Annotated in this window: 56 protein-coding genes (2 of these 56 cut by a window edge); 34 read left to right on the forward strand and 22 right to left on the reverse strand. The window is 48.2% G+C overall.

All coding sequences use genetic code 11. The features are described 5' to 3' along the window. The 4 genes from ACM6JA_RS20780 to ACM6JA_RS20795 all read right to left on the reverse strand — a co-directional run. On the reverse strand, nt 1–892 hold the start of the coding sequence (locus ACM6JA_RS20780) for an ATP-binding protein (RefSeq protein ID WP_414853856.1). It extends 1,997 nt beyond the left edge of the window; the window shows 892 of its 2,889 coding nt (coding positions 1–892); it begins with the start codon at nt 890–892; its stop codon lies off the left edge, out of view. Next, nucleotides 889–1,251, reverse strand: a complete 363-nt coding sequence (locus tag ACM6JA_RS20785) for a response regulator transcription factor (RefSeq protein ID WP_069852954.1) — start codon at nt 1,249–1,251, stop codon at nt 889–891. The genes ACM6JA_RS20780 and ACM6JA_RS20785 overlap by 4 nt, the downstream gene beginning before the upstream one ends. Before the next feature lie 12 nt (nt 1,252–1,263). Next, complete coding sequence (locus ACM6JA_RS20790; protein ID WP_414853857.1) at nt 1,264–2,886, reverse strand: response regulator; 1,623 nt, start codon at nt 2,884–2,886, stop codon at nt 1,264–1,266. 112 nt (nt 2,887–2,998) lie between these two features. After that, on the reverse strand, nt 2,999–3,484 hold the full coding sequence (locus ACM6JA_RS20795; protein ID WP_414853858.1) for a hypothetical protein: 486 nt from the start codon (nt 3,482–3,484) through the stop codon (nt 2,999–3,001). 78 nt (nt 3,485–3,562) lie between these two features. On the opposite strand from ACM6JA_RS20795, the gene ACM6JA_RS20800 reads away from it, so the two are divergent. After that, entirely contained in the window at nt 3,563–3,766 is a 204-nt protein-coding gene (locus ACM6JA_RS20800) for a YwbE family protein (RefSeq protein WP_414853859.1), read from the forward strand. A 52-nt stretch (nt 3,767–3,818) separates the two neighbouring features. Here the strand turns inward: ACM6JA_RS20800 and ACM6JA_RS20805 are convergent, their stop codons facing one another. The 3 genes from ACM6JA_RS20805 to ACM6JA_RS20815 all read right to left on the reverse strand — a co-directional run bounded on the left by ACM6JA_RS20805 (nt 3,819) and on the right by ACM6JA_RS20815 (nt 5,677). Continuing rightward, nucleotides 3,819–4,244: an NUDIX domain-containing protein gene (locus ACM6JA_RS20805; RefSeq protein ID WP_414853860.1), complete on the reverse strand. Its 426-nt coding sequence runs from the start codon at nt 4,242–4,244 to the stop codon at nt 3,819–3,821. 111 nt (nt 4,245–4,355) lie between these two features. Next, nucleotides 4,356–4,913, reverse strand: coding sequence for a cysteine hydrolase family protein (locus ACM6JA_RS20810; RefSeq protein ID WP_414853861.1), 558 nt, complete (start codon nt 4,911–4,913; stop codon nt 4,356–4,358). Between the two features lie 215 nt (nt 4,914–5,128). Further along, complete coding sequence (locus ACM6JA_RS20815; RefSeq protein ID WP_069852940.1) at nt 5,129–5,677, reverse strand: GbsR/MarR family transcriptional regulator; 549 nt, start codon at nt 5,675–5,677, stop codon at nt 5,129–5,131. A gap of 260 nt (nt 5,678–5,937) precedes the next feature. Here ACM6JA_RS20815 and ACM6JA_RS20820 point away from each other — a divergent pair, with 260 nt between their 5' ends. From ACM6JA_RS20820 to ACM6JA_RS20830, 3 genes are read left to right on the forward strand one after another with little or no spacing between them, the layout of a single operon-like run. Beyond that, the gene (locus ACM6JA_RS20820; protein ID WP_414853862.1) at nt 5,938–7,164 is read left to right on the forward strand and encodes a quaternary amine ABC transporter ATP-binding protein; all 1,227 of its coding nucleotides are present in this window, start codon (nt 5,938–5,940) and stop codon (nt 7,162–7,164) included. Beyond that, a complete protein-coding gene (locus ACM6JA_RS20825) occupies nt 7,161–8,006 on the forward strand; it encodes an ABC transporter permease (RefSeq protein WP_414853863.1) in 846 nt (281 codons plus the stop codon). The genes ACM6JA_RS20820 and ACM6JA_RS20825 overlap by 4 nt, the downstream gene beginning before the upstream one ends. A gap of 17 nt (nt 8,007–8,023) precedes the next feature. Beyond that, complete coding sequence (locus ACM6JA_RS20830) at nt 8,024–8,950, forward strand: glycine betaine ABC transporter substrate-binding protein (RefSeq protein ID WP_173617005.1); 927 nt, start codon at nt 8,024–8,026, stop codon at nt 8,948–8,950. Between the two features lie 54 nt (nt 8,951–9,004). Here the strand turns inward: ACM6JA_RS20830 and ACM6JA_RS20835 are convergent, their stop codons facing one another. The 3 genes from ACM6JA_RS20835 to ACM6JA_RS20845 all read right to left on the reverse strand — a co-directional run bounded on the left by ACM6JA_RS20835 (nt 9,005) and on the right by ACM6JA_RS20845 (nt 12,933). Beyond that, entirely contained in the window at nt 9,005–10,426 is a 1,422-nt protein-coding gene (locus ACM6JA_RS20835; RefSeq protein WP_414853864.1) for a DUF1254 domain-containing protein, read from the reverse strand. Nucleotides 10,427–10,520: 94 nt separating this feature from the next. Then, complete coding sequence (locus tag ACM6JA_RS20840; RefSeq protein WP_414853865.1) at nt 10,521–12,005, reverse strand: amidase; 1,485 nt, start codon at nt 12,003–12,005, stop codon at nt 10,521–10,523. A 79-nt stretch (nt 12,006–12,084) separates the two neighbouring features. Further along, nucleotides 12,085–12,933: an AraC family transcriptional regulator gene (locus tag ACM6JA_RS20845; protein ID WP_414853866.1), complete on the reverse strand. Its 849-nt coding sequence runs from the start codon at nt 12,931–12,933 to the stop codon at nt 12,085–12,087. 132 nt (nt 12,934–13,065) lie between these two features. On the opposite strand from ACM6JA_RS20845, the gene ACM6JA_RS20850 reads away from it, so the two are divergent. Beyond that, nucleotides 13,066–13,677 carry a DedA family protein gene (locus tag ACM6JA_RS20850; RefSeq protein WP_414853867.1) on the forward strand — a complete coding sequence of 204 codons (612 nt, stop codon included), beginning with the start codon at nt 13,066–13,068 and terminating at the stop codon, nt 13,675–13,677. Nucleotides 13,678–13,686: 9 nt separating this feature from the next. On the opposite strand, the gene ACM6JA_RS20855 is transcribed toward ACM6JA_RS20850, so the two are convergent. Together ACM6JA_RS20855 and ACM6JA_RS20860 are read right to left on the reverse strand one after the other, a co-directional pair. Beyond that, nucleotides 13,687–15,228, reverse strand: coding sequence for a vWA domain-containing protein (locus ACM6JA_RS20855; protein ID WP_414853868.1), 1,542 nt, complete (start codon nt 15,226–15,228; stop codon nt 13,687–13,689). A gap of 158 nt (nt 15,229–15,386) precedes the next feature. Next, nucleotides 15,387–16,421 (reverse strand): hypothetical protein, encoded by a 1,035-nt coding sequence (locus ACM6JA_RS20860; RefSeq protein WP_414853869.1) that lies wholly within the window; start codon nt 16,419–16,421, stop codon nt 15,387–15,389. 247 nt (nt 16,422–16,668) lie between these two features. Between ACM6JA_RS20860 and ACM6JA_RS20865 the strand changes: the two genes are divergently transcribed. From ACM6JA_RS20865 to ACM6JA_RS20875, 3 genes are all read left to right on the forward strand, one after another. Continuing rightward, the gene (locus ACM6JA_RS20865) at nt 16,669–17,733 is read left to right on the forward strand and encodes an AAA family ATPase (RefSeq protein ID WP_414853870.1); all 1,065 of its coding nucleotides are present in this window, start codon (nt 16,669–16,671) and stop codon (nt 17,731–17,733) included. A 3-nt stretch (nt 17,734–17,736) separates the two neighbouring features. Beyond that, nucleotides 17,737–19,536: a DUF2201 family putative metallopeptidase gene (locus ACM6JA_RS20870; RefSeq protein WP_414853871.1), complete on the forward strand. Its 1,800-nt coding sequence runs from the start codon at nt 17,737–17,739 to the stop codon at nt 19,534–19,536. A 120-nt stretch (nt 19,537–19,656) separates the two neighbouring features. Then, nucleotides 19,657–20,862: a chromate transporter gene (locus tag ACM6JA_RS20875; protein ID WP_414853872.1), complete on the forward strand. Its 1,206-nt coding sequence runs from the start codon at nt 19,657–19,659 to the stop codon at nt 20,860–20,862. Nucleotides 20,863–20,868: 6 nt separating this feature from the next. On the opposite strand, the gene ACM6JA_RS20880 is transcribed toward ACM6JA_RS20875, so the two are convergent. After that, entirely contained in the window at nt 20,869–21,078 is a 210-nt protein-coding gene (locus ACM6JA_RS20880; RefSeq protein WP_414853873.1) for a hypothetical protein, read from the reverse strand. A 173-nt stretch (nt 21,079–21,251) separates the two neighbouring features. Here ACM6JA_RS20880 and ACM6JA_RS20885 point away from each other — a divergent pair, with 173 nt between their 5' ends. The 3 genes from ACM6JA_RS20885 to ACM6JA_RS20895 all read left to right on the forward strand — a co-directional run bounded on the left by ACM6JA_RS20885 (nt 21,252) and on the right by ACM6JA_RS20895 (nt 24,412). Further along, nucleotides 21,252–21,851 carry a TetR/AcrR family transcriptional regulator gene (locus tag ACM6JA_RS20885; protein WP_007725620.1) on the forward strand — a complete coding sequence of 200 codons (600 nt, stop codon included), beginning with the start codon at nt 21,252–21,254 and terminating at the stop codon, nt 21,849–21,851. A gap of 64 nt (nt 21,852–21,915) precedes the next feature. Further along, on the forward strand, nt 21,916–23,145 hold the full coding sequence (locus ACM6JA_RS20890) for an MFS transporter (protein WP_414853874.1): 1,230 nt from the start codon (nt 21,916–21,918) through the stop codon (nt 23,143–23,145). A 193-nt stretch (nt 23,146–23,338) separates the two neighbouring features. Next, a complete protein-coding gene (locus tag ACM6JA_RS20895) occupies nt 23,339–24,412 on the forward strand; it encodes a glycerophosphodiester phosphodiesterase (protein WP_414853875.1) in 1,074 nt (357 codons plus the stop codon). Nucleotides 24,413–24,451: 39 nt separating this feature from the next. Here ACM6JA_RS20895 and ACM6JA_RS20900 read toward each other — a convergent pair whose 3' ends face one another. After that, entirely contained in the window at nt 24,452–25,630 is a 1,179-nt protein-coding gene (locus tag ACM6JA_RS20900; RefSeq protein ID WP_414853876.1) for an oxalate decarboxylase family bicupin, read from the reverse strand. Nucleotides 25,631–25,811: 181 nt separating this feature from the next. On the opposite strand from ACM6JA_RS20900, the gene ACM6JA_RS20905 reads away from it, so the two are divergent. Further along, nucleotides 25,812–26,567 carry a DUF4241 domain-containing protein gene (locus tag ACM6JA_RS20905; protein WP_414853877.1) on the forward strand — a complete coding sequence of 252 codons (756 nt, stop codon included), beginning with the start codon at nt 25,812–25,814 and terminating at the stop codon, nt 26,565–26,567. An 11-nt stretch (nt 26,568–26,578) separates the two neighbouring features. Here ACM6JA_RS20905 and ACM6JA_RS20910 read toward each other — a convergent pair whose 3' ends face one another. Beyond that, complete coding sequence (locus ACM6JA_RS20910) at nt 26,579–27,142, reverse strand: hypothetical protein (protein WP_414853878.1); 564 nt, start codon at nt 27,140–27,142, stop codon at nt 26,579–26,581. Between the two features lie 155 nt (nt 27,143–27,297). On the opposite strand from ACM6JA_RS20910, the gene ACM6JA_RS20915 reads away from it, so the two are divergent. From ACM6JA_RS20915 to ACM6JA_RS20955, 9 genes are all read left to right on the forward strand, one after another. After that, a complete protein-coding gene (locus ACM6JA_RS20915; RefSeq protein ID WP_414853879.1) occupies nt 27,298–27,888 on the forward strand; it encodes a TetR/AcrR family transcriptional regulator in 591 nt (196 codons plus the stop codon). A 289-nt stretch (nt 27,889–28,177) separates the two neighbouring features. Next, entirely contained in the window at nt 28,178–29,266 is a 1,089-nt protein-coding gene (locus ACM6JA_RS20920) for an ABC transporter ATP-binding protein (RefSeq protein ID WP_414853880.1), read from the forward strand. After that, complete coding sequence (locus ACM6JA_RS20925; protein WP_414853881.1) at nt 29,263–30,417, forward strand: alkaline phosphatase family protein; 1,155 nt, start codon at nt 29,263–29,265, stop codon at nt 30,415–30,417. Before ACM6JA_RS20920 ends, ACM6JA_RS20925 begins: the two co-directional genes overlap by 4 nt. Then, the gene (locus ACM6JA_RS20930; RefSeq protein ID WP_414853882.1) at nt 30,418–31,305 is read left to right on the forward strand and encodes a carbohydrate ABC transporter permease; all 888 of its coding nucleotides are present in this window, start codon (nt 30,418–30,420) and stop codon (nt 31,303–31,305) included. 16 nt (nt 31,306–31,321) lie between these two features. Further along, a complete protein-coding gene (locus ACM6JA_RS20935; RefSeq protein WP_414853883.1) occupies nt 31,322–32,143 on the forward strand; it encodes a carbohydrate ABC transporter permease in 822 nt (273 codons plus the stop codon). A 32-nt stretch (nt 32,144–32,175) separates the two neighbouring features. Then, the gene (locus ACM6JA_RS20940) at nt 32,176–33,501 is read left to right on the forward strand and encodes an ABC transporter substrate-binding protein (protein ID WP_414853884.1); all 1,326 of its coding nucleotides are present in this window, start codon (nt 32,176–32,178) and stop codon (nt 33,499–33,501) included. A gap of 41 nt (nt 33,502–33,542) precedes the next feature. Next, nucleotides 33,543–34,277 carry an HAD hydrolase-like protein gene (locus ACM6JA_RS20945; protein WP_414853885.1) on the forward strand — a complete coding sequence of 245 codons (735 nt, stop codon included), beginning with the start codon at nt 33,543–33,545 and terminating at the stop codon, nt 34,275–34,277. A 38-nt stretch (nt 34,278–34,315) separates the two neighbouring features. Beyond that, the gene (locus ACM6JA_RS20950; protein WP_414853886.1) at nt 34,316–35,206 is read left to right on the forward strand and encodes a sugar phosphate isomerase/epimerase family protein; all 891 of its coding nucleotides are present in this window, start codon (nt 34,316–34,318) and stop codon (nt 35,204–35,206) included. A 17-nt stretch (nt 35,207–35,223) separates the two neighbouring features. After that, a complete protein-coding gene (locus ACM6JA_RS20955) occupies nt 35,224–36,174 on the forward strand; it encodes an NAD(P)-dependent oxidoreductase (RefSeq protein WP_414853887.1) in 951 nt (316 codons plus the stop codon). A 46-nt stretch (nt 36,175–36,220) separates the two neighbouring features. Here ACM6JA_RS20955 and ACM6JA_RS20960 read toward each other — a convergent pair whose 3' ends face one another. Genes ACM6JA_RS20960 through ACM6JA_RS20970 form a run of 3 tightly spaced genes read right to left on the reverse strand, consistent with a single transcriptional unit; the run spans nt 36,221 to nt 39,988 of the window. Beyond that, entirely contained in the window at nt 36,221–37,369 is a 1,149-nt protein-coding gene (locus ACM6JA_RS20960) for a Ger(x)C family spore germination protein (RefSeq protein WP_414853888.1), read from the reverse strand. An 8-nt stretch (nt 37,370–37,377) separates the two neighbouring features. Further along, complete coding sequence (locus ACM6JA_RS20965; protein WP_414853889.1) at nt 37,378–38,898, reverse strand: spore germination protein; 1,521 nt, start codon at nt 38,896–38,898, stop codon at nt 37,378–37,380. After that, nucleotides 38,876–39,988, reverse strand: coding sequence for a GerAB/ArcD/ProY family transporter (locus ACM6JA_RS20970; RefSeq protein ID WP_414853890.1), 1,113 nt, complete (start codon nt 39,986–39,988; stop codon nt 38,876–38,878). Before ACM6JA_RS20970 ends, ACM6JA_RS20965 begins: the two co-directional genes overlap by 23 nt. 107 nt (nt 39,989–40,095) lie before the next feature. On the opposite strand from ACM6JA_RS20970, the gene ACM6JA_RS20975 reads away from it, so the two are divergent. Both ACM6JA_RS20975 and ACM6JA_RS20980 read left to right on the forward strand, forming a co-directional pair. Beyond that, a complete protein-coding gene (locus tag ACM6JA_RS20975) occupies nt 40,096–42,378 on the forward strand; it encodes a DEAD/DEAH box helicase (RefSeq protein ID WP_414853891.1) in 2,283 nt (760 codons plus the stop codon). Further along, nucleotides 42,368–43,750: a ribonuclease H-like domain-containing protein gene (locus ACM6JA_RS20980; RefSeq protein ID WP_414853892.1), complete on the forward strand. Its 1,383-nt coding sequence runs from the start codon at nt 42,368–42,370 to the stop codon at nt 43,748–43,750. Before ACM6JA_RS20975 ends, ACM6JA_RS20980 begins: the two co-directional genes overlap by 11 nt. Before the next feature lie 227 nt (nt 43,751–43,977). Here ACM6JA_RS20980 and ACM6JA_RS20985 read toward each other — a convergent pair whose 3' ends face one another. Together ACM6JA_RS20985 and ACM6JA_RS20990 are read right to left on the reverse strand one after the other, a co-directional pair. Next, the gene (locus tag ACM6JA_RS20985) at nt 43,978–44,703 is read right to left on the reverse strand and encodes an alpha/beta fold hydrolase (RefSeq protein WP_414853893.1); all 726 of its coding nucleotides are present in this window, start codon (nt 44,701–44,703) and stop codon (nt 43,978–43,980) included. Nucleotides 44,704–44,780: 77 nt separating this feature from the next. Then, the gene (locus ACM6JA_RS20990) at nt 44,781–45,578 is read right to left on the reverse strand and encodes an alpha/beta fold hydrolase (protein ID WP_414853894.1); all 798 of its coding nucleotides are present in this window, start codon (nt 45,576–45,578) and stop codon (nt 44,781–44,783) included. 174 nt (nt 45,579–45,752) lie between these two features. Here ACM6JA_RS20990 and ACM6JA_RS20995 point away from each other — a divergent pair, with 174 nt between their 5' ends. From ACM6JA_RS20995 to ACM6JA_RS21010, 4 genes are all read left to right on the forward strand, one after another. After that, on the forward strand, nt 45,753–46,421 hold the full coding sequence (locus ACM6JA_RS20995; protein WP_414853895.1) for an MBL fold metallo-hydrolase: 669 nt from the start codon (nt 45,753–45,755) through the stop codon (nt 46,419–46,421). Nucleotides 46,422–46,673: 252 nt separating this feature from the next. Further along, on the forward strand, nt 46,674–47,096 hold the full coding sequence (locus tag ACM6JA_RS21000) for a DoxX family protein (protein ID WP_414853896.1): 423 nt from the start codon (nt 46,674–46,676) through the stop codon (nt 47,094–47,096). A 66-nt stretch (nt 47,097–47,162) separates the two neighbouring features. After that, complete coding sequence (locus tag ACM6JA_RS21005) at nt 47,163–47,492, forward strand: ArsR/SmtB family transcription factor (RefSeq protein WP_414853897.1); 330 nt, start codon at nt 47,163–47,165, stop codon at nt 47,490–47,492. Continuing rightward, entirely contained in the window at nt 47,489–47,911 is a 423-nt protein-coding gene (locus tag ACM6JA_RS21010; protein ID WP_414853898.1) for an SRPBCC family protein, read from the forward strand. Before ACM6JA_RS21005 ends, ACM6JA_RS21010 begins: the two co-directional genes overlap by 4 nt. Before the next feature lie 73 nt (nt 47,912–47,984). Here the strand turns inward: ACM6JA_RS21010 and ACM6JA_RS21015 are convergent, their stop codons facing one another. After that, on the reverse strand, nt 47,985–49,262 hold the full coding sequence (locus ACM6JA_RS21015; RefSeq protein ID WP_414853899.1) for an erythromycin esterase family protein: 1,278 nt from the start codon (nt 49,260–49,262) through the stop codon (nt 47,985–47,987). A 146-nt stretch (nt 49,263–49,408) separates the two neighbouring features. After that, entirely contained in the window at nt 49,409–49,984 is a 576-nt protein-coding gene (locus ACM6JA_RS21020; protein WP_414853900.1) for a GNAT family N-acetyltransferase, read from the reverse strand. 116 nt (nt 49,985–50,100) lie between these two features. Between ACM6JA_RS21020 and ACM6JA_RS21025 the strand changes: the two genes are divergently transcribed. The 7 genes from ACM6JA_RS21025 to ACM6JA_RS21055 form a co-directional block, all read left to right on the forward strand. Further along, nucleotides 50,101–51,522, forward strand: coding sequence for a PLP-dependent aminotransferase family protein (locus ACM6JA_RS21025; protein ID WP_414853901.1), 1,422 nt, complete (start codon nt 50,101–50,103; stop codon nt 51,520–51,522). Nucleotides 51,523–51,612: 90 nt separating this feature from the next. Next, nucleotides 51,613–52,182 (forward strand): TetR/AcrR family transcriptional regulator, encoded by a 570-nt coding sequence (locus ACM6JA_RS21030; protein WP_414853902.1) that lies wholly within the window; start codon nt 51,613–51,615, stop codon nt 52,180–52,182. A 14-nt stretch (nt 52,183–52,196) separates the two neighbouring features. Beyond that, nucleotides 52,197–52,559: a DMT family transporter gene (locus ACM6JA_RS21035; protein ID WP_007718433.1), complete on the forward strand. Its 363-nt coding sequence runs from the start codon at nt 52,197–52,199 to the stop codon at nt 52,557–52,559. Next, entirely contained in the window at nt 52,556–52,978 is a 423-nt protein-coding gene (locus ACM6JA_RS21040) for a YvaD family protein (RefSeq protein ID WP_414853903.1), read from the forward strand. Before ACM6JA_RS21035 ends, ACM6JA_RS21040 begins: the two co-directional genes overlap by 4 nt. Nucleotides 52,979–53,194: 216 nt before the next feature. Continuing rightward, nucleotides 53,195–54,025: an MIP/aquaporin family protein gene (locus ACM6JA_RS21045; RefSeq protein ID WP_173616738.1), complete on the forward strand. Its 831-nt coding sequence runs from the start codon at nt 53,195–53,197 to the stop codon at nt 54,023–54,025. A gap of 54 nt (nt 54,026–54,079) precedes the next feature. Next, nucleotides 54,080–55,579, forward strand: coding sequence for a glycerol kinase GlpK (gene glpK, locus ACM6JA_RS21050; protein WP_414853904.1), 1,500 nt, complete (start codon nt 54,080–54,082; stop codon nt 55,577–55,579). A 147-nt stretch (nt 55,580–55,726) separates the two neighbouring features. Further along, a protein-coding gene (locus tag ACM6JA_RS21055) for an FAD-dependent oxidoreductase (RefSeq protein ID WP_414853905.1) crosses the window boundary here: on the forward strand, nt 55,727–56,794 show its 5' portion. Its footprint extends 603 nt past the window's final position; only the first 1,068 of its 1,671 coding nucleotides appear in the window; it begins with the start codon at nt 55,727–55,729; its stop codon lies beyond the right edge, outside the window.

The following is a 56,794-nucleotide window of genomic DNA, read 5'->3' on the forward strand; positions in this document are numbered from 1 at the left end:
TTTCCTCCATCTTGCCCAAAGCTTCTTGCAGCTCTTCTTGCTGCATCATCAGTTCATCCTGCTGGGCTTGCAGCTCTTCGTTTTGAGCCATGAGGACTTCTTCTTTGGCTTGAATTTGCCTGATCAAATAGTCGAGAGAGCGGGAGAGCCTGCCGATTTCGTCAATCCTGTTCAAATCCTGCAAAAGAGGTGTACCGCCATTAGCGAACTGTTCAGCATTTTGGGATAGACGAACCAACGGCCTGCCGATATCCCGCGTAGTTTGAATGGTGACTACTACCATGATCACCAGCACCATCAGCGAGTACACGAGAAACCAGGTGCTTAGCTGTGATAGCTCTTGGAACAGTAGTTGGTTTTTCGTATATAAAAGCTGATCGTGCTCTTCCTGATACCGCCCGGCGTATTTAAGCAGGTTGTTCACTTCCTGATTCACGCCACTGGCCGAAGCTTTTCGCAGGGATTCAAAGTCTCCGTTCTTTGCATAACTCGAAAAAGTAGGAAACACATTGGCGAAAAAGTTCGTGAAGAAAGATTCGATCGAAGCGACAAGCGCTTGCTCCTCATCATTGAGCGGAAGCTTCTTAAAATTATCCAGCGCTTGTTCCAGCTTCTTTTTCTCAAGAAATAGCTCATTGTACTCAGATGGGCTCAAGAAAGCGTAATAACCCCTTGCGCGAAAAAAGATCTGGTTCGTGTGCTCAGCGATGTCTGCGACCAAATTTTGTTTTTCCTTGGTATTGTATATCGCCGTCTGATAATGGGTTAATGCGTCGCTATTCAAATCTTGAACGATGCCAGCGCCCGCAATCAGCAGTGACAGAAAAAGAAGCATCATCGCCATGAAGCGACGCGTGATGCTTTTTCTGATAAACGCCCAGAACCCCGTCATGCGAGCATTTCCTCCACTTTCCGGACAAGATCCATCGGGCTAAAGGGCTTCGGCATAAAGTCATCAGCACCAGCTGCACGCATTTTCTCCTGTTCGGCATGTTGACTTTTTGCCGAGAGGATCAGGACCTTGACTGCCTTTTTATCGTCCATCTGTTTGAGCTGCTGCAATACTTCAAAGCCTGTCAGCTTTGGCATCATATAATCTAAAATAATCAAGTCGTACTCATTTTGACCGATTTTTTGCAGGGCTTCCTCTCCATCGCAAGCGATATCGAGCTCGTGTCCCTCATCTTCGAGCGTGTCACCAATCAACATGCGCAACACGGCTTCGTCTTCGGCCAGCATAATCGTTGCCATCTTGCTACCTCCTTACAACATTCGCTTAACCAGTCGCTTGATACGAGCCTCCAGTTCGCGTGCACGGAATGGCTTGGTCATATAGTCGTCAGCACCGAGTTGAAGGGCACGGACAATGTCTTGTTCTTCTGTACGACCTGTTAGCATAATCACCGTATATTTCTTGGCATTCGGCAAATTCCGGATTTTCTGGAGAACCTCGAGGCCATCCATCTGTGGCATCATCCCGTCTAAAATGACAAGATAAGGTTCTTGTCCCTGATGCCAGGTGGAGTCAAAGAAAGCTGCTCCTTCTTCGTAAGTCTGAATGTCGACGTGCATCCAACCGTTAAAACTGGTTTGGATGGAATCGGCAAGCATCACGCGAATCATTGGATCGTCATCAATAATGGCGACCTTCAGTTTTATCTTAGGGGAGTCATGCGTCTCTGTGATTTGAGCGGTTTCAATCCGGCGCCGCCCTGCATTTTTGGCAGCGTACAAAGCAGTGTCCGCAGCTTCTACCCAATACGTATGAGGTTTATGAGGATCATCTACTTGTACGATTCCACCGGAAAAGCTCAAAGAAAACGTTCCTTCAGGAGCATCGAACGTAAGCGAACTAAAAGAAGAGAGCATCTGCTCCAGGCGCATCTTTCCTGTCTGTACAGTCGTACGCGGCATCAACAGGATAAATTCCTCTCCGCCGTACCGGAATAATACATCATGTTTTTCCGAGCTCTGCCCGATGAAAGCAGCAAAACGAGTCAGCACCTCGTCGCCGATCAGATGACCGTATGTATCATTGACCCCTTTGAAAAAATCGATATCCAAAAATGCCAGTGAGAAGGGGGTGGTGGTTCGCTGGGCATCAGAAAGAAGCCGTTGGTACGTATCAACAAAAGAATTGCGATTGTTGACACCCGTGAGCTCGTCCAAAAACAAGATGCTGTTCATCCAGCGCTTCCGGCGAAGCTGGCGTTCGAGGCGTACGACCAGCTCTTCCATATCAAGCGGTTTACACATGACGTCATCTGCGCCCAAACGATAGGCATTCAGACGGGTCTCCCGTTCGCAATCGATGCTGATAATGGTCGTAGGTACATATTGCTTCTTTATTTTTTCGCTAATCGTCTGCATCACTTGGAAGCCGCCCGTTTCCGGGATGTTCAAATCCAGAATGAAGCAGTCAGGGTTCATGTCGTGAAAATAGTCGAGAGCCTTATGAGGATAGACCGTTGCGATGACAGACCAATTGCGGTTTTCTAAATATTCCTTTAGATACATAAGCAGGGTGACGTCATCATCCAGGATGAGGACCAAAGGCTGTTGCTCACAAGGGGATTCCCGTTGAAGAGTGGGGTTCTCAATAAAAACTTCCTGTTCCGGGCGCTGTTCGTAACACAAGCTGATCAACTCTTGCAAAAACAATCGCCATTCACCGAGCGACCAATCCTTGGCAGGCATGTCATCCATTCGATCCAGAAGGAGCTCGGACAGATCAGACAAGTCGGTCAAGCCAATTGTCCCGGATGTCCCCTTTAACGAATGAAGAAAGCGATATAACTCTTCATGAGGGACGGGAGACTTCTGGGCATACCACGTCTCAATCTGTTTGTGGATATTCGTAAGAAGTGTATCTCTGTACTTGATCATGTCGTACGCCCCCCTGTGTTGGGATGGCGCAAGCGGTCGGATCGCTTGCGCCCATTTGATCAAAACGTCTACGATTTGGTATGGTACATGTAGCAGGGAGGAGGAAAGTTTCTTATTGTTGCAGGGAAAATCCTTCTTCAATCAGATACTGCTCCGCTTCCACGTACGATTCAAAGGAAGCTTCCAGGTTCATCCCGTGGTATACGTTCCACAGCGCGTCTTCCTGTTGCAGCAAGAGCGTGCGGTTTTGCTTGTCGACCCATGTTTGCTCCAGTTGATCTGATACTACAGTGTTTTTAGGCGCTTCCTCACGTTTTTGGGAGAGAGAGTGGATCGACGCTTCGATAACCGTGCGCAGTTCTTCCGCCGAGAAATCACGGATATTGATGAAGCCCTTATCGTCTTTTTGCTTTTGATAGCTCTTCACAAAGCCGACGAACACAAAGCCGTTGCCGTTCGGATGAAGGTGATAGACCACTGTCTTTTTGTCATGAAGGCTTTCCTCATAATGAAAATTAACCCGTTTCAGGGAGACCTCATTCCGAGTCAGTTGTGGAAAAGATTCAATAATCGCTAGTTTTTCTTCAAAAGTAAGCATGGATTCCTCCGGTGAGATGGATTTGTTTGTCGATTATATCACAGGTGGGACATAGAACGAAAAAAGGAGAAGGGAAAAATGAACGGAAAAAACCGAAAAGATATCGCAGCAGGTCTTGAAGTCGAGATTGTATTGAAACAGGACCAACGCACTGGCAAGCGCACCCGTGGGTTCGTCAAGGATATCCTGACGAACTCCAGCACACATCCGCATGGAATCAAGGTTCGTTTGACGGATGGACAAGTGGGGAGAGTGCAAGAGATTATCCAAAAAGGAAAGTAATCTTCTTCAGAAAAAACGGACAGGCCACATGGGCTACTGTCCGTTTTTCTTTTCATGAACGGTTCCGGTTCTGCAAATGCTCGATAGCTGGTACGGCGAAGCAAGCCAGATTCGACGGAAGTGCATCGAGCGAAAACCAGCGCATGTCTCCAATAGCCCCGCCTTCCTCTAAATTACGTGCTTCTCCACTCAGGATCGTGACTTCGTAAATGACCGAAACCCAATGCTCGGCACTTTCCGGGCGGATGGTTTCTGCGGTGCATAGCAGGGCCTTTACCTCGATGTCGAGATTGACTTCTTCTTTGATCTCACGGATGACACTCGTCTCCAGTTGTTCATAAGGATCAACTTTTCCGCCGGGAATGCTCCACGTATCCTTCTCTGGATCTCTGTTTCGTAAAACCAGCAAAAGCTCATTCTTGTCGTTTAGGATGACAGCTCCTACGCCCAATCTTGGTACAGCTATAGTAGTAGACATGGTTTCTCCTTCGATAGGCAGATTCGTTTCTTCCATTATAGCAAGGTCCAATCGTAAGCAGGACAAAACAAGAAACCGCCTGAAGAGACGGTTTCGATAAGTTCAGCAACATTAGCGGTAAGTATCATGGGTAGGGACGAAGACATCCTCCGTTGATTCCCGCACCAAAATAAATGGTCCAATATTCCCCAATCCATGCAAGCATGTATTGTGATGGGCGATGATTTGTTCTGCTGACAGTACCTGATTGTCCGATGTAGAGTGCCCGTCTTTGACGAGCGTCACATCATAGCCGAGTGTCGTCGCTTTGCGGCAGGCACTGTCGATACAATATTCGGTTTTGCACCCCATGATGACAAGGTGGTTAATTCCGAGCGCTTGTAGCCTTTCGTGCAGGTCTGTTCCGTGAAACGAGTCTGTCGCTAGTTTTCGAATCACCGTTTCTGATGGCAGAGGGGCGATCTCAGGGTGGATGGCATTGTCGTCTGAACCGACTTCTCCGACATCATCATCCTGAACGTACAGCACAGGAATATCCTTGCTGTAGGCGTCTTCCCGCAGTTTTTTCAATGTTTGGACAAGTGTAGCCGGCTGATAAACAGGACCAAATTGTCCCTCGATAATTCCTACTTGCGCATCAATAATCAGTAGAGCTGTTTTCCGAATCAATCCAATTCCTCCTAGGTGAAAGGGGGTTAGTGTTGGTGTTCCCCTTTTTGGTTGTTTGGTACACGCACAGCTTTATAAGAACGTTGATTCATGTCCTTTTTCATAACTGACCACTCCTTTCATCATAGAAGAGCGTGAAACTGCTCTGGATAATTGTACCACAAAAAAGACTCATTCCTATTGTAAGGAACGAGTCTTTTTCGATTACGAACTTCTTATGATTCATTTTCCTTTTTCGGTACAAACTGAAAGATATCATGTGATTCGAAGGAGTCGATCAAACGGGACAGCCACAGATAATACTCTAACCCATTTTCAATGCGCTTGATACTAAGGTCAACACGTTCCCTGACTTCTTCCGTAAGCTCTTCGGATTGCTGGAGAGCGCGAAGCTCAAGGAGCGACTTTTTCAAGGCATGTACATTATGTTCACAGGCGTGTCGCCACTTCACGGAAAAGAGGTCGATGAAGTTCTGGTACCAATCCAGATTGACCTCGTAATGATCCTTCCGTGTCCCTTTTTTCCATATCTTTTCTACCATATTTAATTCCATCAATGTGCGGACGCCGGTGCTCATGCTGGTTTTACTCATGCCCAGTGCTTCGCCCATCTCATCGAGTGTCATTGACTTGTCCTGAAAGAGCAATGTGCCATACAGCAGTCCCGTTGACATGGTAATTCCATACAGATCCATGTTGCGAGCGAGCGTTTCAATCACGCGTTCCTGAGCTTTTTCGAGGATTTTTTCCTGATTGGTATCCATTTTGAAAAAAGCAGCTCCTCTAGTCATAGTAACCTGACTAGAATTGTACGTCTCCAAAAGAAAAAAGTAAATGGAGATATCGTACAGTATATACGTGATAAACTGAGAATACAGGAAGTAAAGTACGTAAAGTTTTTTCTGAACGCTGAAAATGCCCGATTATCCTGCCTCATCCAGTTTGAGGTAAAAAAAATGGCTGGTTACAATTGTAAGGGTAAAGAACAGTCCGGATGCCGGGCGTAAAAGTTGGAGGTGACCATATGCCCAAGATCAAAGTAGAGAATTTGACCAAAATCTTTGGACGCCAACCCCAACGCGCATTGTCCCAGGTGAAGCAGGGGAAGACCAAGCAAGATATCTTGAAGGAAACGGGTCTTACCCTTGGGGTGAATCAAGCGAGTTTTGAGGTGCATGCAGGCGAAATTTTCGTCATCATGGGGCTTTCGGGAAGCGGGAAGTCGACCTTGGTTCGATTGTTGAACCGGTTGATTGAACCAACAGAAGGCAGAATCCTGATTGACGGTACGGATATCGTCAGTATGAACACCGAGCAGTTACAGGATGTAAGAAGAAAGAAGCTGGGAATGGTATTTCAAAAGTTCGCCTTGTTTCCGCACAGGACGGTACTTGAAAATGCGGAGTACGGCCTGGAGATTCAAGGGATGCCAAAGGCCGAGCGTGAGGCAAAAGCGAAAAAGTCACTCACACTTGTCGGACTCGGCGGCTGGGAAGCAAGCTACCCGGATCAGCTGAGTGGCGGGATGCAGCAGCGTGTGGGCCTCGCCCGTGCACTTGCGAATGAACCCGATGTGCTGTTGATGGATGAGGCATTCAGTGCCTTGGACCCGTTGATTCGCAAGGACATGCAGGATGAGCTGTTGGAACTGCAGAGCACCATGCAGAAGACCATTATATTCATTACGCATGATCTGGACGAAGCATTGAAGATCGGGGATCGAATCGCTCTAATGAAAGACGGTGCGATCGTACAGATCGGCTCTCCGGAAGAAATCATGACCAATCCAGCAAACGAATACGTAGAACGCTTCGTAGAGGATGTGGATCGTTCCAAGGTGTTGTCTGCTGAAAAAGTCATGAAGCGGGCAGAGACAATCACACTGGACAGAGGGCCTCGCGTCGCACTGCAAATGATGCGTGAGCGCGGTGTCTCCAGTTTGTACGTGGTGGATAAACGAAAAACATTGCTGGGTGTGCTGACGGCAGACGCTGTAAACGGAGCCAAGGAAGCAGGACAGTCGCTGGAATCCGTGCTGCGAACCGAGGTACCGACTGTCGGACCACAGACGCTTCTCAATGAGATGTTTGACCTTGTCGCGTTTTCAGATATTCCCGTGGCGGTTACAGGAGAACAAAATCGTCTGCTGGGCGTGATTGTAAAAGGAGCCGTTTTGGGTGGATTGGCAGGAAAAGTAAATCAACAAGTTCCAGAGCCAACGATTGAAGAGGGGCAGGTGAATCCATCATGAGTCAAAACCAGTTATTTCCGAAGCTGCCGCTCGACAGTTGGATAGAAACGATTGTAGATGGACTGGAAGAGCATTTGGGCTTCTTGTTCGACTTCATATCAGCTGTAATCGGTGGAACCGTTGACTTGTTTTCGTGGATTCTAACAGGAATCCCGTTTTGGGCCCTGATCATTTTGTTTACACTGCTGGCGTATCGCGCTGGCAAAGTGGCAATTGCTCTTTTTACCTTCATTGGTCTTCTTTTGATTCAGAATCTGGGTTATTGGGAGCATTCAATGGAAACACTTGCGCTGGTATTAACGGCAGGGTTGATCTCGGTGATTATCGGGATTCCCGTCGGTATCTGGTGCGCGAAGAATGATTCCGTGCAAAAAGTCGTCACACCGCTGCTTGATTTCATGCAGACGATGCCGGCGTTTGTGTACTTGATTCCTGCCATCTTTTTCTTTGGGCTCGGTAAAGTACCAGGGGTTATTGCTTCTGTCATTTTTGCGATGCCACCGACGATCCGTCTGACCAACCTGGGAATTCGTCAAGTTCCTGCCGATCTGATCGAGGCTGCTGAAGCGTTCGGTTCTACCTACTGGCAAAAACTGACGAAGGTACAGCTACCGATTGCCAAGACGACAATGATGGCCGGGATTAACCAGAGCATTATGCTCGCGCTGTCCATGGTCGTGATTGCCTCTATGATTGGGGCGAAAGGCTTGGGGGCGGACGTGTATCGTGCCGTAACACAGATCAAGATCGGTGAAGGTTTTGAGGCGGGTCTGGCAATCGTTATTTTGGCGATTCTACTGGATCGACTCACGCAAAGTGTTGGAAAGAGAAAAAACGCGTAGGAGGGGTTTTCATGAAAATGAAAAAAGGCGCCTTGAAAGGGTTAGCAGTCGCACTCGGACTCAGTATGGTGATGGCAGGATGTTCAAATGCGGGAACACCACAGGGAAATCAGCCTGCCGAGGGCAATACCGGTACGTCTGCACCGAATAGCGTTGGAGCACAAGTGGATCATAAAATTATCGGAATCGATCCTGGCGCTGGTCTGATGAAAGCGACGGAAAAAGCCATGAAAGACTACGATCTGAAAGATTGGGAACTGGTGGAGGGCTCCAGTGCAGCGATGACGGCAGCTCTGACACAAGCCTACAAAGACAAAAAGCCGATTATCGTGACAGGCTGGACACCTCACTGGATGTTCTCCAAGTTCGAGATGAAGTATCTCGAAGATCCGAAAGGCACTTTCGGGAAGGATGAACAAATCCATACCATCGTGCGCAAAGGACTGAAGGAGGAGCACCCAAGTGCATATGCGTTCCTCGACAAGTTTTCGTGGACACCTGCGGACATGGAAAAAGTAATGCTCGATATCGAGGGCGGCAAAAAGCCGGAAGAGGCAGCAGCCGAATGGGTGAAAAACAATGAGGCTACCGTCAACAAGTGGGTAGAAGGCATCCAGCCTGCAGAAGGCAAAAAATTGACGCTCGCCTACGTCGCGTGGGATTCTGAAATCGCCAGCACGAATGTGGTGAAGACGGTTCTGGAGCAAAAGCTGAAATACAAGGTGGAGCTTAGCCAAGTAGAAGCCGGCCCAATGTGGGTAGGGGTATCAAACGGCGATGTGGACGGAATGGTAGCAGCATGGCTGCCGACCACGCACGCAGACTACATGGAAAAGCTGGGGAAAGACGTAGAGGATCTCGGTCCGAACCTGCAAGGAACCAAGCTGGGCTTGGCTGTTCCAGCCTATATGGAGATCAACTCCATTGAAGATTTGAAGAAGTAACAGATTCAATACCGAAGGCACCGCTCACGATGGGGCGGTGCCTTTTTCGTTGTGTTACGGTATTGGTTTGCTTTCCGTGACAGCAGGCCAAGCGTGCTGTTTGTCCAGCGTTGCAGGCTCCGGTGCAAATACCCGCAAAACTAGATTGAACTCGCCTTCAGGGAGAGGGAGCCAGTTGCCTTCCTTGCCTTTAGGCGGTTGCTGTTGCAAATACAGATCGAGGGAGCCATCGGGATTGTACGCTAGCGTTCCTGTATTGCTGCGAACCGATGCGCGATCGGCCGCTGTTTTGGCTAAAAACAACTGGTTGTCATAGACGTTGATCGACCAGAATGCAGACGTCTTGGGAAGCTGTTCCTTTGTAAAATGCAGCGTATAGCTTTTGGCTCCCGTAAGTGGTTTTCCTAATCCATCTGTCAATGCACGATAATAGGCTTCCTCGCTCGGCACATTGGCTACAATACCGGAATAGGCGATAAAGGAACGGGCAAGAAACTGGTTTCCGTATGTGCCGATGGGGGAAAAGGAGCCCCATCCATTACGGAAGGTGGCGTAGCTGGGAAAGCGATTTTGCACGATGGACGGGGCATCCTGTAAGGCATGCTGTAGGCCCGCAAGTTTGGCTGGACCGAGCGCGGAAGGATCAAAGCCTTTTTGGACATCGATCCCAGCTTGAGCGAATTGATCGAGCAAGACGCGATCACATTCGGGCGGAGGATTGCTCTGGATCCATTTCGTCATGACTTGAAAAAAGGAAAGGGATGACAACACATCAGGAGGAAGCGCTTCGGGAACATGTGCCGTTTGCAATTTTGGGTGGACAGGGGCAATCGCGATTTGTTTTTCAAACGAGACAGCCTGCGGTAAATCAGCTTCACCCTTTACCTCGACACGGCCAATGAGCCAGACGGTATTCGTAGGGGCGTAGATCACAGGTATATGGGCAGGGGTAGGCCCTTTCCATTGTGGGCTTGCAATGATATATTGTCCGGCCTGCTGTTTGGTGGAACGATTGGAGACATTGCGAAACGTATTTGTGTACGCATCCAGCATTTGCACGGTATAGTAGCGGTTTTGCGGATTGGCGGGGACAGTCAAGCGGACGGGCGTCTCTGACAAATCCAACCATGCGCTCATATACAATGTATCGGAGTTCGGCGTCACGATATCCCGATAAACTGGGGAAGCGAGTGTGTCCGCATAATAAAACTGGTTGATTGGCGCCCGATTTTTAACCATGGCTTCCATCGTTTTGGCGGACATCACTAATGGATAGCCATAGATGTATGCTTGAATGCCGAGCGAGTAGGAAAGCCTCTCCTGCGATTGAAGAAACGACTTTGTTTGGGAGAGACGTGACTGTTGGACAGGTGGAGCGTTTGTTGTCTCTTTTGCAAATGATAGGCCGGACAGGTGAAGCGTCATGCAAAGCAGGGAAACAATCAGTGTCAGGCGCTTTTTCAATAATGGAAGCATAAAGCCCCTCCTAACTACCAGAAATAGGGTTCGCTCTGGTAGTTTTCTTCATAGGAAAGGGGCTTTATGCAAGTTGGGCTGGAATATTTTATTCTCAATGCGGCTCCACAGAAATTTCAGGCGCCCGCCACTCTGGGCAGGTCGCATACAGTTTCGACGCTCCCTGTAGCAATTCCCTATCACGCCATCGCTTGCCCACACACTGTATGCCAATAGGAAGACCTTGCACATCAAAACCAATCGGCATCGTTACGACCGGACTTCCGGTGACATTAAACAGATTCGTATAAAAAGTCGTAGCGGCCCAGTAGTTTTGCGGGTTCTCGTCTACGTACAAGGGTTTGTTGTAAAGCGGCTTGTAGCCCCACACTTTCGATTTTGCCATATGTGGGAAAGCTGTCGTGCAGCTAACCGGACACAAGAACAAGTCACAGTCGGCCATGAATTGCTCGAAGCTGCGAATGAGCTGCTCCCGAATGGTTAACACACGCATGTAGTTTTTGAACGTCAGTGGGATGAGCATGGTAGCCGTGGGAAGCTGGCTATAAATCGGCATCGTTATGAGATGAGCTAAACCACGAATGAGTGGAGGTGTCGTAGAGTTTAACTCCGCGTCGATAATTTTTCCCCATGTTTCCCAAGTTTTGCGTACATCCAAAGGTGGTGCCGTCACTTGTTCTACGCGCATGCCTTGTTGCTCCAGCATTTTGACAAAGCGACGCAACTGATCGCGAATGGCTCGACTCGTCGGGTAGCTGGGCAGCTCCTCCATCCAGCGAATGTGTAGGGGCTGCTCCTTGAGGGGTGGGGCCAAGACTTGTGGTCCATGAGGTAGGCCAGCTTTGCCGTTTCCACCACTAATGATGGAAAACGCCACTTCCAGGTCTTCGATTGATCGGGCCACCGGGCCATAGCAAGCAAGGTGACGTGAGGAAGTGTAATCAGCGGTTCCTTCAAAACCGGGCATGTGTCCTCTTGCCGGAACGGCTCCTTCTGTCGGTTTCAAGCTAAGTACGCCACAGAAATGAGCCGGAACACGCAACGATCCGCCAATGTCACTGCCAATATCCAAATAGGAAAGCCCGGCAGCAACTGCGGCTGCCGATCCTCCGCTGCTACCGCCTGTTGTTCTCTCCAGATTCCATGGATTATTCGTCCGACCGTAAATATCATTGTCTGTTTGCATGTCCATCAGAAGAGGAGGGACATTCGTTTTGCCCAGGATGATGGCTCCTGCCTGCTTCAGTCTGCTAACGACTGCTGCGTCGTGTTGCGGAATGTAGCCTTTTAGAGGTGGGAAACCAGAAGTAGTGGCGAGTCCTGCTGTGGCAAAAGAATCTTTGATTGTGATTGGTACCCCGTGAAGAGGCCCGCGATAGATACCTTCCCCTATTTCTTTATCTGCTTGTTTGGCAGCTTCGATCGCAGACTTTTCGTCAGAGGCGACAATGGCATTCACTTTGCCATTGAGGGAGTCGATTCGTTTAAAGATATGCCGGGTAGCTTCCTCGGCGCTTATTTTCCGCTCGCGTATCCAAGTGCCCATCTCGGTTGCTGTCAAATAGGTCAGTTCTTTCATTCGATTCACTCCTTTTCACACGTCTAGCGTACGACAGGAAAACGAGGAAAACTTGATCGAAAATGCGAACCGCTATCATCTATTCTCGGGCTAGAACGGGTATATAGATGAAGCAAAGCGAATCAGGATGGTCATTTCCGAGAAAGCGGTGATCGTAGTATTCAAAATCGTATCGGGCATAAAGCTGGTCGGATGCGGATGCATGTGTCATCCAGCTCCCGTATATGTATTGATACGTCAGTTTGAGATTTTGCACCGATCCTTTGTGAGGGAAAATAAGATAACCAGATGCAGGCAGCGTGAGTGATTCCAATCCGTCTGTGCCAACCTGCTCCGTAGTGTGTATGCCAGCAAAATAGGCAAAGCTCAACGAAAGCCCGAAAGCATCCGGGTAGCGAATGACCCCATAACGCTTCTGGTTCTTCTGTACCTCGATTTTCTGCCCCAATTGGTTCCAGCAATGGACAATATCGGCTGTCGAACGGGTAGTGGAGGAGTAGCCTACCAGGTTCAGTTCTTCGTGGGAAGGGACATAGACAGGTTCAATCGATTGCAGCTGAATATTTTCTAAATATGGTAGCTCGATACGCTCCAGCATTGTGTACCGCGGCATTTTTCCAGATCGCCTAAGTGCAGAAGGAGGCAGGCCAAAGCGTTTCGTAAAAGCGCGAGTAAAGGCTTCGTGAGAATCAAAGCCGTATGTAAAGGCGACCTCCGTCACGTTCTTTTGTTCCAGCAACAGCGCTTTGGCGGCCTCGGTCAAGCGTCTCTTCGAAATGTATTGGCCGACAGTTTCTCCTGTGACGTGAAAAAACAGGCGTTGAAAATGGTACTTGGAATATCCAGCGGCTGATGCCACTTCATCGAGTGTGACTTTTTCCGTTAACTGCTTTTCGATAAAAGAGAGGGCATATGTTATTTGCTCCATATAGTTCATAGCGTCACCTGAAAAAGGAAATAAGATTTTTTTTAGGATACCATATGCCCTGACCTGATTTTTTGTAAAAAAGCCAGAATGTCAAAGAATAGGGAGAGAATACAATGAAGTAGGACAACATTATTGGAGGTAGCCGTGGAGCAGCATCTGGATCTTTTTTTGATGAAATATGGATATGTCGGCATCTTTTTTTCGCTCACACTTGGTGTTGTAGGGCTCCCCATACCAGATGAGGTACTGATGACATACGCTGGCTATGCGGTTTCCCGTGGTGTTTTGCACATGCCGTTTACAGTGCTGAGCGCCTTTTTGGGAGCGGCAGTAGGGATTACGATCAGCTATGCCATCGCGTGGAAGTGGGGGCTGCCGTTGCTTATGAAGGTTGGACCGTACTTGCATATTTCGCCGAAAAAAATAGAGTCAACCCAAAAGCTGTTTGCCAAGTACGGTCCATACCTGTTATTGATCGGCTATTTTTTGCCTGGCGTCCGTCATATTACCGCCTATTTGGCAGGGGTCTCCACGATGGGGTTTCGACGATTTGCTTTTTTTGCTTACGCAGGCGCATTTCTTTGGAGTGTCACTTTTTTACTGTTGGGACAGGCGCTTGAGAAAGAGTGGCTCAAGGTTGTCGTTTATATACGTCATTACGGCATCACATTTTTGCTAATCAGTTCGGCGATTGGAATGATGGTTTATATTTGGATGAGATACAGGCGTGACACCAGAGCCTAGGAATAAGCATTAGTTCCTGCTGATCGCCATGCTATCTTTTACCAAGCGGACAAATTCGAGCTGTTCCTCTCCAGTGGCTGTGGCTTCCGCCAGTTTGAGTACATCGGCAAGGGAGCTTCTTTCGGCATACGGACTCTCTCGCAATATTTCCCCGTACTCTGCTACAGCAGCAAGGAACGTCACATCAGGAGACAAGGCATTTTGCACCTTCACGGGCTCGGAGATTTCCTCTACTTTTTGGGAAGAGGCATGATGATAGCGCACGCGAACCGTTCCGAGATCTGCATGGGCAGGGGAAGCGAGCTTCACTTCATAAAGAGCGGTCACACTATGACCAGCGCCGACTTCACCCGCATCTGTCTTGTCGTTGCGAAAATCTTTGTCGTGGACATCGCGGTTCTCATAACCGATCAAGCGATACGAGTCTACCTTCTTAGGGTCGAATTCTACCTGAATTTTTACGTCACGAGCGATCGTTTGGAGGGTGCCTGTCAATGATTCCGTAAAAATGCGGCGCGCCTCGGAAAACGTATCGATGTAGGCGTAGTTGCCTTCTCCTTTGTTCGCCAGCTGCTCCATCAGGACATCATTATAATTTCCCATGCCAAAGCCAAAGGTGCTCAAGTAAATGTCTTTTCGCGCATAGTCCTCGATCGAACGCAAAATGCCCTCGGCCCCTGTTTCTCCGACATTGGCTACCCCGTCGGAGCATAAAATCACCCTGTTAATGGCGTTAGGCCTGAAAGAACGGGTCGCCATTTCATAACCTAGCACCAGTCCTTCTTCCGCATTGGTGGAGCCTTCGGGTTGCAGTTTATCGATGGCTGAAAAAATCGTCTGTTTGTCTTCGGCAGAGGTTGGGGGCAAAAGAACGCGTCCCTCTGATCCATAGACGACGATCCCTACTGAATCTGTAGGTTGGAGTTGATCGACAAGAACATGTAAGCTTTTTTTCACCAGCTCTAATCGGTTTTCCCGATTCATCGAGCCAGATACGTCAATGACAAAGACGAGCGTAGCGGGCTTCCGCTCTTGGGCGTGTAATTCCTTTCCTTTGATCCCGATTCGCACTACTTGAAGATTTTTTTGAAAGGGAGAGGGGCCACTATCAGCCTGAATCGCAAATGTCTGATTGGTTGGCGCGGGATACGAAGTGGGGAAGAAGTTGATGAATTCCTCCACCCGAACTGCTTCTGCTGGCGGGAGATTCCCGTCTTTTATAAAATTGCGCATCATGGTGTAAGAGGCAGTGTCCACATCAGCGGCAAAAGTAGACAGGCGGTCCTTCGCCGTCGAGACAAATTGGTTGGTGCCGTAATCTTTGAAGTACATGTCATTGGGGAGGGGATCGACCGATTTTTTCAGCGCGTAATCAGCTAGTTGGCTAGGAGGACTTGGACTGGAGGCTACCTGATTGTTTTGACTTTGCGCAACAGATGCTGCTGGTTTGTTTCCGCTTTCGCTTCTTGATGCGAACTGCTCGCTCGAACTGCATCCGATCAAGGATGCGACCAATATGGTGATACCACTGGCTTTCACGATTTTTCTCATCTTTCGTTATTCCCCCTTTGCTTATGTGACGTGGTAAAAAAAGGAATGTTACATAAGGAGGAGAAGTAGGCTAGTCCGCAGCAAGAGCTTCACTCGCAACGACAGCCAGAATCGAGTCGTAGCTGCGGCTCCGAGTGGTGAAATGATTTATGTTTGGATTAGTCGGCAATCTTCACTAAAGTGAGGAAGCCGGTCACCGTTGTCGTTCCGTCTGCGAAGCTTTGCAAAAACTGGTCTGCGATACCTCCCGTACGGAATATGTCTACGATGTCTCCTGCTACTAATCGGGTGAAAGAGGTAACCATGCCGAATGCATTTCCATCCTCTGCACTATCCGCACTGCTTGAAGTTCCGGCAGAGCCCGTAATATTGGCGCCATTCCTTCTGATAATGAAAGACACTTCACTTGCTTGTGCAGTAGTAACACGATAGCTGATGAGATAGATGCCGCTTGCAGGTACGGTGACTTGCCCGCCAGCGAGTAAAAAGCCAAGTGAATTGTCTGCATTCGACACATTAAGCGGGACGATCGTATTTGGCGAAATATCGATAGCCGAGGATAGCCAGAAGTTACCGAAAACACTGGAAACAGTACCCGTCGCGCCTGTTGCACCCGTTACACCCGTGGCTCCTGTAACACCAGTAACACCAGTAACACCAGTAACACCAGTAACACCAGTAACACCAGTAACACCAGTAACACCAGTAACACCAGTAACGCCAGTTTCCCCCGTGATACCAGTGCTTCCAGTGACCCCAGCTCCGGTCGCCCCTGTAGCCCCGGTCACGCCGACTCCTGTCGCACCCGTTTCTCCTAGCCCAGTAGCGCCAGTAGCACCGGTTGCCCCTGTTGTTCCTGTTCCATCTGCTCCAGTGGCTCCTGTGAGACTAGCGATAGACGATGCGGTTAATACGGAATTCAGCTTGTTGTTCAGCAGAATCTCTTTCTTTGTTATCTCTCTGAGCGTATTGACTACACTAGAATTCACATTCAGCAAATCACTAATGGTTGCAGGGGGACCTGTTAATCCTGGAAGCGTACCAAGGACATATTGAAGCTTTTCCGCCTCTGCGTTAATGATATGGCTTAACCCAAGCTCTTCCAATGCGATGGATGCGAGTAGCAAGTTTGCGACTTGGCTTTGTGTGATGGTAATGAGCGGGGTAATGTTAGGGATATTTGCTTGTGACAAATGAAACGTCCTCCTTTTTTCATATCTTTTCATCCTATTCCGATACTGTGCATAAGGGGATTGGTTGGTTTCGTTGTTTTTATTCAGGTACGGTTTACCATGTGATGCCTTTCTTTCTTGCTCCTTATTCAATCTTCTTGTAATATTAGGAAATATTTGTGGTGTGACGGTCGCTCTAGTCAATGGAAATCAATTACGAAAAGAGGTAGATTGCTGCAAAAATCAATCAAACAAGAGAGGTTATGAAATGAATCTAGGAATTCAAGTCACGCAAAATCAACTGATGGATGTGCTGCTAAACGTTGCAGTAGCTCGTCCAGTATTTATTTGGGGCGCACCAGGAATCGGCAAGTCGTCTCTCGTCGAGGCGTTTGCCGAGCAGGTGGGCCTGCCTTGCGTATCGTTATTGGGGAGTCAGCTGGCACCTGAGGATATTATCGGTGTCCCCCAGATCGTAGACGGGAAAAGCAGATTTTGCCCACCTGCGCAAATTGCGCGAGAAGAACCGTACTGCTTGTTTCTTGACGAATTGAATGCATGCTCGCAAGAAGTGCAAAAGGCGTTTTACAGTCTGATTCATGAGCGGAGAATTGGGGATTACCATCTGCCAGAAGGGTCCATTGTGATTGGAGCAGGAAACCGCGCGCAGGATAGCGCGATTGTCAAACCGATGTCGTCTGCTCTGATCAACCGGATGTTCCACGTGCAATTGCTAGTCTCGTATGAACAATGGATGAATTGGGCGTACAGCAACAGTATTCATTCCTACGTGCTGCAATTTTTGGAGGTGCGCCCGGACTATTTGTGGTCGCAGCCACCGAAGAGCGAGGAACCGTTTTCTACTCCGCGTTCCTGGCACATGCTCTCTGATGCCCTGAACGAATTCGGTGAGAACTTGACGACAGAGATGGTGGGGGTACTGGCCTTCGGATGCTTGACGCCCCAGCATGCTGCTCAATTTCGAGCTTTTCACAAGAATATTCAAGGCAAATACCAGCTCAACCGTATTTTGGAGGGTGAGGCTTCTTTCCCAACGGCTCCAGAGGATCGGGACGTACTGTATTTTCTTGCCGATTCATTCCGTTCGCAGATCAAAAAAGAACTGCCAGCGGATAAAGCCTCCGTGGGGGAGCAGCATAAACGGTTTGCACACCGAGCGAAAGCTCTCTTGAAGGAGCTCGCTTCCATCTCTCTGGAAATGGCGCAGATGGTAGTGGCGCGGCACGAGGATGGCGACGGATTGCCAGACTGGTTCGTTGTAGAGGTAATTCGTGATTTACCGCGTCTGGCCATGGACAGGAAGGGCAAATAGCCAATGGCCAGAGGAGTTAAAAACGACCCGGCAACGCAAAACTACGAGCAGGCCGTACATTTTTTGAGTCATCATCCGATGTTTGGTCCACTGTCCTCGCGAGCGCACTTTACTCGTTCCGAGCGAAGTATTTGTCCGGATAACGGTTGGGTAGTCGTGACCCGGGAAGGCAGCTTGTACGCGCATCCGAAGCGCAGAGGGGAAGTCGGGGAATGGATTTATGTTCTCGCACATGCACTTCTGCATTTGGGCTTCGGACATTTTGTGGAAAAAGAGCAGCCGATATTGTGGAACATCGCATGCGATTGTTATATTACGCGTTTTTTGAGAGACATGAAGCTGGGGAAGCCTCCTGCTGAAATGGCCTTTGAGCTGGATAAATCGGGAAAGAGCGAAGAAGAGCTGTATGACTGGTTCGTGGAGCATGGGGTACCGGAGCATTTGAAGCTGTTTGGAACGGGCGGGGAAAAACAGGCAGATATGCTTTTCTCGGATAAATACGTCCGGTACACCTACAATCGAGATGTGAAGTGGGAGCGGCTCTTGGGGATCGGGCTGGCGCAGGCGGTGCAAAGTGCTGTCAGCGTAGCGGGCGGCTATTCCGATGCTCTCGGGAATGAAGAGAACCAGCTGTCTGAGGCACAAAAGGCCAAGCGCTGGTTCATCAATCATTATCCATTGCTGGCTTCCCTAGCGAGCCATTTCACGATTATCGAGGATTCGCAGATCTGTCAACGGCTGCAAATCTCGGTGGCAGCTATTGATGTAACATCCAACGAAATCTTCATCAATCCTGCGGCGGGCTTGGATGAAGAGGAATGCAAATTCGTGATGGCACACGAGCTATTGCACGCTGGGCTGCGCCACCATGAGCGCTGCCAAGGCCGCGACCCGTATTACTGGAATGTCAGCTGCGATTACGTGATTAATCAATGGCTGATGGAGCTAGGTGTGGGACGTTTTCCGCAAATTGGCGGACTGTACGATCCAGACTTGAAGGGACTCTCGGCAGAAGCGATTTACGACCGAATCGTGACGGACATGCGTACGTATCGCAAGCTCTACACCTTACGTGGGATCGGCATGGGCGATATTCTGGATGGAGACGATCCGCGTTTTTGGGAAAAGGGTCCGGGAACGACGCTGGATGACTTTTATCGCAATGCGATGTCGCAAGGCTTGATCTACCACCAGGAGAAAGGGCGAGGGCTTTTGCCTGCGGGTTTGGTAGAAGAGATTCGCGCCTTGGGGCAACCGCCGATTCCGTGGGATGTTCAGCTTGCCCGTTGGTTTGACGAGCATTTTCCACCGTTGGAAAAGAGCCGCACGTATGCAAGGGCAAGCCGCAGACAGTCCTCTACACCTGACATTGCCCGTCCTGCCTGGAGCTTTCGGGAAACGGATCAGCTGGCACGCACGTTTGGCGTCGTGATCGATACATCCGGCTCGATGGATACCAAGCTGCTCGGCAAAGCATTGGGGGCGATCGCGAGTTACAGTGTAGCGCGAGATGTTCCGTATGCGCGCGTGGTCTTTTGTGATGCGCAGGCGCATGATGCGGGCTACCTTTCTCCAGAGGACATTGCAGATCGCGTCAAAGTAAAAGGACGAGGGGGAACGATCCTGCAGCCGGGCATTGACATGCTTGAGAAAGCAACCGATTTTCCAAAGGACGGTCCGATTTTGATCATTACCGATGGGGAATGTGATCGGATCAAAGTAATCCGTAGTCATGCCATCATGCTGCCGAAGGGGAGTAACCTGCCGTTCGTGGCGAGAGGACCGGTATTTCGAATGGAATAGTAGGGTCTAGGCTCCGTATCGATGCGGAGCCTTCTTCACGATCTTTTTACAATGAAAGGATAGGAAAAGCGATAAAATAGCATGTATGATGAAGCGGAAAGCGGAGAGGTGTACAGCTAAGTGAAGAATAATCGCCTAGAAGAAACCGCGCACCAAATAAGTAGATGGGAAGCTGTGCGTGAAGTTTTGCTCGTTTCGACCAAGCTGGGATTGACCTCATTCGGTGGTCCCATCGCGCATCTCGGTTATTTTCACAACGAATACATTCGACGAAGAAAATGGATGGATGAGCAAAGCTACGCGGAATTGGTTGCGCTTTGTCAGTTCCTCCCTGGCCCCGCAAGCAGCCAGGTAGGGATCGGAATCGGAATCATGCGAGCCGGATTGTGGGGAGGGGTTGCTGCATGGATCGGCTTCACTCTGCCTTCGGTATTGGCGCTCCTGATATTTGCGTTTACTTTACAAGGAGTGGATAGTGGCAGTGCTTCTTGGATTCACGGTCTAAAAGTAGTAGCTGTCGCGATTGTTGCTCATGCCGTATGGGGGATGGGACAAAAGCTGACCCCGGATCGAACACGCGTGACGATTGCGATCATCGCTGCTACCATCACGCTGTTGTGGCATTCTGCATGGAGTCAGGTTACAGTCATGATTCTAGCAGGAATAGCAGGGTTGCTTATCTTCCGACAGCCAAAAGTTTCGGAGCTCCCTGAATTTCGTGTGCCGATCAGTCGTCCACTAGCCATTGCGTGCTGGATCGTTTTCTTCGGGCTTTTGCTTGTGCTGCCCATCCTCCGAGAGAACACAGGCTTTTCCTTGCTAGCGTTGTTTGAGAGCTTTTACCGTGCAGGCTCACTTGTTTTTGGCGGAGGTCATGTTGTATTGCCTTTGCTGGAGAGGGAGGTAATCCCGACAGGTTGGATAACGGAAGAAGCATTTCTTACCGGCTACGGGGCTACACAAGCAGTACCAGGGCCATTGTTTACCTTTGCCGCTTATTTGGGAGCAATGATTGCAGGAGGAGTCGGTGCAGTAGTGGCTACGATTGCCATTTTTCTACCGGCCTTTTTACTCGTCGTCGGCGCATTGCCGTTTTGGAATTCCTTGAGGAGAAATTCGAAAATAGCAGGAATGCTGGTAGGGGTGAATGCAGCAGTCGTCGGTATTTTACTGGCAGCCCTGTACGATCCGATTTGGACGAGTACCATTCTTGCTCCGCTGGATTTTATCGTAGCGGCTATTTTGTTTATCATGCTGGAGCACTGGAAGCTGCAGCCATGGCTGGTTGTGGTTACAGGGGCTTTGTGCGGTCTGTTGCTGTCTTAGGCTGTTTTAAAAGGTCTCAAACGAACCAATAAAGCTGGTGAGAAGAAAAAGCACAGAGCTCGTAGACCTTGACAACGCCTGCCCAGTCGGAACTTCAAAAAGGGGACCCGCTTGTCGAACACTGCTTCCTTGAGAAACTTCCGCCCGTAGGGTGGCTTTGGCTCGACGATTCCCTTTTTGAAGTGGAGACGGCCAGTGAATCCCCCCTGCTGGCATGTCAGAGTCGAAGAGACCTGTGCTTTTTCTTCTCCTCCACTATGTTGACTCAAACCAAAATGCTCTTCATAGCTCTTTCTTATCGCATAAGAAGGTTTGCCAAGGATGTTTGTAACGCTTATAATACTGAATGAAAGTTCAGTATTGTTGGCTGGGAAGTTGGTGAATGATCGTTGAATAAAAAGAAGCAGCAAACAGAGCAGACCAAGAAGAAGATTGCGGATGCGTCCAGAATTTTATTTATGCAAAAAGGCTACAAGGCTACATCAATAGAAGATATCGTGAAAGCTACTGGATACAGCGGCGGTAACATATATTATCATTTCAAAAGCAAGGAAGGGCTGTTTTTACATCTGATTGAAGTTTGGAACAGCGAATGGGAAGAGAAGTGGCTGGTCAAGGAACAACTCTACACGACCTCGATCGATAAATTGTATGGAATGGCTGAACATTTTGCGACCGATTTTATGAACCATCCGCTGACCAAGGCTGCTGATGAATTTTTCGACATGTCGGAGAAGCCTTCGGATGTGGAGGATCGTATCAACGAAATGATCCAAGGTTATATCGACTTTAATCAACAGTTGCTCCAAAAGGGGATCGATAACGGCGAATTTGAAATGACGAATGTAACCGGAGTCGCCATTATCTTGGACAGCCTGATGTTTGGTTTAAATCAACACTCGCGGCGAATGGAACGAGAGGAAGCGCTGGCGACTTTTCGGTTAGCGATGGATGTGTTTTTATTTGGCATTGTCAAACCGTCCCGCTAGCTTTTTTTACGTGATTATCTAGAATAGATATTCAGTGTTTTGTGATGGATTGGAGGAATAGTAAATGGCTTTATTATTAAAAAATCAGGGAGCCCTATTGATTCTGATGTTCAATATTTTCCTTGTCTTTACGGGGATCGGGCTTGTTATACCGATTATGCCAAAGTACATGGAGAGTTTGGGAATTACCGGGGGGACTATCGGCCTGTTAGTGGCAGCCTTTTCGTTGACGCAGCTTCTTTTTTCCCCAATTGCCGGGCGATGGGCTGATTCATTCGGAAGAAAAAAGATCATTGTGATCGGCTTGGTCGTATTCGCTATCTCAGAAGGGATGTTCGGTATAGCGAATTCTCCAGTCCTGCTGTTTGTTTCTAGGTTGCTAGGCGGCATCAGTGCCGCACTGATTATGCCAGCCGTAATGGCTTACGCAGCAGATATTACAACGAATGAAGAACGAGCGGCCGGGATGGGGTATATTACGGCAGCCATTACGACTGGTTTTATTATCGGTCCAGGCATTGGAGGATACATTGCTGAATTTGGTATTCGCGTACCTTTTTATTCGGCAGGAATTGCGGGACTGATTGCTGCATGCATCACGTTGTTAATCCTCAAGGAATCGAAACCTATGGAAGAATCATTATCGGACTCTCATTCTAGTGAAAAACAACGAAGCAGTCTTCTTTCCCAGTTAATGTACTCCTATCGAGAGCCTTATTTTTTCAGTTTGATCATTGTGTTTGTCATGTCTTTCGGACTGGCTAATTTTGAAACGGTCTTTTCATTGTTTGTCGACCATAAGTTTGGATTTGAGCCGAAAGATATCGCGTTTATCATTACATTCGGGTCAATAGCAGGCGCAGTGGTTCAGCTTACTGCCTTTAGCTGGATAATGAATCGCTTTGGCGAGAAAAGGGTCATTTCAGTCTGTCTGCTCTTTGCTGGTTTGTTTATTGTTCTGACGCTTTTTGTTCACGGATTTTGGATGATTTTTGCTGTTACCTTTATCGTATTTCTGGCGATCGATATTTTGCGACCGGCCATCAGTACCCAAATGTCGATGCTTGCAAAGGATCAACAGGGCTATGTTGCTGGCCTTAACTCAGCCTTTACCAGTCTTGGTAATATTGCAGGTCCTATCGTAGCTGGATTTTTATTCGATGTGGATATCAACTATCCGTATGCACTAGCGTGTCTGATTTTGCTTATCTGTTTCGTCTTATCACTAGGAGTGAAAAACCGCAACCTGAAGGATGCTAATGCGGCTTCCAGTCAAGCGTCCATTCATGGATGATGAAGTGAACGGGATACGATAGCTGAATAAAACAGCGGCGAGTCTAAGACTTTATGGTTCAAGTCTTAGTTCGCCGCTGTTCCATTATTCGGGTAAATAAATCTTTCATGATTACTTAATAGAGATAGAAATGAAAATTTACATCATTTATTTATAGTGGGAACGGTAATACATACTATAAGGAGTGAAGCAAATGATGAAGAAAAAAGTGATGGTAGCAACTGCCGCCCTTATGATGTGTGTAGCACCAGTCGCCTCTGCCGCCGGGAATCCGCACTGGTCAAAAACTTCTCCCAAAGAGTTCGATCTTCAAGCTCATCGCGGCGGACTCGGACTCACAGTAGAATCCACATTGGCGTCGTTCTCCCACGCCCTTGAATTAGGTGTGAGCACGCTCGAGCTCGACGTGCAAATCACGGAGGACAGGCAGGCCGTTATTACGCATGACCGCAAGATTTCGGGTGCCAAGTGCAGAGATACAGGCCCACTTTTCGCTGGCGATCCTGAGTATCCGTACGTTGGCAAGTACATAAAGGACCTGACTCTCGACCAAATACGCAAGCTGGATTGTGGCACACAGACATTGCCGCAATACCCAGGGCAACGTCCAAGCCCAGGTGCCGGGATGCCGCTGTTGAGCGATGTATTTGATCTCGTCAAGGACTACAAGGCCAATCATGTTTGGATGAATATCGAGACGAAGGTAGAGGCGGGAGCACCTGAGCAAACCGCTCCGCGTGAAGATTTCGTGCAGATCGTCGCTCGCGAAGTCCGCGATGCCGGGATGCTTGATCGGGTATCGATCCAAAGCTTTGACTGGGGGGCGCTCATGCGCATGAAAGAGGTTGAGCCGGGCTTGCCGATTGTGGCACTGACGAACGGTGCGCAATTCTTGCAGCCAGGTCAACCGGGAGCTTCACCGTGGTTGGGCGGAATCGACATTGACGACTTTGGAGGAGACCTCGTGGCGGCGGCACACTCATTTGGTGCAAATGCTATCTCCCCCGTGCATGGCTCTCCACAAAACGGCAAAGTCACCGACGAGAATTATGTGCCCTATGTCACGAAGAAAATGGTAGAAGACGCGCACAAGGTCGGGATGAAGGTGATTCCGTGGACGGTCAATGACGCACCTACGATGAACAAGCTGATCGACGATGGCGTAGACGGGATCATTACGGATTACCCGGACCGTCTGCGTGAGGTCATGGAGCAGCGTGGTCTGAAGCAACCGAAGAGCTACAAGACTCCCAAAAAAGAGAAGTAAAAAGAAGACCAGTCCATTCGGGCTGGTCTTTTCTTGCATTCACGGGACATAGCCATATCCAGGATATTTGACAACGGGCCATTTATCCTTGCGCAAAGCATCTAATAGTTCAGGACCTACACACAGGTTGGAAGCAACGAGTTCATGTGGGGTGAGCGCCATCCATTGATTCAGCGACACATCGACAAAGCGGTCGCTCTTGAACATTTCCAAAAACCACACCGTTTCTGTCCCGGTATTTTGGATATAATGCCCTGTCGCAAAAGGAACGTAGCCAACATCACCTGCTTGGTAGTCAAAAGTTCGAGCGTTTCCGTTTCCGATAAAAACAGTCATCCGCGCTTGGCCTGAAATGTAGTATTGCCACTCGTCGTTATTGGGATGCCAATGCAGCTCTCTCATGGCACCGGGACGTAGCTCTACGAGTGCTGCCGCGATTGTTTTGGAGATCGGAAAGTTGCGGGAATCGACGATGCGTACACTGCCTCCAGGTGTAATGAGGGGGCGTTGGGCGAGTAAGCGATGGGAAAAAGGGAGGGGGACGGTTCCGTACGGAGATTCCACTTCATCTGCTTCGATGGAACCAGGAACCTCGTCCTGATAAATGTACACTTGCTTGCAAGGAATGTCGGCAAAGGCTGGTTCAGGCACACCAAAATTCGCGGAAAGCACATCTGTTGGCGTATGAGCAAACCAATCGGAGATCGATAGCGTATTCAGATCGGAAAATTGCCCATCGTCGAAAACAAGCAAAAACTCGCAGCCTTCCTCTAATCCCTGAATCGAGTGGGGGATGCCGGGAGGGAAATACCATAGATCGCCTTTGCCGATATCTGCGATAAAATTCCGTCCGCGTTGGTCAACGGACGTAATTCGTGCACGACCAAGCAGCATATAAGCCCATTCTGCCTGCTGATGCCAGTGCAGCTCGCGAACCCCACCTGGCGTCAGGCTCATGTTTACACCCGCAAGTGTAGTGGCGATTGGCAGCTCGCGTATGGTGATTTCACGGGACCAACCGCCATGATTTAATGTCATCGAGGCATCTGAGAAGGAAAATTTCAGATTGGGCAGCAAGCCCGCATCTGTGACGGGAGGAACTAGCATATTCGGATTTTGCCGATCACGCATGACGTTTCGTGGGCCGAGATCGACCCATCCGGTCCCGTCACTCCTCATCGGCTGAGGAATTGGATTCCCTTTGTCTGGCGGATTCATTCGGGGCAACCTCCTTCATCCTTGGACATGCATAGGTTTTGCTTTACTTCATCCACTAACCATGCCTATGCATCGGCTTGCCCGTTATGCAAACATCCATGCCGGTCTACCGTTTCGATGGGCGATTTTGTATAATTTTAGGAGTGATTTACAAATTGACAATAGTAGGATGGGTATAAAGATGACTAAGATTCCAAACGAGCAATGGTTAGCACGATATGAACAAAAAAAACAGATGTTAGAGCCCCATGTTGATTTACACACCTATTTCACATCAACGGAGATCAGCGGGAAACCAATCAACTTGCTTTCTTTGGGGGAAATCACGATTCCCACTGGGGACATCATGGTTCGTGATCCACTTGTGTATCTGGAGAGAGATAGTGCCCCGTATTTTCGAAAAGTCCCTACAGGAACCTTCCCTTTAACCGTTTGTGTGGTAACTGTTGAAGAAGACCACTACAGGTATGCAGCTGCTAAGGTGGAGTTCACAGATAAAACTCCCCAAAAATTTACGGAAGCCCTCATTGGAAACGAGGATCTCGAAAATCTAGGGGAAGGTGAATATTTTGGCTTTAATGTGGATGCAGGCCTTGCTACTGTGGTAGATGTCAAAACGAGAGATGCGTATCTGGAATTTTATGATAGCTGGAAAAAAGAGAATCCAGAGGGCAATATTTATGATGAATATTTCGCTAGTGTTTTTGCGCAAAGTTACAAAGACCATCCAAAATACCAAAGAAGCGCTGGAGATTATATAAACTGGACGATACCAGGCACCGATTTAACGATTCCGATGATTCAGACCGGATTTGGAGACGGAGCCTATCCTGTCTATTTTGGGTTGGATGAAAACGATCAAATATGCCAGCTGGTGATTCAATTTATTTACATTGAACTTGCATTTGGTGAGGATGACAGCGAAGACGAAAGCTAGTAGGAAGCCTCTCACCAATTATTTTTGGAAATGGTGTCTCGCTTATCTTTCCTTGGAAAAAGAAAATAGCTGGCTGTAATCAACAGATCAATCCCCAGAACAACGGTCCATAGCCGGAGAATATGCCATAAAGAAGCAGTTCGCTCCGCAACATCGATAAAGTAGATGGTCCCCGCTAAGAGAGCCGCCCCAATTACATAGGAGTAGAGATGTCTAAACCAGCTTTTGGCGTAATGCTTGGCATACTCCATGCCGTATAACTTGGGCTTCGCCGTACCTTGCTTGGTGACGTACTGCTGAAATTTTTCATCCGCCCATTGAATCATGCTTTTCCCAAACGCAAGCGATACCCCGATATAAACGGCAGCCAGCGCATGAGGAATCGTAGCGGTAGCACCATGATACAAATCCACGCTCGTAACGACGAGCAAAACTACATCAACAACAGGCGTCAGGGCGAGAAGAAAAAGCCCGGCCTTTTTTTGTTTGAGCACGTACCTTGTGAAAAGGCCAAGTACAATGACCACCCAAAATGCAATTTCGCATGCGACAATCATCCATGCAACAAAATTCACTATAATAGGTCCCCTTTTCGGAAGTTTCTTCTCCTGTATGAGAAGTTTTTATAATACAACTGTACTAACAGAAAGAATTTTAACATCGTTTTTAAAATAATACAATCGTATTATTAAAGTTGCTTGTCCCTTGCAAACCTTGTTAAAATACAACTATGCCAAAAATAATCGATCATGAGAAAAGAAGAGAACAAATAGCAGAAGCAACGTGGCGTGTCATTGTCGAGCAAGGAATGGAGGGAGCGACGGTAAGGGGCATAGCAAAAGAAGCAGGACTTTCATTAGGCGCTCTGCGACATTACTTCGCAACACAGGATGAACTGCTGATGTATGCCATGCAGCTCGTAAAAGAGAGGGCGACAGCTCGAATTGCTGAAATCGCCGCCAATGAAGAATGGGCACCAAAAGAGAGAATCACCAAAATCTTTCTGGAGCTACTCCCTACGAATCAAGAAAAGATGGTCGAAATGGAAGTGTGGTTTGCTTTTACCGTGTACTTCCGACACAAGAAAGAAGGCTTTGATGCACAGCACGACGGGATCTATGCCGGCGTCCGCAAGCTGTTGGACTCTGCCGATCAACTGAATCTATTACGCAAAGAGCTGGACAAAGAGATGGAAGCAGAGAAGCTCTATGCCGTCATCGATGGTCTGGCGCTGCATGCCTTTCTCGAACCACAGCGTGTCAATGGGGAACGGATTACGAAAGTGCTGGAGCATCATCTTGCATCTTTATTTTTTAACTGACTTTTACACTTCTTTTACGAAAAAGATGGTCCATTCTTCATACAAGATAAGAAACACATACAAATACTCTCATAAAGAAAAGCAATCGGATCAAGGAAAGGTTGATCTGATTGCTTTTTTTCGTCGTGTGCGTTGGTTTACAAAGAACACAATGGGCTTTGATACGCAGTTAACAATGCTAGATTACGATGAATGTACAAACATTTTTGAACAAAAATGAATTTGTTGGTGTGTATAAGAAAAAATAACAATTGTCCAATAAAGATTGAATGATGAAGGGGTTTTCAACATGTCGAGTATTATGCTGAAGTCATTGTCCAAGCAATATACGAACGATAAATACACCCTGGACGATATCAGTCTGGAAATCAAAGACAAAGAGTTCCTGGTGTTATTGGGACCGTCCGGATGTGGAAAATCTACGCTGCTCAGAATGATTGCCGGGATTGAAGAGATCACCGAAGGCGATGTGTACATTGGTGATGTTTGTGTCAATGAAGTGGAGCCAAAGGATCGGGGAGTTGCGATGGTTTTTCAAAACTATGCCCTTTATCCGCATATGACCGTATACGAAAACATGGCATACGGCCTGAAAATAAAAAAGATCAAAAAAGCAGAGCGAGAAAAGCGCATCAAGGCAGCAGCGGATATTTTGCAAATCGATCATTTGTTGAAACGGTTCCCCAGCCAATTGTCCGGCGGGCAAAAACAGCGGGTCGCAATCGGGCGAGCGATCGTGAAGGAGCCAAAGGTCTTTTTGATGGACGAGCCGTTGTCCAATCTGGATGCCAAGCTGCGAAATGAAATGAGAATTGAGATCAAAAAGCTGCACGAGCGCTTGGATTCAACGTTCATTTACGTGACGCATGATCAGGTGGAGGCGGTTACCTTAGGGGATCGAATCGCGATTATGGCGGAAGGCAAGTTCCGACAAATCGGAACGCCGATGGAAATCATCGATTGCCCAGTAGATATGTTCGTTGCCAATTTCATCAGCTCACCGCCCATCAATTATATGGAAGCGAGTCTGATTCAGCGAGATGGCCGGGTCTATGTGGAGGTAGACGGAGTGATGCTGGAAACCACTCTCCCGCTCGACGTGATGGAACAAGCTCCTGAGATTGTCGCGGGAGTCAGACCAGAGCATTGCTTTCTCACCGAAAGCAGTGACGATGCACTCGCCATGGAGGTGCTGTTCACGGAAATTATCGGAACGGATGTGTTGATCCATCTGAAGTATAAAGAGAGCAATTTCATCGTGAAAAAAAGCTTTACCCAGATGTATGCAAAGGGTCAAAAGGTGAACGTAGGGATTAATGCCGCCCATGTCCATGTATTTGACAAGCACACGCAAAAGAATCTGAGGTGCCGCCCATGAATGTACTCATCTCGTTAGACGGCATCAGCTATCAAAGCTTTGAACCTTACGCGAAGCACTGGATAGAAAATGATTACTCCTTCTGCAAAAAACTGATCACGACGTTTCCCTCGGTCACATTTACCGCACATGCGGCAGCGATGACTGGGAGCCAACCGGGTAAGAATGGTGTCTTTGATAATATCGTAGCTCGCACGGAAACGATGGAAAGAGTGGCGTTGTATGGCGACCACGAGATTCTTTGTAACGAAGCACTTCATAAGCAGACGATTTTTCATTCGTTGGCGAGACAGGCAGGGACGAGCTGTTGCATTCATTGGCCCATGACGTCCGGAAATCCGTATATTCACCATTTGATTACGGAATCGGGCAGCAAAAAAAAGCTGAAGTCAAAGGTTTCAGTAGAGGAACTCGATCATGTCGCACTGCGTGAAACGATGCGGGCGATCAAAACGGAAACCTATGATTTTATCGCGGCAAGGTTTATCGGTTATGATGCGCTGTCTCACCAATATGGGAAAGACTCGCCTGAGGCAATGCGGTGCCTAAAGGAGCTGCTTACGTATCTCGATCAAATCGAGCAAACGTTGAAAAAGACACAAAAGCCATTCAACCTGATCATTTTCTCGGATCATGGTCAAAGCGATATTCACTCGTTTTTTTACCCGAATGAGATTTTGGCTAAAAGCCAGTGGAAGCTGCATTTTCGAAACAAACAAATCAAATTCGTCGGGGACGGCAGCGGGGCGTTGTTGTTTTATAGCTCGTTAGATTATCAGCAAAACAAAGAAATCATGGCGTTTTTTGAACAGATGCCAGAAGTATATCACTTTTATGAGCTGGCAGAGGACACTCCTTCAGCGTACAGGCCATTCGGTATCCTCGATTTGAAGCATACGGTATGCGGCGAAGATATCGCATTTCCCGAACAGCCGAAATACAAGGAGATGAAAAGCCTGCACGGGTATCATCCCGCGAATGTCGATGAGATGAATGGATTTCTCTTGTGCGTAGGGGATGCGTTTACGAAAAGCAAAGTGATTGAAGAAACAAACATCGAAAACATTGCACCCACACTGGCGCAGTTGTTCCGAATCGCTCATCCATGTGACGGGCAACCGATCAAAGACATCTTCAAGGAGTACGAGTAAATGGGCAGACCAATCAGCAAAACGATCAAGGATAACGCATGGTCGCTTGGATTACTTTTGCCGACACTGATTCCGTTAGTTATTTTTTGGATCTACCCCATGATCAAAACGTTCCAAATCAGTTTTACCGACTGGAACTATATTTCACCTGACTACGACTACGTAGGGCTGGAAAACTACCAAAACTTGATGAGCGATGCTTTCTTCGGGAAGGTGCTGCTGAACACCTTGGTGTTTACCTTTTTTACAGTCGTTCCGCCGATTCTTTTCGGGCTATTCGTAGCGATCCGGTTAAACAAAATACAGAAGCTTCGCCATTTCTTTGTCGCGAGTGCATTTTCATCGTGGATCACGCCGACTGTGGTCGTGTCCATGGTATGGGTCAGCATATTCGATACCGATTCGGGGATTGTCAATTATGTCTTGAAAGGGATCGGTATGGAGCCCGTGAAGTGGCTGGGTGGACAAACGACAGCGATGATTGTCGTCATGATCGTCACCATCTGGCAGTACATGGGGCTGGGGATCTTGCTGCTTTCCTCTGCTCTCGCGAAATTGGACCCGGAAGTAGAGAAAGCGAATGATTTGGATGGAGGGAGAGGATTACGAAAATTATTCAGAATCACCTTGCCTGCGATCTCACCGATTCTTGTTTTTCTGTTCGTCTTTTTTACGCTGAATTCTCTCAAAGCCTATGATCAGATTTATATTTTGACGCAGGGCGGACCTTCAGGAGCGACTTCGACCATCTTGTACTACTTCTACGTGCTCGCTTTTGAATATTTTGAAACCGGACCAGCTTCAGCATTGGCGATGATTTTCTTAGGTATGTGTCTCTTGATTAGCGCATTGAATTTCTTCTTGTCCAAACTACTGTTTACCAAATGAGGTGGGAGCTTTGTCCTTGGCAAAATTAAAAACAGGCATAAATTATGCAATGTTAATTTTGTTAAGCGTACTGATGGTGTTTCCGTTTCTCTGGATGTTCTTGATTTCGATCAAGCCCAAAAGCGAGGTGTACAGCGGGAGCCTGCTGCCTTCCACCTTTCATTTTGAGAATTACATCCGCGTATTCACGGAAACGAAGATGCTGCTTTATTTGTGGAACAGCATTTCTGTCAGCCTGATCATCATCGTTTTTCAAATTTTTACCGCGATTTTTGCGGCGTATGTTTTCGCGACGGCGCAGAAAAGATGGGTTCGGTACTGTTTCGTGCTTATTTTGGCGACGTACATGCTCCCATCAGCAGTAACGTACATTCCATCCTTTATTTTGCTGTCCAAAGCGAATTTGCTGGATACGCACATTGGTTACATTCTCAGCGAGCTCATCAGCATCTTCGCCATCTTTTTCCTGAGGCAGTCATTTACGCAGGTGCCAAAGGATGTGGTGCATGCTGCCAAGCTGGATGGGGCGGGGCATCTACGACTCATTTTCACCGTGTATATCCCGTATTGCAAAAACGCGATTGCTTCGCTGGTGTTGATCACTTTTATTTACAGCTACAACAACTATATGTGGCCCTCGCTCTTGATCAAGTCGGAGGAAAACATGTTCGTCACGATTGGATTGCGGCGGTTGTTTATGAGTCAGGCGGGCTACGGGATGGACTTCCCACTGGCGATGGCAGCGTGTGCGATTTCACTAGCACCTATGCTGATCCTGCTCGCAATCGCAAGCAAAAGAATTATTCATTCCATGGCTAATCTGTATGTCAACAAATAGACCAAGACAGCTATTTACTGGGAGGAGTCATTGTGAAAAATCGGAAGCGAAACACCAAGAGCGTCATTCTTTCCATCCTGAGTTCTGCGCTTATTTTTACCGGAGCCGTCGGTTGTTCGAACGATGCTGCGTCTGACAGCAACGCAAATGCAGCATCCAGCCCGAACGAGAAAATCAAGCTGGAGTTCTACTACGGTCTCGGCGGCAAGCTCGGGGAGACGATGCAAAAAATCGTGCAGGACTTCAACAGCAGTAATGAAAAATACGAAGTCGTTCCGATTGTCCAAGGTGACTACAGCGAGACGTTGCAGGTACTCCAGGCCTCGCTGGCAGCAGGCAAGCCCCCAGCCTTGGCGATCAATGCGTATCCGGAATTTATGAAGCTGGCGAAAAGCGAAGCATTGCTGCCGTTGGATCAGCATATCAATCAGCCGGAGTATAAAAAGGACGATGTTCTGCTGCTAGAGCAAGGGAAGTACAACGATACGATGCTGGGTGTTCCTGCCTATGTCAGTACGCAAATGATGTACTACCGCAAAGATATTTTTGACAAATACAAGATTGACTACAATGCGCTCACGAGCTTCGAGCAATTGGCGGATGCAGCCAAGCTCATCAAAGAAAAAGAGGGAATTAACGGCTGGTCCATCATGTGGTACACGGAGCATATGATCGACTACGCCCGTTCTGCTGGCGGCGATATCGTGAGCGAAGATGGCAAGACTGTCACGATCGACTCGGAGGAATGGGTGTATGCGTGGGACAGCATTCGCAAGTACATTCATGAGGACAAAATCATGGATACCGTCTATGGCGGCAATGGCTGGGAATGGTGGTACAAAACCATCGACAACGTGATGAACGGAAAATCCGCAGGTTACACAGGGTCTTCCGGTGACGGGGGAGATCTGGATTTCACCAAGGTAGCAACTGGCATGCAAAAAGGCTTCAATGGACAACCACCTAGACCTGTAGCCATTTCCGTCATGTTCAATCTGTTCAAAGCATCCTCGAAAGAACAGCAAGAGGGCGCGTGGGAATTCGTGAAGTACTTCTCGGAAGCAGAAAAAACAGCGTACTGGGCCGTACAGACAGGCTATATTCCGATTCGGGACAGCGCCGTGAACACAGAAATTTACCAGAACAAATTGAAAGAAAATCCGTACTTCTCGGTGCCTTTGGAACAGGCGAAGACGAATGGAATTGCTCCTTTTGTAGACCCGACAGGCGGCAAAATTTATGCGGAAATTGAGTTGGCGAAAGACAAGGTGCTGATCGAAAACATTCCTGCCGCAGAAGCGCTTAAAGTGGCGAAGGAAAAGGCACAAAAAGAACTCGACAAAGCACTGAAGCAATAAATCATAAAACATAAAACATAGCGAACAGGAGAGATGGATAAATGAAAAACGGTATCGCATTGGCTGTATTTGATCTGGCAGGAACGTTGGTAGAGGACGATAACGCAGTGAGAGATTGTCTGCATAAAGCGGCAGTGGAATACGGATTAAACGTGACACCAGATGAAATCAGCACGCACATGGGAACGAACAAGATTCATCTCTATCAATATTTGATTGCGAGAACACAAGGAAATAGGATCGACTTCAAAAACTTTGAAATCGATATCGACAGCTCGACACACGAGGAAGCAGTTAAGCTGTATGAGCGATACACGGAATACATGATTGCGTTCTATCAAGAAAATTGCCGCGAAATCGCGGGTGCAACCGAAACGCTGAAATGGTGCCAGGAGAATGGCATCAAGGTAGCGACTGGGACAGGGTTCCATAAAGAGATCAACAGCGTCATCATGGAGTCGCTCGGTTGGGTGAAGGATGGCTTGATCGATTACGCAGTAGACCTGGATATGGTACCAGAAGGCAAAGGACGCCCGGCTCCGTTCATGATTTTCAAGGCAATGGAATATTTGAACGTGCAAAACGTCAGACAAGTCATTAAGCTCGGCGATACGCCAGCGGATATGCTTGAAGGCTACAACGCAGGCTGCAAAGCAGTCATCGGCGTGATGCAAGGCTCGACCCCAATCGAGGTATGGGGCAAGTACTATCATACGCATGTGCTCGACACCGTTAAAGAGCTGCCAGAGCTGATTTTGTCCGGTAAAATCGTATGATTTACCCTGTGGAGAAGATGGCGAGTATCGGCATAGTCTTGCCTAAACTGTTTCCTTTTTCACAGAGCCGGCCTGAACAAATGCTTCCGAGTCTCCTTGCGATCCTGGAAGACCCATTCTTTACGGCAGTGGAAGTGTCCTATATCGCGGACAAAGAGACGAGGCAGCTTGCCGCAAAGTATATGGCGTACAGTGGTGTAGAGGTTATTTTCAACGGCGGAGATGCAGCCCGTGAATTGCAGATTGATCTCAGCTCCTTGGACCCGGTCGTTCGCAACAAGTCTATCCAATCAGGCAAAATGCTGATCGACCACTGCTATGAAATGAACGCAAAAATCATGCATATCGTAACGGGTAAATTTCAAGGCGAGGAAAACAAGCAAAAAAACATCCAGGCGTTTATTGCTTCAGCTATGGAGCTGTGCAAGTACGCAAAAGAAAAAGCCGATACGTACGAGCTATGCATTTCTTTGGAGATCGGGGATCGGTATGTCGACCGCAACTATTTGCTCGGACCTACTCATGAGGCGGTGCATGTAGCAAACGTGATCCGAAGCGAGTACGACAATTTTGGCCTCTTGCTGGATCAAAGCCATTTGCCGATTATGGGCGAAGACCCGCACAAATCCTTGTGGCTGGCCAAAAATTATTTGACGCACATTCATCTCGGAAACTGTTACTTGAAAGACAGGCAAGCCAGCTATTTCGGGGATAAGCACCTCCCTTTTCACGTCGAAGATTCAGAGGTTGGGGTGAATGAGCTGACGACGTTCATCACGACGCTCAATGACATTGATTTTTTCAAGAGCCCAAAACCAACTAGGAAGCCAGTTATGACCTTTGAGGTGGGGCGCTTTGAGAATGAATCGCCTATGCTGGTAATCGCCAATGTAAAACGTGCTTTTTACGAAGCATGGGCCAATGCATAAACGAAAAGACTGGGGCTGTGGCAGAAGTGAATGTATTGATTACGGGATACTTTACCGATTATTCCAAGCAACGCGTGACACAAGCGTTTCCGCAGGATTGGCGCATCCAAATCGTGGAGCCTGAGCAGATCGAGTTATTTATCAGCGAAGCAAATGTGTTGATTCCCGAGCATATCCAAGTAAACGAAGAGTTGCTGAACAAATCGCACAACTTGAAGTTTGTCCAGACGGGTGCAGGCTTTGACAACGTGGATATTGAGGCATGCACGAAGAAAAATATTTGGGTGAGCAACGCGGCTGGCGTGAATGCAAACGCAGTAGCTGAGCATATTATGGCGCTCATTCTGGGGTATTACAAAAACATCGCTTATCTCGATCAAGCGATGAAAAATCGTGAGGATGAGACCAAGCTCGTCTACGTCGGTGGCGAGCTCGCAGGAAAAACCATCGGTACCATCGGCTTTGGCGCCATCGGCTCTCGCGTAGCGGAGCTGGCAAAAGTCTTCCGGATGAAGGTGCTTGCGTACGACACCAACCCGAACAGGCAAAGCGATGATGCAGAAATGGTTGATCTGGACACGCTGATTGCCAAATCTGACGTGATCACCCTGAACATTTTTCTGAACGAATCCACAAGACATCTAGTGGACAAGCAGTTTTTAGCTAAAATGAAAAACGATGCACTTCTCGTCAATACAGCGAGAGGGCAGATCATTTGTGAAGAGGACTTGATCGAAGCACTGAAAAACAATGTGATTGGCGGAGCTTGCCTCGATGTATTCACAGTGGAGCCTCTCAGCGTGGACAGTGAGCTGCGTGCCTTGAAAAATGTCGTGCTGACGCCGCATACAGCAGGCATGCCTGACGGAACCAAATTCCACGAGAAAAGGTATCAATTTTTTGTGGAAAACATACAGCGAATCCAACGAAATGAAACGCCGCATAGTCATTTAAATCAGCTTTCCTAAACAAAAAAAGCCGGGATCAGTCAACAGAGACTGGTCCCGGTTCGTTTTAATGCTCCCGGATCTTGGACAAATTTCCCCCGAAAAGCTGTAGCTTTACATCCACGCGTGAAATCGTATCGGGACGTAGGGGGAGCTCACCATTTTTCGTTAACTTGTGCCATGCCTTGGGATTTTCTCGATAAAGGGCATCTGACAATTGCAGCACATCCGTTTGCGTTTTTTGTCCTAGATGGTACGTGTGCATTATCTCGTCGGCAATGCTTTTTTCCGCATATTTTCGTAAATCCTCCTCTGGAACGGCTTTCACCAATTGTGGCATGTTTGCCTTTGTACTCACCTTGAGATGAAACGTCACCTTGTCGTCTTCCACCTGTGGGATGATCGCAGGCTTGATCTTTTCCATGACGAGTGTGGTAATGGGCTCACCATTATGGAAAACAGTAATCCCAGGTCGACGACTTTCTTTGTCCAACCAGCGCAGGCCCATGATTTCCGGGCGCGGCAGGCATAGCTTTAATTTCTTGTTTTGCAAAAAACAGACGCCACTCATGATCAGTGTTGGATGCTTTTTTTTGTTTTCGGACCATTGTACTTTGTTGATACTCATTACGGGCAACTGCACGGTTTGTCCACTTTCTTTCCACTTCCAAATAAACTTGTAGAGAAAAATGGGGGCTACCACAGAGCTTTGTCGGTAAATATCCTCCGGGTCATTTAATTGGGAATAAAGAATGGAGATATTGAGAATCGGCTTGGCATTAAATAGTTCTTCGATCGGCTCCTTCGTCGCAAACGTCCATACGGTATAGCGGAATTCGTAATATCGGTCGATCACATCCAATAATTGATTAATCACATCTTGCTTCAAGGCGCCCTCGGAAAAAACAATGGCCTTGATATGACTCCAGGACAGACGCTGTTGAGCAGTCCGGTACAGATTGAAGATGGCTTCATCCAACGTTCTTCCTTCTCCCTTGCCGACGGAAATGGATTGTGGATTGCGTTGTCCGCTTGCTTCTTGCTTGGCAATGTTATTGAAACTGATAATTTGCGTGTAGAACACAAATTTCCCTTTTACATAGTCGATACCGATGGAATTGACGTAGATCATATGCTCGATTTCCCTGGCGCCCCAGCATCCGCTTAACAGGGAAGAGATCAATACAATTGTGAAAAAACATCGTAGTTTATGCATAGCGATTGTTAATTCTCCTTGTTTGATCTGGTTTTTTGCAGCATTTTGGGGACGCTTCCCCATTTTCCCCAGGGGATCCGAAAGATGACTTTCCACAGATCCTGAAAAACAGGGGGAGAGATCGGTTCCAGGTAGTAAACCCCAAAGGATCGCAAATTGGTCAGGTACAGCACGATGATCCCAACCATGATGAAAAAGCCAAACAACCCCGCCATGCCAGAAACGATCAAGATAAGGAGCCGAAGCAAGCTAACCGTACCGACGAGGTCTTGATTGACCAGCGAAAACGTAGACAGCACGGACATGGCTACTACCACCAGAATCCCAGGAGCGGTTAAGCCTGCACTGATGGCGGCTTGTCCGATGATCAGCCCGCCGACGACGGACAAGGTTTGGCCAAAAGCCATGGGAAGGCGCATGCCTGCTTCCCGAAATAACTCAAACAATAAGAGCATCACGATTGCTTCAAAAGGGACAGGGATGGGGACGCCTTGTCGGGATAAAACAAGTGTGGCTACCAGTGTGTACGGGAGCTGGTCTTGATGATAGGTGATCAAGGCGATCCAGAAGCCAGGCAGAAACAAGGCCAATACGAATCCGAACAATCTCATGAGCCGGGTAAACGCGCTATACCAAAAATACGAGTAGACATCTTCCGGCGTATTGAATAAATAGGTCAGCGTAACAGGAGCAATCGTGGCGGAAGGAGACCCTTCCACAAAGATGACGAATTTTCCGTGCAACAAGGCGTTCACAGCAAAATCGGGCCGACCTGTATACTCAAACAGAGGAAACAAGGGGATGCGTGTGCCTGTCAATATATCTTCCAATTGCGTGTTGCTCACAAGCGCCTGTACTTCCAAATTGGAAAGCTTTGTGCGAATTTCTTCCAAGGTATCTGGATTGATCCGATTTTTGAGAAATAGTAAATTGACCTTTGTGTGCGTCTCATCTCCCAATCTGTACTCTTCTACGGCGAGCCGATTGGTTTTGAGTCTCTTCCTGATCAGCCCGATGCTGATGTGCGGTTCTTCGGTAAAGCCATCACGCGGTCCTTTTACAGAGACCTCTGTATTTGATTCTTCGGGGGCACGCTGCGGCGGGTCGGAGAGTTCCATCCAATACAGCTTGTTTAACGAATGAAAGAAGAGGAGCAGTTCCCCTTCGAATACTTTTTTGACTATATGGTCAGGATTTCGATCGTCGATGGCCTCTTTCAAAAATAGCTCACTGTATTGCTGCATGTCCAAAGAACTCATCATGGGAGAGGTTTGATGCATTTTGGACAATTTCGGGACTACATATTGATTGATCTGCTTGATATCGCACAGACCCTCAGAATAAATAATGGTCACGAGAGATGAACTCTCCACGTTTCCTTGATAAGGGAGGCTTATCGTATCAATAATGACATCCACACATGCGGCAAATAATTGGCGAAAATAGTCTTCGGTTAATGGTTGGTCATCTGGTATGGGTGGTGGATGGTCGTTTGGAACAAATACATCAATCCCCTTTTTTCTCCTCATGAATCATTCCCCTCCTTCGACTGGACCAGTTTACGAGCACGATAACGACGAATGAGTAGACGACCATCGTATAAAACATAAATGGAAGGATATGAGCGGTTAACATGTCCAGAAAGACGTTATCGCTGAAGGGGAGAACGGCAATGGCAACCAAAAGGGAAAAAAGCAGGACAAGGACCATCATTCTTTTCGCTTTGCTTTTCAATTGAAGAATATCGACGATGAGAAAAATCGTCAAAGACATCCGAATAAAGGCACCTGAAAACCACTGGTAAATACTTAAAAAATCCATGTGTTCAATATATCGACCAATATTAACCAAGCGCCATTCCTCGTAAGCAGGGTATCTCAGCTTCTCCGATTGTTCAGGACCGAATTCGGCAATGGCCCCCGTAACAGGTCCAAAGGTCAGTCCAATTAAAATGACAGCAAAGATCAAGAGTGATAGTAGCGAATACTTGGACCGGATATGCTGCTGCATGAACAAAAGGATGATCAGTTCAATCAAACCCGCCCCGACAAAGACCACGCCTTTCCACACAGGGAGCATGCCGTATTCCAGGAATGGTTTCAGCAAAATATAGCTTTTATGCGTGTAGTTGGCAGACATGACGAAGAATCCAAGAAAGATGACTAGCGGCAGGAAAAGGACCGCTGTGTTTGCGATGGATCGTATGCCCAAGTATGCATTGCATAAACAAATACACGCCAACATGAAGGCGATGAAAATAGTGGGCATTTTCGGGGAAAACGCGACATGAATCCAGGTAACCGTATCCCTCATCGTAATCGCGCACATCATGAATAGATAGACACAGGCAATGGCTGCCAATATATTGGAAATAGCGGGATGGTACGCTCTTTTCAGCAAGAGAAAGAGATTTTGCTTGCGAGTTTTGGCAACAGCCGAATAGAGAAGACAGACCCACACAATGAAGAAGACACCTGCCAAAATAACGGAAATCCAAGCATCCCGTTTTGCGGCATCCAACAAAATCGGGATGACAATCACGTGGTTCATTAAGCCAATGGTGAGCATTAGTATACAGACTACTTGAAAAAAAGTTAAAGAAGCATCTTTCATGAGCATACCTCTACGTACTTGAGTTGATAGTAGTATCTGTTCAAAGTGGATCTTTATTCCATGTTTACATAACGAGCGTACGTTCGTAAAATGGAAGCAAGAAGGTGACGAAAATGAATGTGAAAAAAAATATTGCAGCCATATTGGATCACATAAAAACAGAGGAACGATTTCGCGATAACATTGCGCATTGGAGGGTCATTCCTGCCCGTGAAGCAAAGTCCGTTCCATTTCCAAGTGAACTAGACGGACGAATTCGAGATGCCCTGACGAATAGAGGCATTCCCTCCTTATACACGCATCAAGAAACGTCTTTTCGCCATGTGCGCGAAGGTAAACACATCGTCGCGGTTACTCCCACGGCTTCTGGAAAAAGCATGTGCTATCATTTGCCGATCCTCCAGACACTATCGGAAGACACACAGGCTCGGGCTCTTTACTTGTTCCCAACCAAGGCTTTGGCACAGGATCAAAAGTCGGAGCTCCACGAGCTGATTACGGAAATGGGCCTTTCGATCAAATCCGAAACATATGATGGTGATACGCCTGCAAATATTCGGCAGATGGTACGCAAAGCAGGAAATATCGTCATCACCAACCCAGACATGCTGCATTCCGCCATTTTGCCCCATCACACCAAGTGGGTGTCCTTTTTCGAGCATCTCAAATACATCGTGATTGACGAGCTGCATACATATCGCGGCGTTTTTGGCAGTCATGTCGCCAACGTGATTCGGCGGTTGAAGCGCATTTGCGCCTTTTATGGGAGCCACCCGCAATTTATTTGCACGTCGGCTACCATCGCCAACCCAAAGCAATTGGCAGAAGCCCTGACAGAAGAAGAGGTAGAGCTAGTCAACAACAATGGTGCTCCGTCTGGCATCAAGCATTTCCTTTTCTACAACCCGCCTGTGGTCAACAAGCAGCTCAATATTAGACGCAGTGCCACATTGGAGGCGCGAGACATTACCGAGCAATTTTTGATGAATGGCATACAGACGATTTTGTTTGCGAGAAGCCGTGTACGTGTAGAGATTTTGCTGACGTATTTGCAGGAGTTGATTCGCCGCAAGCTCGGGCCGAAAACGATCCAAGGGTATCGCGGCGGCTATTTGCCGAGCCAGCGCAGAGAGATCGAACGCGGCTTGCGCAATGGCGACATTATGGGCGTGGTCAGCACCAATGCGCTGGAGCTTGGGGTAGATATCGGGCAGCTTCAGGCGTGTGTCATTACTGGCTATCCGGGCTCGGTCGCAAGCACATGGCAGCAGGCAGGACGGGCAGGAAGACGGCAGGGGGAGTCCGTCGTCGTTATGGTCGGCAGCTCCACGCCGTTGGATCAGTATGTGATCGCCAATCCAGAGTACTTTTTCGACCGCAGTCCTGAGACAGCGCGGATCAATCCCGATAACCTGATCATTTTGGTGGATCACCTCAAATGTGCGGCATACGAGCTGCCATTTCGTGAGGGTGATACCTTCGGGCGCGCGGAAATCGTGGAAATTCTGGAGTTCTTGACCGAAGAGCAGGTGCTTCATTACTCGCGGGGCAAGTGGTTCTGGATGAACGATTCGTTTCCGGCCCACAACATCAGTCTGCGGTCAGCTTCGCAAGAAAATGTCGTGATCATCGACATCAGTGAACGGGGAAATGAGCGTGTCATCGGGGAAATGGACCGTTTCAGCTCCATGACGCTCTTGCATGACGAGGCCATCTACCTGCATCAAGGTACGCAATTCCAGGTGGAAAAGCTGGACTACGAGGAAAAGAAGGCGTATGTTCGGGAAGTTCAAGTCGATTATTACACGGACGCCAATTTGGCCGTCTCGCTCAAAGTATTGGAGCAGGATCAGTCCCGGCGTCATGCACAGAGCACGTTGGCTTATGGCGAAGTGGCTGTGAATGCGATGGCGACGATCTTTAAGAAAATCAAGTTCGAGACGCATGAAAACATCGGATCGGGACCGATTCATTTGCCGGAAGAGGAGCTGCATACAAATGCAGCGTGGATTGGTTTTTCCGAAGCGCTACTCGGTGAGATCGGGAAAGAGGATGTGGAACGTGGCTTGGTCGGTTTGGCGCATGTGTTGCAGCACGTAGCTCCGCTGTTTGTCATGTGCGACCCGATGGACCTGCACGTGATACCGCAACGAAAGGCCGTGCATTCGCAGGAGCCGACTATTTTTCTGTACGACCGTTATCCGGGCGGCATCGGCTTGAGCGAGCAAGTGTATAAGGAAATGGAGACGATTTTGACCCAGGCAGAGCGGATGATTGTCTCTTGCCCGTGTGAGTCAGGCTGTCCGTCTTGTGTGGGAGCGACAGATGACGGCAGCAAGGGGCTCGCCATGACCTTGCTGCGAATCGCTCAAGGGGGAAGTACTTATGTCTCTTAAATCCAAGCTGCAACGGATGAAGGGACATCTCTCGCTGGAAACGGACAAAGCGGTAGCGCCAGCAGTCGAAGCGGTAAGGCCCATTCTCCAGAAAGAACCGGAGGAAGAGTCGAGTTCGGTCGTACCAGCGGATAGCAGTGCTGAGCTACAGATACCTTTTGCCGACAAGTGGAAGGGAATGCAGGCATCGCCCTACATCTGGGATGACGAGTACGTCATGATTCGCGAGGTTCGCTATCCGATCGATCAGCAGCATGGTGCTTACGCCTTTTCCGAGCTGCATGAGGCGATCCGTATGTGGGAAGGGGCTGGTCGAGAGCATCCGCTGTCCGCTAAGGGCAGGAAGTCAGAAGACTTGCTGTTTTTCGATACGGAGACGACCGGGCTGTCAGGCGGGGCAGGCAATGCGATTTTTCTTTTGGGGTACAGTCGTTTCGAGGGGGAGCACGTCGTAGTGCGCCAGCATTTTCTCCCGGGCCCGCATGCAGAGGTGACCTTGTATCAATCGTTTTTGGAGCAAGCACAGAAGTCCTCGCATCTGGTGACCTTTAACGGAAAGTCCTTTGACTGGCCACAGGTGCGGACGAGGCATACACTGGTGCGCGATCAAGTGCCTGCTTTGCCTACCTTTGGTCATTTTGACCTTTTGCATGGGGCGAGGAGACTGTGGAAGGCGGAGCTGGAATCGTGCCGATTAGGTATCATCGAGCAGGAAAAGCTGGATGTTTTTCGCGAGGATGATTTGCCAGGCTATTTGGCACCGGTGCGGTATTTCGACTTTTTGCATGCCCAAGACCCTGATGTTATCGAAGGCGTGCTGCGGCATAACGAGACGGACGTCCTGTCTCTGATCACGATGTACATTCACATGACGCGGCTATTGGTAGGGCAAGGGAGTGTAACGGTCTCTCTCGAGGAAAGCTACGAAATTGCCAGATGGTACGACGCACTTGGGGATCAGGATGCCGCTATGGCAGGCTATCGTCTCGTCGCAGACAGTGAGCATGCGTGGAGTAACCGGGCCAAGCTCGCTATCGGTCATCTGTATAAAAAGCAAAAGGATTGGCATCAAGCCCTAATCGTTTGGGAGTCGTGCATCCAGTCCACCGGATATGTCCCAGAAGAGGTGTATATTGAGGCTGCCAAGCTGTACGAGCACCAGTTGAAGGATTGGGAGAAGGCTTTGCACTATACGAAGCAAGCGTATGAGCAGTGGAAGAAGCGCGGGAGTCTGTTGCGAAACAGGTCCAAGGCCGACGCAGAGGCGTATTACAAGCGGATTGATCGTTTAGAAGCAAAGCTTCGCGGAAATGAAGCGGAAGAAGAGAGCTTGTTGTCCGGATTTTTGGATTGGGCGGATGAGCAAGAGTGATGAGGGAAGTGGTCCGAAGTCCTGACGAATCAGAGGGGGAGTAGGATGAGAAGGATTGTCTGCTTTCTGTTTGCGGTGTTGTTACTTGGCGTTGGCGGTTGCTCTGCGAATGACGACTGGGTTCACACCTTTACGGGGGAGAGCATCAAGAACAAATTGCTCTGAAACTGCAAAAAGCCCCCTGACAAAAAAGGGGGCTTTTGTTCCTTATGTAGGCATTACTCTCGTCATTCACATCTACTAACGATTGCTTTTGCCAGGACATCTGGAGCCATCACGACTGCCGAATGATCTTGCCCTGCTAGCGTTTGATGTTTAGCCAGAGGCAACAGTTCGGCAAGCGCTTTGGCTGCGTCATCGAAAAATGGCCCGCTGTTTTCCCCTGTCATGATGAATGTTGGGGCGTTCACTTTCCATCGACCGCTTGGGAATGGTTTGCCAGATTGCGTTTCACCCATGATCAAGCCATCATAGGCAAGGGTGTGAGCTAAACTTTCCATGGACTGCCAGGATGGGTCTGCTTTCCTAAAATCGAGGTATTCGGCGGGTATACCGACAGCTTCGGTCATAAAGTATTCAACCGCTTCGCTTCGTTTGTCAGCCTCGATTAACGTGTTCAATTGTTGTACGTACTCTGTTGGAACGGGTTTGCGGCTGTCATTAATGATGAACGGCGGTTCGTACAAAAAGAGTTCTTGAACGCGAGAACCTAATTGGCTGGCTGCTTCAAGGGCCAGCACGGCGCCGGATGAACTGCCAAACAAATAGGCACTTCCGCCGGCTTCATGGATCAAGGACTCGATATCCTCCACTTCGCGTTCGACGGCATAGGGTGCGGAATCAGAGCTATGACCGCGCCCGCGACGATCGTAGTTGTAGACAGTGAAATGAGCGGCAAGCTGTTCTGCGAGTCCAGCTTCATCGCGGTGATCGGAAATCGCAGACGATACCAAAACGATGGCGGGAGCGTACCAGCCCAGCCTCGCTCAAAATTCGCAAATGGCGAGACACCTGTGTATATAATTATCACCTATTCATTGTGAGTAAGAAAACCCGTGAGTAACGGAAGCAAAACAGTAGGGTTAGGCATGTGGTCTTGATCTGCAAGTTGACTGCACTGTGCATGAGGAATGGCTTGGCTCAATTGGCTTGCAACATCGTGCAAGGAGGCAGGGCTTTTTTCACCAACAATAATGAGAGTAGGGACACGAAGGTGATGGGCCTTTTCAAGAGGCGGGAGATCGCTGGCCAACGATATGTCGTAAGCAAGAGTAGGGGCAAGTGCCACCATGGTTTCCCACTGCGGCGATTGCTGCATATAGAAAATCACTTCTTTAGGAATACCGATCCCTTCCAAAAAGAGGCTTATCGCTTCACTATGGTCGCCAGTATCAAGCAAATTGTTCACGCTTTGCCCGAGCTCATTAAATTCTCTTTGGTCCACCTCGTTGCTTGAATAGGACGCGTCGTACAGAACTAGCTTGCTCACTTTGTCGCCCAGCTTCATGGCAGCTTCAAGTGCCAGTATAGCACCCGAAGAATGACCGTATAGATAAGCCGTACCTCCAGCTGCATCGATCATAGCTTCAATGTCTTCAATTTCACGTTCAAAAGCGTACGGCAGCGTGTTGCCACTGTCACCTCGCCCGCGCCGATCATAATGATAGACGGTAAATTGTTCTGCAAATACGTGTGCATCATGCAAGACCGGTTCAAATGAACGAAAACAAGTTGCGCCTGTTATGAAGAGTAATGCAGGCCCGCTGCCATACACATCATAAGCTAACGTAGTGCCGTCTTTTGATTGGATCGTCTTCATCTTCTTCATTCCTCTCGTTAACGTTTTATAATGGCAATTTTATCTAATTTGACCGAAGTTCGTTTCTTTTGGATTGCTATCTCGAGCGCTTTATACAAAAGAAGTTTACAGATGTTGACAAAAACGAAACCAACATAATAATATAATCCTACGTAAAAATTAAGTTTTACGGAGGGCTGATTGATGGAAATTTCAAAGGGAGTAGAAATGCTTCATCTAGATTTTCATGGGAATATCATTCACCCCGTTCTTTTGTGGGATCGAGACATGGCTGTTTTAATTGACACCGGATTCCCAGGACAAATGGATGATTTACGCGTGCCAATGGAAAAGGTAGGCGTATCGTTCGACAAGCTAAAAGCTGTGATTTTGACGCATCAGGACGTGGATCATATCGGCAGTCTTCCTGAGATTTTGCGGGAGTGCGGAGATCATGTTCACGTTTATGCACATGAACTGGATAAACCGTATATTCAGGGGGAAATACCGCTTCTAAAAGACGGTCACCTTGAGAATCCTCCCAAAGGCAGAGTGGACTATACCGTGAGTGACGGTCAGGAACTGCCCTTTTGCGGTGGGCTTCGCGTCATTCATACTCCTGGGCATACTCCCGGTCATATCAGTCTGTATGTAAAGCAAAGCAAGATCCTCATTGCCGGGGACTCGATGTACAGTGTAAACGGGTTTCTTGAAGGCATTCATGTCCCGACCACACCAGATATGAATGCTGCTAGACTCTCGGTGAAAAAGTATATAGACCTCGACATTGTATCTGTGGTTTGTTACCACGGGGGACTTAACAATGGAAATGTGAAGGGTAGGATCGTAGAACTTAGTCAAGGGTTACGTTAACAGGCAGTTATCTAGATTCGAATGACAATCATCAAGCTTCGGCATTAGCGCGCCGATGCTTTTTTGCATGTAGTCAGGGGACAAATACACTGACTTCGGGTTTCAAGTAGTGCGAAAGGACGTTATTGACAGGACACTAAAAGGTGTCGTATTATCAAAGTGACACTATTTGGTGTCCAATTAAGGGTTAGTCATTTGGAAAGTTTGGGACTTGAATAAGTTTCACTTGAAACCATTTTGAGGGGGAAACAAATGGGTCAAATTCACGGTGCAGAAACAATCGCGAAAGCAGAAACCAAGCCCCGAGGAAAAATGATTGCTTATTGGTCAGTTACATTACTACTCGCAGTAGCTGTTTTGTTAAGTGGTATTGGGCAACTGATGCAATTTGGAGGAAACATCGAGTTAGTGACGAATCTTGGTTACCCGCTATACATCTTGATCATTCTCGGGATTTGGAAAGTGCTTGGAGCCATTGCTCTCGTCATCCCAGGTTTTCCTCGGCTTAAAGAATGGGTTCACGCTGGTATCTTCTTTTTAATGACTGGTGCGGCTTTATCTCATGCGCTAGCGAACGATTATGGAGAGTACGGGTTTTATATGATCCTTCCGCTTTCTTATGCTGCGCTAAATATCGCCTCGTGGGCGCTACGTCCGATGAGCCGCAAACTTTAGGGAGGTTGCAGAAATTAACGGTTGTCCCCACCATACTACAGAAAATCAGATTTTGGAGGGAGTGTTGTGAGCGAAAACAACCCGTTACGGGATGCGTTTGATGCGATTGCGGATCCAACCAGGCGTCGATTGATTCGCCTGTTAGCAGAGGCAGAGGAGATGCCGCTTCATGAATTAACGGCACAGTTTCAAATGGGGCGTACAGCGGTATCCAAGCATTTGACAATCCTTAAAGAGGCCGGATTGGTACTTGACCGAAAAGTAGGCAGAGAAACCCGATTTAGGCTAAACGCCGCTCCACTTAGAGAAATTCAAGATTGGTTGGCTTTCTATACGCAGTTCTGGAGTACGAATATGCTACGCCTGAACCAATTTTTAGAGGAGGAAGAAGAATGAGTTTAACATTATCCCTGGATTTTCAGTACAAGACATCGATGGAGAAGCTCTGGTCCGCTTTAACTGATGCAAACAAGCTTACCAAGTGGATGGTCAACATCCACACCGGACAGGCGATGGAAAATGATTTTAAGCCCGTCATCGGACACCACTTTCAGTTTCGCACTCAGCCGACCGAATATTGGGATGGAATTGTTTACGGCGAAGTGCTTATCGTGGAAGAACCACACAGGCTGTCCTATACTTGGTGCAGTGGAGGAGAGAAGCACACGGTCACCTGGACGTTGCAGGATTTAGGGAACGGAAAGGTTAACCTTCATCTCGAACAAACCGGTATCTCAAATGCTCAAGCACTGGGTGGAGCCAAGTATGGCTGGAGCAATTGGTGCGGCGAGCTTGAAAAGGTAGTGGAGCAATAATCGCATACCCTCAAAAAACGGCAGCCAGTTTCATTGGCTGCCGTAATTTTTTAACCAGGCAAATGTCCACCCGTTAATCCGTTATCATTACCGAAGGAGTAGCAGTTCGCACGAAGATGATCGCATCAAAAGCTTTTGCTGGAACCATCTGCAACGTATACAGCTTCTCCATTTTTCCATACCATCCACTAAAAACATCACCGATTGCACTGATGGGCTGAGCTTTGTTCAAATAGGTGTAAAAATCCGCATGATGTTTTGCTTTTGCAAAGTCAAGGAATCCATCCGCCATGCCTGTCTGTGCAAACAGAACAGCTAGCCGATTATTGCCACTATTTTTTACCGTAAACTCTTTGCGCTCATTGGTAGTGGCGTCATTCGCAAGGAAGGTGCTTTCGTAGAATTCACTTCCGATTGCGTAATATTGGTCCCCCAAGGCTTTTGCGAGATGTGCCCCCATGCAGGTTGTCATTCCTACAGAAGTGGAGGTCTTTTCAATGTGTCCATTATGTCCGGCGATGAACAGGTTGTTGCGACCGTACTGTTTCTTTTCAAAGGATAAAATCCACATCACTTTGTCCGCCATGTAACGATCACGGGTGTTGCCATAGTTCGCATTTGTTCCGCGCAGTGTAGCGTTTTGCTTGATTGATTCTGCGAAGGCAGTAGCCAGCTCATATTCTTTCTCAGAGCTTTTCGCGATGTAAACGGATTGGTTTTGTTTCATCTGTTCCATCAAGCTTTTTATGTGGGAGAGCGCTTCCTGTACGAGGGTGATCTTTTGATCATACACCGTCTTATCATTCAGATTCGTAAGCAGCTTCTCATACTTGGATGCGAGTGTCGGATCAACTTTTTTCAAATAGGAGAATAGCCCGTTTTTGTTATGGTCATAGCGTTGCATGTCAAAGCCATAGAAATGAATTTGATCTTTGGCATCCCGCTGCTCATTAAAGGCGCGCATCCAAGAGAGAAGGGCAGCCATTTCTTCTGTATTGTAAATCGTAAATCCGATGGCTTTTGCGGCATCCTGTGCAGTTCCGCTGCCGCCTAAAATGTATTCATTGACCTTTTGTCCACCGCCAAAATCACCTTCGATGGCAAATACGCGATAACCTTGTTTTTCTACCAAATGCTTAAAAATATCTAACTTCAGCGTAGTGAATTGCTTGTTGCCATGCGTAGCTTCTCCAAATCCGATGATGGTTTTTGCAGGAAGCTCCATTTTTGAAACAGGGACAAGGTTTGCTTGCAATGATTGCTGCAAGGTGTTGGCTGATGCGGGATGGAACCCTGTCAATACACTCAGGATGATGAACAAGCTGATGGTGAATAGGAGTTTTCTCTTCATGTCACTCTCTCTCTTTCTTGCGCTGATCTATTGCTCGTAGGTGGTTTTTCTTACCATTTTGCCTATTATACTCCTTTATGAAGTCGTTTACCTAAATTTAAAAAACACACCTGGGTTTCATAATCCCCGGGTGCATTTTCTCATTGTTACTTTACATATTTCGCCCGATACTCATCTGCCAGCATGGACATGAGAATAGAGTCGTGATAGGTGTGGTTATAATAAAGGGCTTGGCGCTGTATGCCTTCACGTTGGAAGCCGAGCTTTTCATACGTGTGGATGGCACGTTCGTTAAAGGAAAATACGTTTAGCTCGATACGATGCAGATTGAGGATGCCAAAACCATAATCGAGCATCAGCAGGAGGGCTTCGCTTCCGTAGCCTTTGCCTTGATGGGCATTTTGGTCAATAGAAATTCGGATAAAGGCATTGCGATTATTCCGATCGATATCCCCGATCTGGACGTCGCCAATCACCTGATCATTTTCACACAGGCAGATCAATAAGAGGACACTGGAAGAGTCCTGGCCTTTGTTTTCGATGTACTGGTGGATTTGCTCACGCGTGAAATGCTTTTGGGTACCAGTCAGCATACGCGTTTCCTTGTTGAACAAGGAACAGTAGAGTAATTCAGTATCTTCTGTGCCAATCGGTCGCAAAAAGACGCGTTCTCCTTCCAAAAAGCGAACCGCTGCACGTGTATTCTCCTGTGTCATAGACATAGTCGTTGTCCTCCTGTTCGTTCAAAACCTCTTTTTCTTAGGATAACGAGCAAGTGTATACTTGAAAATGTGCAGTTTTGTAAAAATGAAAAGGACAGATGGAGGGGGAAATCGAGATGCTCTTGACCCCAAACTGGCAGGAAAACGACAACGAGCCGCAATACGTACAGCTTTATGCTTATTTGAAAAAGGAAATCGTCGCAGGACGTTTGGCGGTGAGTAGCAAGCTGCCGTCCGTTCGCAAGCTGGCTGACTTGCTGGGCGTAAGCACAACACCCGTGGAGATGGCATACCAGCAGCTGCTGGCGGAAGGTTTTATCCAAAGCAAACCGCGCAGTGGGTACTATGTGGAGAAATTGCCTGATCCTGAAGTGAAACCGGGCGCTGGTGCGAGCACACAAACTATCCAGCGGCCAATGATGCGTGACGAGCGGGAGTATGTCTATGACTTTCATCTCTCCCGCAATGATTTTTCGTTATTTCCAACCATGATTTGGCGTCGTTTGTACAATGAGACGCTTCATATAGAGCAGCAGGAGAATCTTTTTTATGGGGATCCGCAAGGGGAGGCTGGACTCAGGAAGCAAATCGCTGACTACTTGCACAGGTACCGGGGTGTCGCTTGTTCACCAAATCAAGTGGTGATTGGGGCGGACCAGTTTGGCTTGCTGTCCTTGATCTGTTTGATGGTAAAGCCGCAGTTCCAACGCATCGGCGTAGAAAATCCGGGATATTTGCTGTTTGCCAATACGTTTCGCCAGCACGGATACGACGTGGTGCCGATCTCGCTGACAGAGGACGGAATTAGCGTCAGTGAGCTATATGAGTCAGGGGTTGGGGTGGTCGCCGTTTCTTCGGCTCATCAATACCCACGTGGGATGATCATGCCCATATCCAAGCGGCTGCAATTGCTCGAATGGGCCAAAAATGTGGGAGGATACATCATCGAAGACGATTACGACGGAGAGTTTCGTTATCATGGCAGACCGATTCCATCCATGCAGGGTTTGCTCCCGCATGCGAATGTTATCTATATGGGGAGCTTTGCGCAGGTGTTGGCGCCAGCAATCGGTATTTGGTACATGGTCTTGCCAGAATCTCTGCTGGATACATACTACAACCTGCTGCGCGAGACATTGCTGGAACCATCCTCATCCCGACTGCATCAACGGACGATGGAAGCCTTTATGGAAAAAGGATATTTTGAAAAGCATGTCCGCAAAATGCGCAAGCTGTACCGCAAAAAGCATGATGCATTGCTGCTGGCTGTGCACAAGCATTTTGGCGAAAGAGCGACAGTCATCGGAGCTGATGCGGGTTTTCATGTCCTGCTGCGGGTAAACAGCGCGCGAAGCGAAGAGGAGCTGAAAAAACTGGCGATTCAGGCAGGCGTGAGAGCCTCGTCCGCATCGTTTACATGGCTGGTGCCACCCAATCCCTTGCCAAAAGAGTTTTTCCTCGGCTTCGCGGGCATTCCTCTGGAAAAAATCGATCCCGGTATCAAGGCACTGAGCCAAGCGTGGTTTGGCGATTGTTGACAATGAACAAGTGCGCCGTTATGCTTAGAGTACGTTTTGGAAAATATGAAAAACAAAATATTTTCCATGTTTTCGAGAGGGGGCAAGAACATGCAGGAGCGAATCCTACAATGCGCCTATCATGAGATTGAGACCAAGGGCGTCCGTTTTACCATGTCCGATTTAGCTCGACGCGCAGGCGTTAGCACCAAGACGTTGTATGCGAGCTTTCCATCGAAAGAAGCCTTGATCACCAAAGTCATTGAAGAAAACATCGAGGATTTGCGTAAAGCGGAAGATCAGATTTTACAAAATCCTGACCTCGATTTGGTAGAGAAGATGCGGCAGCTCCTGGCACTGGTCCCGAACAACTTCTCACGAACGGACCTGCGCGTGTGGTACGAGCTGAAGCGCTACTATCCCGAGCAATGGAAGTGGATCGACGAGTTCAATCAACAGGAGTGGGAGCATGTTCGGATCATTCTGGAGCAAGGGGTAGAGGAGGGCGTGTTTCGTCGTATTCAGCTTCCGATCTTGATTCAGATGTATACCGGAACGCTCAACCAGCTGATTGATCAGCAGTTAGCAAACCAGCATCATGTGACGATTGGCGATGCGTTGGATGCGGTCATCGATATTTTACTAGGCGGCATCGTAGATTCTTCGTCTTCAAACAAGTAAGTAGGAGGAACATAATGAGTTGGGTCTATCTATTAATGGCCATTTTGCTAGAAGTGGCTGGAACAACATCGATGAAGCTGTCTGACGGCCTGAGCAAGCCTGTCCCCAGTGTGATGATGTTTATCTTTTATATTTTGTGCTTCTCGTCACTGAGCCTGGCGCTCAAGGAAATGGAGGTCGGGACTGCCTATGCCATCTGGTCGGGTCTCGGCACGGCGATCATCGCGGTCATTGGTGTGGTGATCTTCAAGGATGCCTTCACTGTCAAAAAAGTAATTGCTGTCGGACTGATCATCATGGGTTGTGTGCTGTTGAATCTGGGAGACTCCTCTCACGCGCAATCTTCGAAAGATACAGGAGTAGCTGAGGCGAAATGAGTGAGAAAAATGTAAGGGCAATGCTAGTGTTCTTCTGGGTCACCGATGTGGCTTTTGTCATATACTGGCTCATTACATTTTTGGAGCTTCTCCCTGTGGAATATCTGTATCAGGATTACTACGACCCCAATTTACTCGCATGGAACCTGTCCTTTTTTCCATTGGATATTTTTATTTCCATTACGGGCTTTGCCAGTCTGTACGCCTATCGCAGAGGACGGAACATCTGGAAGCCGCTCGCCATGCTGTCGCTCGTTTTGACATCCTGCTCGGGTTTGCAGGCGATCGCTTTTTGGACGTTCAAGGCAGATTACGATTGGTCTTGGTGGATTCCGAACCTGTACCTGCTGATTTACCCGTTATTCTTTTTGCCGGGCTTGATGCGAGAACTGGCAAAAGTGAAGGAAAGGGATTCTTGACAAATTTTGAGCAGTGGCTATATAGTAGGTCTTAAGTTAATAGTGCTGTGGAGATTGGGAGATCAGCTAATATTTGTAAAATGAGGGCATTGGCTCTTGTTTTGCGAGTATTAGCTTTTTTATTTTCTCTCCAAACAAACCACAAAGGAGTTAGCGTATTGTAAGCGCTTTACGGGAATAGGTTTACGTTTTTTCCAAAAAGGGGGAGGATGGGGCATGTCTATTTATGTAGGGGAATTGATCGGGACGATGATCTTGATCATTTTGGGGGCAGGTGTTTGCGCCGGACAGAACTTGAAAAAGGCGTATTCCCAAAACGGCGGTTGGATTGTGATTACGCTGGGGTGGGGGCTGGCAGTTGCGTGCGGAGCGTATGCAGTAGGAAGCATTAGCGGAGCGCATTTGAATCCGGCACTCACGATTGCGCTGGCAAGCATCGGTCAATTTCCCTGGGAGCATGTGCCGGGCTACGTAGCGGCTCAACTGATTGGAGCGTTTATGGGAGCGACATTCGTCTGGATCTTTTATTACCCGCATTGGCGTGAGACGAATGATGCAGGAGCCAAATTGGGCGTATTTGCAACGGGGCCCGCGATTCCCAATACAGTCGCGAATCTGTTCAGTGAAATTTTAGGTACGTTTTTCTTGGTGCTCGGTCTACTGGCGATTGGAGCGAATAAATTTGCAGAAGGACTGAATCCGTTTATCGTCGGCTTCCTGATTGTCGCAATCGGTTTGTCTCTTGGTGGTACTACTGGTTATGCGATCAATCCAGCTCGTGACCTGGGACCTCGTCTCGCTCATGCTCTCTTGCCCATCCACGGCAAAGGAAAGTCCAACTGGCGCTATGCATGGATTCCTGTTGTTGGACCTATCATTGGAGCAGTAAGTGGAGCGTTTTTTTACAAATGGACGTTTACAGATCATTCGCTGACAGGTGTAATAGCATTAGCGGCTTTCATGGTGATTGCCATCGTGGTCGGAATGACAACCAAAAAATCAATCGGCAGCAAGGAGCGACTCGCATCCGAAAGTGCGCGTTCCTAGACATAAAGGTAAGAATGAAGGCGATTCCAAATGAGTGAAGGAGGAACAGTTGTCATGGACAATAAATATATGCTTTCCCTCGATCAAGGAACCACGAGCTCTCGCGCTATTTTATTCGATAAATCAGGTGCCATTATCGGTGTTGCCCAGAAGGAATTTACGCAAATCTATCCGAAGCCGGGTTGGGTGGAGCACAATGCCGAGGAAATCTGGGAATCACAGCTGGAGGTTTTGAAAGCGGTTTTACTGGAGAATCATGTGAAACCGGAAGAAATCGCAGGAATCGGGATTACCAATCAGCGGGAAACAACCGTGGTATGGGATAAGCACACGGGCAAGCCGATCCACAATGCGATTGTATGGCAAAGCAGACAGTCCATCGATATTTGCAACCAGTTGAAAGAGCAAGGCTATGAGCAAACCGTTCGTGAAAAGACAGGATTGTTGATTGACGCCTACTTTTCCGGTACAAAGGTAAAATGGCTGCTCGATCATGTAGAGGGAGCACAGGAAAGAGCCGAGAAAGGCGACCTCTTGTTTGGAACCATTGATACATGGCTGATTTGGAAGCTGACCAATGGCCTTGTACATGTGACCGACTATTCCAATGCTTCGCGCACGTTGATGTTTAATATTCATTCCTTGGAGTGGGACGACGAGCTGTTAAACATGCTGCAAATCCCGAAAGCTCTGCTGCCAGCTGTCCGTCCTTCCAGCGAATTGTATGGCTACACAGACGAGAAGCTCTTCGAATTCCAGATTCCGATTGCCGGGATTGCCGGAGACCAGCAGGCAGCTTTGTTTGGGCAGGCGTGCTTTGCAGAAGGGCAGGCCAAAAACACATACGGAACAGGTTGCTTCATGCTGATGAATACCGGAGAAAAGGCAGTTGCATCCAAAAACGGATTGTTGACGACCATTGCCTGGGGTGTGGATGGCAAGGTAGAGTACGCCCTGGAAGGCAGTATTTTTGTAGCTGGTGCGGCGATTCAATGGCTGCGTGACGGGCTCAAGCTGATCGAAAAATCATCGGATTCGGAAAAACACGCACTCGCTGTTGACACCACAGATGGTGTTTATATGGTTCCTGCTTTTGTCGGACTGGGAGCACCGTATTGGGATATGGAAGCAAGAGGCGCGATCTTTGGCTTGACCCGTGGAACGACGGGAGATCATTTGATTCGGGCAGCGCTGGAGTCTCTCGCCTATCAGACACGGGATGTGCTTGAAGCGATGGAGGCTGATTCCGGCATCCGGCTGCAAAAGCTGGCGGTAGACGGTGGAGCCGTGGCGAATAACTTTTTGATGCAGTTCCAATCTGACATCCTGAATACAGAGGTTGAGCGTCCGCGTGTCAATGAAACGACCGCGCTGGGAGCAGCTTACCTGGCAGGGCTTGCCGTCGGGTATTGGGGCAGCAAGGAAGATATTGTGAATAACAAAGTGGTGGAGCGCTCCTTCTCACCGGATATGGCGGAGGAAGTGCGCCAGGAGTTGTACGCAGGTTGGAAGCAAGCTGTTACGGCAACGATGGGTTACAAGATTAGGCATTGATTTTTGCGTAAAAGAGGTCTAAAGTTAAAGATAAGTTAATCATGCTGTGGAGACTACGGAGACAGCCAGTATCAGAAGGGCAATGACATTGCATTGCTTCTTTTGGATATTGGCTGTCTTTTTCTTTTAGAGAGGATGAGAAGAACGATGAACGATCAACATGCATTATCATCAAGTCAACGCCAGGCTTGTCTGGATAAAATGGCAAACAAACAACTCGATCTTTTGGTAATTGGCGGTGGGGTGACGGGAGCAGGTATTGCCCTCGACGCAGCTGCGAGAGGTCTGAGTGTCGGACTCGTGGAAAAACAGGACTTCGCTGCGGGTACCAGCAGTCGCTCTACCAAGCTCGTTCACGGAGGATTGCGCTATTTGAAGCAGGGCGATGTGCAGCTGGTGCGGGAAGTAGGCCGGGAGCGAGCTATTTTGTATCGCAATGCGCCACATATCGTCATCCCGGAAAAAATGATTTTGCCAATCGTGAAAAATGGTACCTATGGCAAGCTGGCAACCTCTATTGGTTTGTATGTTTACGATGTGCTGGCTGGAGTCGAAAGAAAAGAACGACGCATCATGCTGAACAAACAGAAAACCGTGGAGGCAGAACCGCTGTTGCGCCGCGATATTCTCAAGGGCGGCGGGCTCTATTTTGAATATCGGACAGATGATGCTAGGCTTACGGTTGAGGTCATGAAAACAGCAAGCTCGCACGGAGCACTCTGCGTGAACTATACCGAAGCCATTGGCTTTATTTATGAAAACGGCAAAGTCATCGGGATTCGCGCGAAGGATTTGCTTACGGGTACGGAGTACTCCCTCCATGCCAAAAAAATCGTCAACGCAGCAGGTCCTTGGGTGGATCAGCTTCGAGAAAAAGACCACTCCCTGTACGGCAAGCGCCTCCACCTGACAAAAGGTGTCCATCTGGTCGTGCCATATAACAGACTGCCGTTGAAGCAGGCCGTTTATTTCGATGTATCCGATGGGCGTATGCTGTTTGCCATTCCGCGCAATAACAGTACGTATATCGGTACCACTGACACGAATTACAAAGGTGTGCTGGAGCGGCCAACGGTGACGAGAGAAGACATGCAGTATGTATTGAATGCCGCGAATGAGATGTTCCCTTCTGTGAAGCTGACGGAACAGGATGTCAGCTCCAGCTGGGCAGGACTCAGACCGCTGATCCATGAAGATGGCAAGTCCCCATCCGAA

The organism is Brevibacillus sp. IT-7CA2 (genome assembly GCF_949767855.1).
In the GTDB taxonomy this organism is placed as follows: Bacteria; Bacillota; Bacilli; order Brevibacillales; family Brevibacillaceae; genus Brevibacillus.

Excerpts from the sequence above, each read along its gene's own strand:
- ACM6JA_RS20785 (WP_069852954.1), bottom strand. The coding sequence starts at position 1,251 with ATGGCAACGATTATGCTGGCCGAAGACGAAGCCGTGTTGCGCATGTTG.
- ACM6JA_RS20790 (WP_414853857.1), bottom strand. The coding sequence starts at position 2,886 with ATGATCAAGTACAGAGATACACTTCTTACGAATATCCACAAACAGATT.
- ACM6JA_RS20795 (WP_414853858.1), bottom strand. The coding sequence starts at position 3,484 with ATGCTTACTTTTGAAGAAAAACTAGCGATTATTGAATCTTTTCCACAA.
- ACM6JA_RS20800 (WP_414853859.1), top strand. The coding sequence starts at position 3,563 with ATGAACGGAAAAAACCGAAAAGATATCGCAGCAGGTCTTGAAGTCGAG.
- ACM6JA_RS20805 (WP_414853860.1), bottom strand. The coding sequence starts at position 4,244 with ATGTCTACTACTATAGCTGTACCAAGATTGGGCGTAGGAGCTGTCATC.
- ACM6JA_RS20815 (WP_069852940.1), bottom strand. The coding sequence starts at position 5,677 with ATGGATACCAATCAGGAAAAAATCCTCGAAAAAGCTCAGGAACGCGTG.
- ACM6JA_RS20820 (WP_414853862.1), top strand. The coding sequence starts at position 5,938 with ATGCCCAAGATCAAAGTAGAGAATTTGACCAAAATCTTTGGACGCCAA.
- ACM6JA_RS20825 (WP_414853863.1), top strand. The coding sequence starts at position 7,161 with ATGAGTCAAAACCAGTTATTTCCGAAGCTGCCGCTCGACAGTTGGATA.
- ACM6JA_RS20830 (WP_173617005.1), top strand. The coding sequence starts at position 8,024 with ATGAAAAAAGGCGCCTTGAAAGGGTTAGCAGTCGCACTCGGACTCAGT.
- ACM6JA_RS20835 (WP_414853864.1), bottom strand. The coding sequence starts at position 10,426 with ATGCTTCCATTATTGAAAAAGCGCCTGACACTGATTGTTTCCCTGCTT.
- ACM6JA_RS20840 (WP_414853865.1), bottom strand. The coding sequence starts at position 12,005 with ATGAAAGAACTGACCTATTTGACAGCAACCGAGATGGGCACTTGGATA.
- ACM6JA_RS20845 (WP_414853866.1), bottom strand. The coding sequence starts at position 12,933 with ATGGAGCAAATAACATATGCCCTCTCTTTTATCGAAAAGCAGTTAACG.
- ACM6JA_RS20855 (WP_414853868.1), bottom strand. The coding sequence starts at position 15,228 with ATGAGAAAAATCGTGAAAGCCAGTGGTATCACCATATTGGTCGCATCC.
- ACM6JA_RS20865 (WP_414853870.1), top strand. The coding sequence starts at position 16,669 with ATGAATCTAGGAATTCAAGTCACGCAAAATCAACTGATGGATGTGCTG.
- ACM6JA_RS20870 (WP_414853871.1), top strand. The coding sequence starts at position 17,737 with ATGGCCAGAGGAGTTAAAAACGACCCGGCAACGCAAAACTACGAGCAG.
- ACM6JA_RS20880 (WP_414853873.1), bottom strand. The coding sequence starts at position 21,078 with ATGCCAGCAGGGGGGATTCACTGGCCGTCTCCACTTCAAAAAGGGAAT.
- ACM6JA_RS20890 (WP_414853874.1), top strand. The coding sequence starts at position 21,916 with ATGGCTTTATTATTAAAAAATCAGGGAGCCCTATTGATTCTGATGTTC.
- ACM6JA_RS20895 (WP_414853875.1), top strand. The coding sequence starts at position 23,339 with ATGATGAAGAAAAAAGTGATGGTAGCAACTGCCGCCCTTATGATGTGT.
- ACM6JA_RS20900 (WP_414853876.1), bottom strand. The coding sequence starts at position 25,630 with ATGAATCCGCCAGACAAAGGGAATCCAATTCCTCAGCCGATGAGGAGT.
- ACM6JA_RS20905 (WP_414853877.1), top strand. The coding sequence starts at position 25,812 with ATGACTAAGATTCCAAACGAGCAATGGTTAGCACGATATGAACAAAAA.
- ACM6JA_RS20915 (WP_414853879.1), top strand. The coding sequence starts at position 27,298 with ATGCCAAAAATAATCGATCATGAGAAAAGAAGAGAACAAATAGCAGAA.
- ACM6JA_RS20920 (WP_414853880.1), top strand. The coding sequence starts at position 28,178 with ATGTCGAGTATTATGCTGAAGTCATTGTCCAAGCAATATACGAACGAT.
- ACM6JA_RS20925 (WP_414853881.1), top strand. The coding sequence starts at position 29,263 with ATGAATGTACTCATCTCGTTAGACGGCATCAGCTATCAAAGCTTTGAA.
- ACM6JA_RS20930 (WP_414853882.1), top strand. The coding sequence starts at position 30,418 with ATGGGCAGACCAATCAGCAAAACGATCAAGGATAACGCATGGTCGCTT.
- ACM6JA_RS20945 (WP_414853885.1), top strand. The coding sequence starts at position 33,543 with ATGAAAAACGGTATCGCATTGGCTGTATTTGATCTGGCAGGAACGTTG.
- ACM6JA_RS20960 (WP_414853888.1), bottom strand. The coding sequence starts at position 37,369 with ATGCATAAACTACGATGTTTTTTCACAATTGTATTGATCTCTTCCCTG.
- ACM6JA_RS20965 (WP_414853889.1), bottom strand. The coding sequence starts at position 38,898 with ATGAGGAGAAAAAAGGGGATTGATGTATTTGTTCCAAACGACCATCCA.
- ACM6JA_RS20970 (WP_414853890.1), bottom strand. The coding sequence starts at position 39,988 with ATGCTCATGAAAGATGCTTCTTTAACTTTTTTTCAAGTAGTCTGTATA.
- ACM6JA_RS20975 (WP_414853891.1), top strand. The coding sequence starts at position 40,096 with ATGAATGTGAAAAAAAATATTGCAGCCATATTGGATCACATAAAAACA.
- ACM6JA_RS20980 (WP_414853892.1), top strand. The coding sequence starts at position 42,368 with ATGTCTCTTAAATCCAAGCTGCAACGGATGAAGGGACATCTCTCGCTG.
- ACM6JA_RS20990 (WP_414853894.1), bottom strand. The coding sequence starts at position 45,578 with ATGAAGAAGATGAAGACGATCCAATCAAAAGACGGCACTACGTTAGCT.
- ACM6JA_RS20995 (WP_414853895.1), top strand. The coding sequence starts at position 45,753 with ATGGAAATTTCAAAGGGAGTAGAAATGCTTCATCTAGATTTTCATGGG.
- ACM6JA_RS21000 (WP_414853896.1), top strand. The coding sequence starts at position 46,674 with ATGGGTCAAATTCACGGTGCAGAAACAATCGCGAAAGCAGAAACCAAG.
- ACM6JA_RS21010 (WP_414853898.1), top strand. The coding sequence starts at position 47,489 with ATGAGTTTAACATTATCCCTGGATTTTCAGTACAAGACATCGATGGAG.
- ACM6JA_RS21015 (WP_414853899.1), bottom strand. The coding sequence starts at position 49,262 with ATGAAGAGAAAACTCCTATTCACCATCAGCTTGTTCATCATCCTGAGT.
- ACM6JA_RS21020 (WP_414853900.1), bottom strand. The coding sequence starts at position 49,984 with ATGTCTATGACACAGGAGAATACACGTGCAGCGGTTCGCTTTTTGGAA.
- ACM6JA_RS21025 (WP_414853901.1), top strand. The coding sequence starts at position 50,101 with ATGCTCTTGACCCCAAACTGGCAGGAAAACGACAACGAGCCGCAATAC.
- ACM6JA_RS21030 (WP_414853902.1), top strand. The coding sequence starts at position 51,613 with ATGCAGGAGCGAATCCTACAATGCGCCTATCATGAGATTGAGACCAAG.
- ACM6JA_RS21035 (WP_007718433.1), top strand. The coding sequence starts at position 52,197 with ATGAGTTGGGTCTATCTATTAATGGCCATTTTGCTAGAAGTGGCTGGA.
- ACM6JA_RS21040 (WP_414853903.1), top strand. The coding sequence starts at position 52,556 with ATGAGTGAGAAAAATGTAAGGGCAATGCTAGTGTTCTTCTGGGTCACC.
- ACM6JA_RS21045 (WP_173616738.1), top strand. The coding sequence starts at position 53,195 with ATGTCTATTTATGTAGGGGAATTGATCGGGACGATGATCTTGATCATT.
- glpK (WP_414853904.1), top strand. The coding sequence starts at position 54,080 with ATGGACAATAAATATATGCTTTCCCTCGATCAAGGAACCACGAGCTCT.